Here is a 45,650-nt window from a genome sequence, read left to right as displayed (position 1 = left end):
CATCGAACTGATCGCTGCGCTCACTATTCCATTGGGCTTTGGTGCTGTCATGGCTCATCGTTTCGTTACCAAGAGAGGGCCATCGGTGCTCGCGTAATACAGTTGGCCGCAGTCGTGATGTTAATACCGGTGATCCTGATTCTGGCACTCGAGAAAATTCTCGATGGTGCGACGCCTGGGACGCTGATCGGCGGCATTGTCGGTTATCTCCTTTCCGGTATCTCGGAATTCGATCGTAGCCGAAACAACGAAGGGCAGTAGCGACATGCGTTGCACCGCGAATGGTGCGCAAGCAGGCAGTCGACGCGGCGTTCGAAGCGGTGTTGTTCGACGGCGATAGCGAAGAGCTGTGGACGCGCGTGGCGATTGTCGCTCGGGCGGCTATCCGATGTCGATGAAGCATATTTCGTCGCAATGCTTGCTGTAGCCGGGCTGCGCACGGCGCGTTGGACGTTGGCCTGCCGCGAGGACGCTGAAGAAAAGTCTAAGCGCATCCATGCAGTTGGCATAGCGCCAGCCTCTGTGCGCATTGCCTTATCGGATGCTATCTGACTTGATTCCCACCCCGAGTTTTAGTGACGGTCGCATCGGCCGCAATGGAGTTGGGTGAGGATTACGGTATTGACAACGGTCTTGCTGTAGTACCGGGATAAGTAGATGCTGCATGATATGACGGGCTTTGCTGCTACGCGGGCATATTGCGCAACGAAAAGAAACGGGGGAGGCAATGGCACTTGGGCGAGTCGAACGCATCCTGATTCTGGCGAAGACCTATCCTTCGCCAAGTGCGCAGTACGTCGAAACATCCTGCGTCGCGGGTATCACGCAGAGCGGCGCGATGCGCCGCCTCTTCCCGGTGCCATTCCGGCTAATTGAGGACGGGCAGCAGTTCAGGAAGTGGCAGTGGATCGATGTGCGCGTCGAAAAGGCTAACAAAGATCATCGCCCGGAGAGCCACAAGGTGTACGTCGATACGATTAATTGCGGCGACGTAATCGATACGAAGAGAGGGTGGTCGTTACGGTGGGAGTGGCTGGATAAGATCCCTACGTTTGGTAGCTTCGATACCATCGACGCGACGAGGCTTGCAGATGGGCTGTCGCTCGCACTCCTGCATCCCGGGCGGTTACTAGGCCTGGAGATTATCAAGGCTCGCAGTCCGGATTGGACGGATGAGGAGAGGGAGAAGCTGCTGCTAGAGCAGATGCAAGGCAATCTCTTTTCTGAGGCGGAAGAGCGCAAGCAGGTGAAGCAGCTTCGCAAGGTGCCGTTTGACTTCTATTACCGATACGTCTGCGATACTCCGGACGGAGAAAAGGAGCACAAGCACAAGATCGTTGACTGGGAGGCCGGAGCACTCTTCTGGAAATGCCGTGAAAGCTATGGTGTCGACTGGGAGAAGCCGTTTCGCGCCAAGCTGGAGGAGGATCTGGGCAGTAAGGAGCTGATGTTCCTGATGGGTAACCAGCATCGGTTCCAAGACCAGTGGCTGATCATCAGTTTGATCTATCCACCTAAGCGCAAACCAGCTGACGACCGGCAGGGGGCGCTGTTCTAACCTTGGCGACCGAGATGTGTTCGATGTCAGCACCGCAATGCTCTCGCACGGCATTCGCGACCATCAAGCGGTGGCAGAAGTTGAAGTCGGCTTCGTAGCAGAGCAAGGCGCAGTTCGACGAATTCACCAAATCGGACAGATCTGCGATAGCCGCTTTCTGTGTCTTAAGGTATTTGAGAAAGCCCACGGTGTATCGTTTCCAGTCGCCATCTTCGCGGTAGCGGTCACGTACCGGCTTCGGGCAGCCGAGGTCGACCATGTGAACGTATTCGAGGCCGGAGAGGTTCAGCGTGCTCGCGAGCGCTTTCTTCGAGAAACCGGGCTTGCGCGACAAGGGCAGTTCACGGATGTCCACGATGGTTTCGATGCCATGCTCGCCGAGCAGTGACATGAAAGTGTCGATGTCCAGTCCTTCGTAGCCAATGGTGAATACAGTCATCGATGTGCTCCGTCCAGAGGCGGTATCCTCAGAATACCGTTCTCCGGCGAGATCCGATATTCGTGGCAGCAGTCCGCTGAAAGTCGGCGTCGCTCCCGGCAACCGAGGGCAACGCGATTGTTCCGTGCGCCGCGCTTTGCCTAGCGATATGGACCTTTGTTGATCTTTGTTGATTGATGCAGTTCCAAAATGCCTACACGGTGCCTACATGGGATCCAGAAAGCAAAAAGCCCAGCCGTGCAGGCTGGGCTAAGTGCTTGATTTCTTTGGTGGGGCGTGAGTGACTCGAACACTCGACCTACGGATTAAGAGTCCGCTGCTCTACCAACTGAGCTAACGCCCCCAACAGAAGCGAAATTATGCACGACTTTCTGATACTTGCCAAGCCCTTTTCGCATTTTTTCTAAAAAAACGGGGCCGTCGACTGCCGCACTCCGCGCGCAAGGATTTCACGGCGCAGCCATGCCGCGCCGGTATCATGTCGTCACATCCGCGCCCCTTGGGGCGTCCAGCCAGATCGGGCGCTTGCCGAACGCGAATTCCCAAGGGCGAAACAATGAACGCGATGAACCCAATGGACGAAAAAGCAATCGACGCGCTGCTCGAGCGCGTACTCGCACCGTGGGTGCGCTCGCTCGGCATGAAACCGGTCGAAGTCACCGGCGACACCGCCACGCTGCGCCTGCCGTTTTCCGGCGAACTGCGCCACGCGGGCGGCGTGATCTGCGGCCAGGTGTTCATGGCGGCCGCCGATACGGCGATGATCGTCGCTATTTCGGCCGCGCTCGGCGGTTTCAAGCCCATGACCACGGTCGCGCTCAACACCAATTTCATGCGCGCCGTACGCAACGGCGACGTGCTCGTGACCGCGCGCGTACTGCGCATGGGCCGCAATCTCGTGTTCGGCGAAATAGAACTCTACGACGAAGAAGGCCGCATGGCCGTTCATGCCACGTCGACTTACGCGTTGCTCGATTAAGCTTGCCGCTTCGAGGTTTCGACGAGCGCAAGGACGCACACGGCATGTTCGATCAGGTGGTTTTCGCGGGCGGCGGCAATCGCTGCTGGTGGCAGGCGGGGTTCTGGGACATCGTGCAGCCGCAATTGCGGCTGCGTCCGCGCATCATCACCGGCATTTCGGCGGGCGCGGCCACCGCGTGCATGCTCTACACGCGCGACGCCGGCTGGGTCATGCGCTATTACGAGGAAGCGCTGCGCCACAACAAGCGCAACGCGTACTGGGGCAACCTGCTGCGCGGCGAGTCGGTGTTTCCGCATTACCGCATCTATCGGCAGGCGCTGCTCGACATCTACGGCGAGCCGTTCACGAAGCTCCAGGATGCGCCCGAAATCCGCATCGGCGTGTCGCACGTGCCGCGCTGGCTCGGCGCGCGAAGCGCCGTCGCCGCGGGGCTGATCGCGTACAACATCGAAAAGCACATTCGCAAGACGCTGCACCCCACGCTCGGCCGCAAGCTCGGTTTCCATCCGGAATTCGTGACCGCGCAGGAATGTGCCAGCGTCGACGATCTTGCCGACCTGATCCTGCAATCGTCCTGCACGCCGCCGTTCACGCCGGTGCTGCGGCGCGACGGCCGGCCCGTGCTCGACGGCGGCATGGTCGACAACGTGCCCGTGGGCGCGCTCGACGACACGCCGGGGCGCGTGCTGGTCATGGTCACGCGGTTGTATCCGCGCCCGCAGATGTTCGTGGTCGCGCACAAGACGCCCGAAGGCGCGCAGCAGCGCCTTTACGTGCAGCCGTCGGCGAGGGTGCCGATCTCGAGCTGGGACTACACGAGCCCGCACCAGATGCAGCACGCCTACAACCTCGGGCGCGTCGACGGCGAACGCTTTCTCGCGCGCCTGCCCGACGTGCTGGCCGCGTCCGCGCACGCCTGACTCGCCCGACGCAAGCCGGGAAGCGCGAGCGGCGCCTACTTGCGCCGGCCGCCCTGCAAGGCTTCGGGATTCGCCACGCTCGCCGTATCGCCCGCATCGAACGCGAGGATGTTGCGAAACGCCGCGCTGAAATACAGCTCGTAGCTTTCGTGCTCCACGTAGCCGATGTGCGGCGTGCAGATCACGTTCTCCATGCGCAGCAGGCTGTAGCCTTGCAGGATCGGCTCGCTTTCGTATACGTCGATCGCCACCATGCCCGGCCGGTTATGCGAAAGCGCGCCGAGCAGCGCGTTCTCCTCCAGCAGTTCCGCGCGGCTCGTGTTGACGAGCAGCGACGTGGGCTTCATGCGCAGCAAATCCTCCTGTTTCACGATGCCGCGCGTCGCGTCGTTCAGACGCAGATGCAGCGAAAGCACGTCGCTTTGCTCGAACAGCGTCTCGCGGCTCCCGGCGGCTTCGTAGCCGTCGGCGCGCGCGGCCTCGAGCGAATGCTCGCGCCCATGCACGAGCACGCGCATGCCGAACGCCTTGCCGTAACCGGCCACGAGACGGCCGATCTTGCCGTAGCCCCAGATGCCGAGCGTCTGGCCGCGCAGCACCTGGCCGAGGCCGAAATTCGGCGGCATTGCCGAGGTCTTGAGGCCCGACTGTTGCCACGCGCCTTGCTTGAGGTTCGCGACGTACTGCGGAATGCGGCGCTGGGCGGCCATGATGAGCGCCCAGGTGAGTTCGGCGGGCGCGACGGGCGAGCCCGTGCCTTCCAGCACGGCGATGCCGCGTTCGCTGCACGCTTCGATGTCGATGTGCGGACCGGCCTTCCCGGTCTGGCTGATCATGCGCAGATGCGGCAGCTTGTCGAGCAGTTGCGAGGTGATGCGCGTGCGTTCGCGAATCAGCACCAGCGCCTCGACTTCCGAGAGGCGGCTTGCGAGCTGGCCCAGGCCGCGCACGGTGTTGTTGAAAACCTTGACCTCATGGTCGGCGAGCAATTGAAAGCAGTCGAGCTTGCGAACGGCGTCCTGGTAGTCGTCAAGGATGGCAATTTTCATGGCGGCGGGTTTGTCCTGGCGCCCCGCCTCGGGCGGGACTCGATGTTTATCTGGTGGTTATCCCACTATGCAGCGCCCGGAAGGCTGCTATGAATATAGGGAGCCTTCAAGTCGCGCGCCGCAAGACAGCAGGTATTGGGGTTGCGCGAACGCCCCCTTCAGGGGCACCGCGCACGCGGGCTGTTTGCCGCGGCATTCGACGCGAATTTGCAACTTTTAACAGGTTGACGGGTTGCGATGCAAGCCGCTTTACAGACGGTTTCGAACCCCGGCCTGAAAAGGACCTTGACGACCCTGCCCAACTTTACGAATCGAGCAATATGTTGACCTGCCATCAACATTCGGTTCGCCGCGGTTGCGCCTCTCGCTTGCAGCGTCTACAAGGGCCGATCCCCGTTTTCAAGCCCCAAATGGAGACAGCTCGATGAATCATCCCGATTACCAGGCGCAGGCCGCCGTCCAGGTGCCTGCTTGGGTCCGTCACCGCAAACTGGTCGAATGGGTGCAGAAGATCGCCGCCCACACGCAGCCCGACCAGATTGTCTGGTGCGACGGTTCCCAGCAGGAATACGACCGTTTATGCGCGCGGATGGTCGAAGCGGGCACCATGCGCCGCCTCGATCCGCAAAAGCGCCCGAACTCGTATCTCGCGTGCTCCGATCCCTCGGACGTGGCGCGCGTGGAGGATCGCACCTTCATCTGCTCGCAGCGCGAGGAAGACGCCGGCCCGACCAACAACTGGATGGCGCCGGCCGAAATGCGCGCGACCCTCGACGGCCTGTTCGCGGGGTCGATGCGCGGACGCACGATGTACGTCGTGCCGTTTTCAATGGGGCCGCTCGGCTCGCCGATCGCGCATATCGGCGTCGAACTGTCGGATAGTCCCTACGTTGTCGTGAACATGCGCATCATGACGCGCATGGGCCGGGCCGTCTACGACGTGCTGGGCGAGGACGGCGAGTTCGTGCCGTGCGTGCATACCGTGGGCGCACCGCTCGCGGCTGGCCAGGCCGATGTGCCGTGGCCGTGCAACAAGACCAAGTACATCGTTCATTTTCCCGAATCGCGCGAAATCTGGAGCTACGGCTCGGGTTACGGCGGCAACGCGCTGCTCGGCAAAAAGTGCTTCGCGCTGCGAATCGCCTCGACCATGGGCCGCGACGAAGGCTGGCTCGCCGAGCACATGTTGATTCTCGGCGTGCGCTCGCCGGAAGGGCGCAAGTATCACGTCGCGGCGGCGTTCCCGTCGGCATGCGGCAAGACCAATTTCGCCATGCTGATCCCGCCCCCTGCGATGAACGGCTGGGAAATCACGACGATCGGCGACGATATCGCCTGGATCAAGCCGGGCGCGGACGGCCGCCTCTACGCGATCAACCCGGAAGCGGGCTACTTCGGCGTGGCGCCGGGCACGGGCGAAAAGACCAACTTCAACGCGATGGCCACGTTGAAGGAGAACGTGATCTTCACGAACGTCGCGCTCACCGACGACGGCGACGTCTGGTGGGAAGGCATGACCGACGCGCCGCCCGCGCACCTGATCGACTGGCAGGGCAACGACTGGACGCCCGAAATCGGCAAGGAAACCGGCCGCAAGGCCGCGCATCCGAACGCGCGCTTCACGGCGCCGGCCTCGCAGTGCCCGTCGATCGACCCCGAATGGGAGAACCCGAAGGGCGTGGCCATCGACGCCTTCGTGTTCGGCGGCCGCCGCTCCACCACGGTGCCGCTCGTGACCGAGGCGCGCAACTGGACCGAAGGCGTCTACATGGCCGCGACCATGGGTTCGGAGACCACGGCCGCGGCGGCGGGCCAGCAAGGCGTGGTGCGCCGCGATCCGTTCGCGATGCTGCCGTTTTGCGGCTACAACATGGCCGACTACTTCGGTCACTGGCTCAAAACCGGCGAGCGCCTCGAACAGCTCAACGCCACGCTGCCGCGCATCTTCTGCGTGAACTGGTTCCGCAAGGGCCCGGAAGGCAAATTCGTGTGGCCGGGTTTCGGCGAAAACATGCGCGTGCTCGAATGGATGGTGCGCCGGATCGAAGGCAAGGCCGAAGGCGACGAACACGCGTTCGGCATTTCGCCGCGCTACGGCGACCTCGACTGGCGCGGACTCGCGTTCACGCCGGAGCAATTCGCGCAGGTGATTTCGGTCGACGCCGGGGCGTGGCGCGACGAACTGGTGCTGCACGCCGAACTGTTCGAAACGCTCGCGCAAGGACTGCCGCCGGTGCTGCATTCCTCGCGCCAAACGTTGGAAGATCGTCTCTAACGACGTAAAGATCGTGCGTATGTGAGCGCCCACTTACGCGGGACTTATTAAATAGCCGCTTGCGAGCGGCTATTTTCGTTTTCGGGGACGGATTGCGAAGTGCGGCAACACGAGCCGTCTGTTAGGCGTTTACACCTATATCTCGCTGCATCGCGCAAAATTGTTTCTGTAGGGGAAACAATAGGGAATGGCTTTATCCGTTTTAGGGTTCAGTCGAAGAATTTGTAAAGAAAATAGGGGCTTCCGAGGCAACTTCTGCACGATTTCTGCGGTCGTAGGAGAATTCGCAGTCTCTTCGTCGCTTTCGGCGGACAGTAACAGGCAGGAGTAGTCTCATGGATCATTTGCAGTCGATGCGAGTTTTCGTCCGGGTCGCCGACCTTGGCAGTTTCGCCCGGGCCGCTTCCGCGATGGATATCTCGAATGCGGTTGCGACGCGGCATGTCGCGGACCTCGAAGGCCGGCTCGGCACGCGTCTTCTGAATCGCACGACCCGCAGTCTTTCCTTGACCGAGTCGGGTCAGGTTTATCTTGAGCGCGCCCGCCAGATTCTCGATGAGCTGGAAGATGTCGAGCAGATGGTCGTCGCGCGCAACCACGAGCCCGTGGGCACGCTTCGTATCGTCGCGCCGGTCGTGTTCGGGCTGCACAACCTTGCGCCCGTGCTGCAAACCTACACGCAGCGCTACCCGCAGGTCATCCCCGACGTCACGCTGGTCGACCGTCAGGTCGATCTCGTCGAAGAAGGGTTCGACCTGGGCGTGGTGGCCGCGCGCCAGATGCGCAGCGCGAGCATCGTCACACGGCGCCTCACGACGGGCTGCATGACCGTCTGCGCCACGCCCGCGTATCTCGAAACGCATGGCACGCCCACGCGGCCCGAGCAGTTGATGGAGCATCCGTGTCTTTCGCTGCCCTCGGAATACTGGGGCGACGAGCGCGTGTTCACCGGCCCGGACGGCGAAATTCGCGTGCGCCCGAGCAACGTGATCGTCGCGAACAACACCGAGATGCTGCGCCAGTTCGCGCTGCTCGGCATGGGCATCGCGATTCTGCCGAGCTACCTGATCGGCCGCGACATCGAGCGCGGGCGCCTCGTGCGTCTGCTCGGCGACTATCGCTTGCCGCAAGTGGAAATCAACGTCGCGTACCCGAGCCGCCGCCATCTTCCGGCGAAGGTGCGCACGTTCATCGACCATCTCGTCGAGCACTTCAGCCAGACGCCGAACAGCCAACTTGGCGAACAATGGGTCAAGGACGGCATGGCGCGTCCGTCGGCCGCTTCGGCGGCTTCGCACAATGGCAATGGCGCGGCCGAACCGTTCGACGGCGTCGAGCCGACGGTTTCGCGCCACGACGGCGAGCACGGCGCGTTGGACGCCGAACGCGCGCCGAAAGCCGCTCGCGCTTCGGCGCCTCGCACGCGAACTTCCGCTATTTCGCCGCTATAAGCCGTGCGATGAAGTCGTTTTGAACGATGTTAGCCGATGAAAAAGGCGCCGTCTCGCGAGAAACGGCGCCTTTTTGTCGACGCGCGCGGGCGAGAGGCCCGCGCAAAAATCCGTCGGGAACCCGCCGTCAAGAACCCGCCGTCAAGAACCCGTCTTGCGCGCGGGCGTTTTGCGGGCAGCGGTCTTGCGTGCCGCCGGGTTTTTGGCCGCCGCAGTCTTGCGCGCGGGTTTGGCGGTTTCTGCTGCTTCACCCGAACTGGCCGAATTGCCGGAATCCGCTGCGTCGTTGGCGGCGGCGCTGGCCTTGGCCGTTTTCTTCGCCGCCGTCTTGGTGGCCGGATCTTTCTTCTCGAACTCGAAGCCGATCTTGCCGTCCGGCTGCTTGACGAGGAACGCCTTGAAGTTGCGCCCCGTGCGCGACGACTTGAAGTTCGTCAGGAGGTCGGTGCGGCCTTCGGCGAGCAGCTTCGCCATTTGCTCGCGCGCGATTTCCTGCTGAAGAATCACCTTGCCCGAGCGGAAATCGCAGGTCTTGGCGGCGCCCACCGAGTGCTCGCACACGTAGCTCATGCCGTGCTCGAACACCTTGCCGTTGCACTTCGGGCATGCGCCCACGGGTTCCTGCTGCGAGAAGTCGGGCGCTTCGCCGTCCTCGCCACCTTGGTCCTGGCCGAAATCGAACTCCAGCTTGAAGTTCTTGATGTCGTCGTCGAACGAGAGCTTGAGAATGGCCGAGAACGGCCGGCCCATCTTGCTGCGGAAGCCCGAAAGCGGGCCGATCGTCTTGTTCTGCAACAGTTCCTCGACTTCGGGAATTTCGAACTGACGGCCGCCCGGAATCTTCGAGATCGAGAACTCGCACTTCGTGCATGCAAAGCGGCGGTAGTTTTCCTTCACCTGACCGCCGCAATTCGGACACGGCGTTTCCAGCGTGGCGTAGTCGCCGGGGATCGTGTCCGAATCGTATTCCTTCGCGCGCTTGACGATGGTTTGCGTCATGCGGGCGATTTCCTGCATGAACGCGTCGCGCGGCAGCTTGCCGCGCTCCATCTGCGAAAGCTTGTACTCCCATTCGCCCGTGAGTTCGGGCGCGGTCAGTTCCTCCACGCCGAGACCGCGCAGGAGCGTCATCAACTGGAACGCCTTGGCCGTGGGAATCAGCTCGCGGCCTTCGCGCACGAGATATTTTTCGCCCAGCAGACCTTCGATGATCGCCGCGCGCGTGGCCGGCGTGCCGAGCCCCTTGGCGGCCATGGCCTCGCGCAGTTCTTCGTCGTCGACGAGCTTGCCCGCGCCTTCCATCGCCGAAAGCAGCGTGGCTTCGTTGTAGCGCGCGGGCGGCTTGGTCACGAGCTGGTGCGCCGCGATCTTGTCGGTCTTGACCTTCTCGCCCTTTTGCACCGGCACGAGATTGGCGTCGTCGCCGCCCGTGTCGCGGCCATAGATTTGCAGCCAGCCCGCCTCGACGAGCACCTTGCCCTCGGTCTTGAAGTGATGGCCGGCAACTTCGGTGATGCGCGTGGTGACGCGATATTCGGCGGCCGGGAAGAACACGGCGAGGAAGCGTTTCACGACGAGGTCGTAAAGCTTCTGCTCCGGCTCCGACAGATTCTTCGGCGCCTGCAACGTGGGGATGATGGCGAAGTGATCGCTGATCTTCGAGTTGTCGAAGATACGCTTGTTCGGCTTCACCCAGCCCTTGTCGAGCGCCTGCTTGGCGAACGGCAGGTAGTTGTTGCTCTCCTTGAGCATCGCCATCGTCTCCTTGACAGTGTCGATGTAGTCCTCGGGGAGCGCGCGCGCGTCGGTACGCGGGTAGGTCAGAACCTTGTGCTTTTCGTACAGCGCCTGGGCGAGGCCAAGCGTGTTCTTGGCCGAAAAGCCGAAGCGGCCGTTGGCTTCGCGCTGGAGGCTCGTGAGGTCGAAGAGGGCGGGCGAAAGCTGCGTGGACGGCTTCGATTCTTCCGTGACCGTGCCTTCGCGGCCGTGGCAGGCCGCGACAATGGTTTCGGCGGCCGGCAGGCTCCAGAGGCGCGAGTCGCGCTTCTCCGGGTCGAATTCGTCCTTCTTGAACTTCGGGTCGTACCAGCGGCCTTCGTAGAAACCGCCCGCGCAGACGAATTCCGCGCGCACTTCCCAATAGTCGCGCGGCACGAAGCGGCGAATTTTCTCTTCGCGTTCGACGACGATGGAGAGCGTTGGCGTCTGAACGCGGCCAACCGTGGTGAGGAAGAAGCCGCCGCCCTTGCTGTTGAACGCCGTCATCGCGCGCGTGCCGTTGATGCCCACGAGCCAGTCGGCTTCGGAGCGGCAACGCGCGGCGTCGGCGAGCGGCAGCATGTCGTCGTCGCTGCGCAGGTTCGCAAAACCTTCGCGAATCGCCTGCTGCGTCATCGACTGGAGCCAGAGGCGCTGGACCGGCTGCTTCGCCTTCGCATGCTGCGCAATCAGGCGGAAGATCAACTCGCCCTCGCGCCCCGCGTCGCAGGCGTTGATGAGGCGGTCGATGTCCTTGCGCTTGAGCAGTTTGGTGAGCACCTTGAGCCGCGATTCGCTTTTCGCGATCGGGTTCAGGTCGAAATGCGGCGGAATGACGGGCAGATGCGCGAAGCTCCACTTGCCGCGCTTGACCTCGTATTCCTCGGGCGCGGCGATCTCCAGCAAGTGGCCGACCGCCGACGAGAGCACGTAGTCGTCGCTCTCGTAGTATTCGTCATGCTTGGTAAAACCGCCCAAAGCGCGCGCGATGTCGTTCGCGACGGATGGCTTTTCGGCGATGATCAGAGCTTTGGACATGACTGGTTGCTTGTGGGTGAATCCGGTTGAGCGCCCCGGCAGCCGGTGCCGTGCGGCCGGCCGCCGGGTCGGGCGGCGTGCCGCGAGACTGGACGGGGCCGCCTCGCGAGGTGGCGGGGCGCGTTAACGTCCGCTTTATAGCACATGGCGCGCGGACATCGATTTTTGCGTCGTTTCGTGACGATGCCGCTGCGCGTCTCGCCGGGACTTGCGAGGCGCCCAATCATAAGGGCGCGTCAGGCCGCGCGGCAAGCGGGCCGTCTCCGCGGGGTCAGATGCGCGTCACGCGTGGCACGCGGCGTGAATCGACAACGAATGTGATTACGCGACCGCGAGAGCCGGGCGCAATTTCGGCGCGCCGTCCGCGCCCGGCAGCGCCGTGAGGTCGGCGAGCATGCGCTCGACCACGGCGGCGTGCGGCAGAACCGTGCCGAAAAAGCGCGTGGCATGGCCGTCCTCGATCAGGATGGTCGGGAAATTTTCGACGTCGAGATCGTCGAAACGGTCGGCGTGCGTTTCGATGTCGATATACGCGAAGCAGATGTCGGGGTGCTTTTCGGCAATACGGTCGAAAGTTGCCCGATAGTCGCGGCAGGTGCCGCACCATTGCGCGCACAAACAGGCGACGAAGAGCGTGTCGCGATCGCTGATGCGTTCGGCGATCTGGTCGGCGTCGGTGTCGAGGTCAAGCGCGGGCATGGTCGTTCCTTGCGGCTCTTTATATATAGAGCGGATGCATTCGGGGTGTTGCGGGTAATTGGCGCGAATGTAACACGGCCTAGCGCTCGCAGTGGAAGGCCCGGACGAACCAGCCGCCGGGCAGCGCGTGCAGATGGCCGGCCAGTTCGAGCTGCAACAGCGTGCCCTGCAACACCGCTTCGGCCATGTCGGTGCGTTGGGCGAGGATTTCAAGCGTGGCCGGCGCATGGCCGAGGGCGTCGAGAAGACGCAGGGCTTCCGGGGCGAGGCTGGCGGGCGGCGTTTGGCCTTCGCGCGGTTTGCCGGTTGCGGTGCCGGCGGCTTTGTTTCGATGGGCTTTTGCGGCCTCGGTCGAAGGTGGCGCGGAGGCCGCGTCGGCAGCGGCCGCGTCGCGCGCCTGAGATTGGCCGCTCCCGGCGATGACGTGGGTTTTTGGCGATGGCGGCGGCGCCTCGTCCAACGCCAGCGGCAAGGTGACGCCATGCGCCTCGCGCTGCGTTGCCAGGAAAATCGAGCGTTTGGGCTCGCGCGGCCGTCGCGGCGCGCGCACTGTCGCGCGCCCGGCCGGGTGCGCCGGCGGCGCGACTTTCAGCGCTTCGAGCACGTCTTCCGGCGTTTCGACGAGCTGCGCGCCTTGCTTGATGAGGCCGTGGCAGCCGCGCGTGAGCGGTGCGTGGATGGAGCCGGGCAGCGCGAATACGTCGCGGCCCATTTCGTTGGCGAGCCGCGCCGTGATGAGCGAGCCCGAGCGCTGCGCCGCCTCGATCACCACGACGCCTTCCACGAGCGCCGCGATCACGCGGTTGCGCTGCGGGAAATTGGCCGAGCGCGCGGGTGTGCCGAGCGGCCATTCCGAGACGATCGCGCCTTGCGCGGCGATCTGCATGGTGAGCGCATGATGCGTGGGCGGATAGACGAGATCCGCGCCCGTGCCGATCACGGCGACGGTGCCGCCGGGCTGATCGAGCGCACCGCGGTGCGCGGCGCCGTCCACGCCGAGCGCCAGCCCCGAAACCACGGCGAGGCCGCGCGCGGCGAGCGCGCGAGCGAAGCGCCCGGCGTCTTCCAGCGCCTGCGGCGTGGCGTTGCGGCTGCCCACCACGGCCACCGCGCGCGCATGCAGCAGATTGAGCCGCCCTTTCACGTAGAGCAGCGGCGGCGGATCGGGAATCGCCAGCAGACGCGGCGGATACGCCGGGTCCGCGAGCGTGACGAGCGCGTTGCCGGGTTGCTCGCGCCACGCCAGCAACGCGTCGAACTGCGGCGCGAAATCGGGGCCCGGGTCGTCGAGCGCGGCGCGAGCGGCGTTCGCGCCGGCCACGGCGGCGAGCGCCTGAAACGGCTGCGCCAGCACCTGCAACGGCAGGCCGAACGCGCCCAGCAACGCATGCAAGGCCGCCGGTTTCAGTCTCCGCGCGAGCGCGAGGCGCAGCCAGGCGGCCAGTTCTTCGGCGCCGAGCGGCAAGGCGGAAGGCAGCGCCGGCGGCAAGCCGGGCGGTGAGGCGGGCAGGGTGGTGGAAGGCATCGCATTCTCCGGCGGCGGGCGAATTGCCGCATGCCGTGATAAAATTTTCACTATCCGAAATACAAGTTTGGCGCGCACAGGCACGGACCGCGCACGCCAGTTGCACGCGCTGCAAGGCAGCAAGCTATCGACGCTGAATCGCACGTTAAATCGCACGTTAAATTGCACATGAAGTCAGCGCGTTGAATTGCGGTCCGGTCGTCCGTATATCTGCGTATATCGTCCGTATCCGGCGCGGCCCCCGCAAGCTGGCCGAATGGCCAATGCGCGCCGACACGCGAGCGCAATCGAGCGACGCCGCACCGCTCCCGCGCCCAACGAGAAACCCGTTAAATCATGGCTCTACTGAACATTCTTCATTACCCGGACAAGCGTCTGCACAAGGTCGCGAAGCCCGTCGAAGCGGTCGACGACCGTATCCGGAAACTCGTCGCCGATATGGCCGAAACCATGTACGCGGCGCCCGGCGTCGGGCTGGCGGCCACCCAGGTGGACGTCCACGAGCGCGTGATCGTCATCGACGTTTCCGAAACGCACGACGAACTGCGCGCCTTCATCAACCCGGAAATCGTCTGGGCGAGCAACGAAAAGGAAGTGCACGAAGAAGGCTGCCTTTCGGTGCCGGGCATTTACGACAACGTGGAGCGCGCGGAGAAGGTGCGCGTGCGCGCGCTCAACGAGAAGGGCGAAACCTTCGAGATCGACTGCGAAGGGCTGCTCGCCGTGTGCATCCAGCACGAAATGGATCACCTCATGGGCCGTGTGTTCGTCGAATACCTTTCGTCGCTCAAGCAAACGCGCATCAAGAACAAGATGAAGAAGCTCGAACGCGCGATGTAACGCGCGTTGCCCCGTTTCTGCAATCGACATCGCCATGCGGCGCCGCGCCGTTTTTTTCGTCATTCAGCCTTGCCCCGAGCGCCCATGAGCCACAGCCTTCGCGTCATCTTCGCCGGTACGCCGGAATTCGCCGCCGCGGCGCTCGCCGCGATCCATGAAGCCGGTTTCACCGTGCCGCTCGTGCTCACGCAGCCCGACCGTCCCGCGGGCCGCGGCATGAAACTTCAGGCGAGCCCGGTCAAGCGCTACGCGCAGGAGCACGGCATCGCCGTTGCGCAGCCGCCGTCGCTGCGCCGCAACGGCAAATATCCCGCGGAGGCCGCCGCCGCCCTCGATCTGCTGCGCGCGACGCCGCACGACGTGATGGTGGTCGCGGCCTACGGCCTGCTGCTGCCGCAGGAAGTGCTCGACATCCCGCCGCGTGGCTGCATCAACATTCACGGCTCCATCCTGCCGCGCTGGCGCGGCGCCGCGCCGATCCACCGCGCGATCGAAGCCGGCGACGCCGAAACCGGCATCACGCTCATGCAGATGGACGCCGGGCTCGACACCGGCCCGATGATCTCCGAAGCGCGCACGCCCATCGCGCCCGACGACACCACGGCCACGCTGCACGACCGCCTCGCGCAACTGGGCGCGAAGCTGATCGTCGAAGGTCTCGTGGCGCTGGAGCGCGACGGTGCGCTGCCCAGCACGCCGCAACCCGCCGATGGCGCGACTTACGCCGAAAAAATCGGCAAGCACGAAGCCGCGCTCGACTGGCGCCGCCCCGCCGCCGAACTCGCGCGCCAGATTCGCGCGTTCGACCCGTTTCCCGGCGGCGCGGCCACGCTCGACGGCGCGCAGCTCAAGCTCTGGGCCGCCGAGCCCGTGGCGCGCGCGAACGCGGGCGCCGCGCCCGGCGAGATCCTTGAGGTGTCGCCCGCGGGCGTGCTGGTGGCCTGCGGCGAAGGCGCGCTGCGTCTCACGCAGCTCCAGAAGCCGGGCGGCAAGCGCTTGCCGGTGCGCGAGTTTCTCGGCGGGATGCCGCTTGCCGCCGGGCAGCGGTTCCAGTTGCCCGATTCAACCGGTACGCCCGCAGCGTAAACCGGCTGCGATCGCGGCGGAACTCATCCGTTTGGCTGAGTATCGCGTCACGGATGGCGCGTTAGAATCAATGGCGTTTTCGCGTGTCCCGTGCGTTTTTCGCGCCGTATCGTCGTTGTTCGAGGTTGTCATGTTCGGTATCACCCACTTCGGTTTCTTCCTCGTCGCCGTGTTGCTGCTCAACATGACGCCGGGGCCCGACACGGCTTACATCGTCGGGCGCAGCGTCGCACAAGGGCGTGGCGCGGGCCTCGTCTCCGCGCTCGGCATTTCGGCGGGTTGCTGCGTACACGCGCTTGCCTGCGCATTCGGACTCACGGCGCTGCTGGCCGCATCGGCCACGGCGTTCACCGTCATCAAGTTCGTCGGCGCGATCTATCTGATGTACCTCGGCGTGCGTCTGATCTTCGCCAGGCAGGGCGGCGGCCCGGCCGGGGGCGCGAACGGCGCAAACGGTGCGAATGGCGTGATTGGCGCGAATGGCGGCGCCGCGCGCCCGCTGCGTCAGCTGTTCCTTTCCGGTTTCTGGACCAACGTGCTGAACCCGAAGGTCGTGCTGTTCTTCGTCTCGTTCTTCCCGCAGTTCGTGGCCGCCGAAAGTGCCCACAAGGCGCTCGCGTTCCTCGTGCTCGGCGCGGTGTTCGTGCTGATGAGCACGGTCTGGAATTCTTTCGTCGCGTGGATCGCGGGCAGCGTCACGCAGCGTTTTTCGGGTAAGCCGGGCGTGAAAAAGTGGCTCGACCGCACTGTGGGCACGGCGTTCGTCGGTCTGGGCCTCAGGCTCGCGACCGCCACGCGCTAAGGCAAAGCGGCAAAGCGTTCTCTCAAAAAGCGTTGAATTTTTCGCGACTGTCCATATCTAACAGATCGCTTACAATGCTCGCCCGCGCGTCGCGCCGGTTAATGGTTGCCACGCGGGCGTCCCACGATTCGATCCCCTTTGGGTGAAGGAGCACAACACATGTTCAACTGGGTCAAGACCGCGATGTTGATGGCCGCGATTACGGCCCTTTTCATCGTGATTGGCGGCGTGATCGGCGGGCAACGCGGCATGATGCTCGCGCTGTTTTTCGCGCTCGCGATGAACTTCTTCTCGTACTGGTTCTCGGACAAGATGGTTCTGCGCATGTACAACGCGCAGGAAGTCGACGAAACCACGGCGCCGCAGTTCTACCGCATGGTCCGCGAGCTGGCCACGCGCGCGCAACTGCCCATGCCGCGCGTCTATCTCATCAACGAAGACGCGCCCAACGCGTTCGCCACGGGCCGCAATCCCGAGCACGCGGCGGTGGCCGCTACCACGGGCATTCTGCGCGTGCTGTCCGAGCGCGAGATGCGCGGCGTGATGGCGCACGAACTGGCGCACGTGAAGCACCGCGACATCCTCATCTCCACGATCTCGGCCACCATGGCGGGCGCGATTTCGGCGATCGCGAACTTTGCGATGATCTTCGGCGGTCGCGACGAAAACGGCCGTCCCGCCAATCCCATCGCAAGCATCGCCGTGGCATTGCTCGCGCCGATCGCGGGCGCGCTGATCCAGATGGCGATCTCGCGCGCACGCGAATTCGAGGCCGATCGCGGCGGCGCGGAAATTTCGGGCGATCCGCAGGCGCTCGCTTCGGCGCTCGACAAGATCCATCGCTACGCGCAGGGCATTCCGTTCGCGGCGGCGGAGGAACATCCCGCCACCGCGCAGATGATGATCATGAATCCGCTCGCGGGCGGCGGCATCGCGAATCTGTTCAGCACGCACCCGGCCACGGAAGAACGCATTCGCCGCTTGATGGACATGGCTTCGACCGGGCGATACTGACGCGCGCGGTCGCGCGGAAACGCCTCTTCGGAGGCGTTTTTTTATGGCGCTTACCGACACGATAAAAGCGGCGAAGGAAAGCGGCGAAGGCGGGATCGAAGCGCGACAACGGCATGACCAGGGCACGCTCCCGCGCGGCCTGCGACGCGCCCGCGACGGCGTTGCGCCCACGCCACGCTACAATGGCTCGCTCATGTTTCACTGACGCCGCGATTCGTCGCGGCCCGCATCCGGTTTCTTCATGACATCCAGTCCTTCCCGGCGTCCCGCCGCGCCGTCGCGCGGCAAGAAAGGCCCCGCATCGCCCGAGCGTCACGATCGCGCGGGCGCGGGCCGCGGCGCCGTGCATCTCCAGCCCGACTCGCTCGGCTTCGCGCTCGATCAGGCCGCGCAGGCCGTCGGCGCGGTGCGCGCGGGCGCGGCGCTGCCCGCCGCGCTTTCGAGCGCCTTCGCGGCGTTGCCCGCCGAGTTCGCGTCGATGGCGCGCGGCGCCGTGCAGGATCTCGCGTACCGCACGATGCGGCGTCTCGGCACCGTCGACTGGCTGATCCGGCAACGCGTGAGCAAGGCGCCGCCGCCGCATGTCGCGAATCTGCTGGCGTGCGCGCTGGCGCTGCTCGTCGACGACGAGGCCCACGCGGCCTACACGCCCTTCACCGTCGTCGATCAGGCCGTGCGGGCGATCGGCGCGCGCCGCGACGCCGCGTTCGCGAAGGGGCTCGTCAACGCCGTGCTGCGCGGGTTTCTGCGCGAGCGCGAGGCGGCGCTGGCCGCGGCCTTTGCCGATGAAACCGCGCGCTGGAATTACCCGCGCTGGTGGCTCGACGCCGTGCGCGCCGCATGGCCCGAATCATGGCAGGCGATTCTCGCGAGCGGCAACGTGCAAGGCCCGCTCACGCTGCGCGTGAACGCGCGCCGCGCGAGCGCCGCCGAATACGTGCAACGCCTCGCCGCCGCAAACATCGCGGCCACGCAGATCGGCGAACATGCCGTGAAGCTCGCCGCGCCGCTGGCCGTCGACCGCATTCCCGGCTTCCTGGACGGCGACGTCTCGGTGCAGGACGCAGGCGCGCAAGCGGCCGCCGAACTTTTGGACGTGCGCGACGGCATGCGCGTGCTCGACGCGTGCGCGGCGCCCGGCGGCAAGAGCGGCCATCTGCTCGAACTCGCCGACATCGACCTGATCGCGCTCGAAAGCGACGCCGCGCGCGCCGCGCGCATCCGCGAAAATTTCGTCCGGCTCGGCTTCGCGGAGGACGATCCCGCGCATGCACAGCGGCACGCGCGCATTGTCGTGGGCGACGCCGGCGAGCCCGCCGCGTGGCACGACGGCGCCGCGTTCGACCGCATTCTCGCCGACGTGCCGTGCTCGGCTTCGGGCATCGTGCGCCGTCATCCCGACATTCGCTGGCTGCGCCGCGCGAGCGACATCGCGGCGCTCGTGAAAGAGCAGCGCCGCATCGTCGATGCGCTGTGGCCGCTGCTCAAGCCGGGCGGCGAACTGCTCTACGTGACCTGCTCGATCTTCCCGGAGGAAGGCGAGGCGCAGGCCCGCTGGTTTGAAAGCACCCACGCGGATGCGGTACGATTGGACGCGCCGGGGCAATTGCTGCCCACGGCCAGCGAGGCGCGGCAGCATGCCGATGCGCCGGCCGCCGTTCCGGGTCGCACCGCGGACCACGACGGATTCTTCTACGCGCGCTTTCAGAAACGGTGACCCTCAAACGCTTCTTCCCGCTGCGGCTCGCGGCGCTGATCTGGCTGGTGCTGGCCGTCGTCGGCTTCGTGGCCGTCACGCCCGCGCGCGCCGACACGATCTCGGTGCAGCGCGCGTCGCTGCAATCCGACGGCACCGGCTGGAGCCTCGACGCGCGCTTCGACTTCGATCTGAACAGCAGCCTGGAAGACGCGGTCAACAAGGGCATTCCGCTTTACTTCACCACCGATTTCGAGCTGACGCGCGCGCGCTGGTACTGGTTCGACGAACAGCCGGTGAGCGTCTCGCAAAGCATCCGCCTTTCGTTCCAGCCGCTCACGCGCGAGTACCGCGTGTCGAGCGGCGGGCTGCAACTCGGTTTCTCGTCGCTCGGCGAAGCGCTCGCGGTCATCAAGCACGTCACCTCGTGGCACGTCATCGAGCGCAACGACGTGCATCCCGGCGAAACCTACACGGCTTCGGTGCGCATGCAGCTCGACACCGCGCTCATGCCCAAGCCGTTCCAGATCGACGCGGTGAACAATCGCGACTGGAATCTCGCTTCCGACTGGAAGCGCTTCAACTTCACGGTGACCGAACGTGCTAAATAAAGTGCGCCGCGCCACCAGCTTCAGCAGCGTCGTCGTCAAGCTGCTCGTGTCCACCGTCGCGTGTACCGCCACGCTGCTGCTCGTGCTGCTCGCGGCCGCGAGCGCGAACACCGAGTTCTTCGACCGCTATTACGGCTGGCTTTACGCGGCCAATATCGTCGTCGCGCTGATCTTCATGTCGGTGGTCACGGCGCTCGTGATCGTGATCGTCGTGCGCCTGAGGCGCGGCAAGTTCGGCACGCGGCTGCTCGCGAAACTCGCGTTCTTCTTCGCGCTCGTGGGCGTGGTGCCGGGCGGCATCATCTACATCGTGTCGTATCAGTTCGTGTCGCGCTCGATCGAATCGTGGTTCGACGTGAACGTGGAAACGGCGCTCACGGCGGGCCTCAATCTCGGGCGCGGCATGCTCGACGCGTCGCTCTCCGACCTGCAAACCAAGGGCCGCTTGATGGCCGAGCAGATCGCGAGCGGCGACGCCGCCGGCACCACGCTCACGCTGTTGCGCGCGCGCGATCAGTTCGGCGTGCAGGACGCCACCATCGTCGAGCCGGTGCGCAGCATGTCGGGCGCGGCGCCGGACATGCATGTGGTTGCGCAGGCATCGAGCAACTTTTCCTCGCTGATGCCGGCCGATCTGCCCACGCCGCTCATGATCGATCAGGCGCGCGGGCGCGGCTACGCGGCGATCGAAGGCGAAGTGGACGGCGACCCGCGTCTGCATGGCCCGAAGGGCGCGCTGCGGCTGCGCGTGGTCACGCGCATTCCCGACGGGAACACCACGGACTTGCAGCCCGTCGAGCGCTTCCTGCAACTGGAGCAGCCCGTGCCCGCCGCGCTCGCACGCAACGCCGACGCGGTTCAGCGCGCGTATCGCGAGTATCAGGAAAAGGCGCTCGGGCGCACGGGGCTGCGCAAGATGTACATCGGCACGCTCACGCTCGCGCTCTTTCTCGCGACCTTCGTGGCCATGATGCTCGCGCTCGCGCTCGGCAACCAGCTCGCGCGGCCGCTGTTCCTGCTCGCGCAGGGCACGAAGGAAGTGACCGAGGGCGACTACACGCCCAAGCGCGAAATCAAGTCGCGCGACGAACTGGGCTTTCTCACGCAGTCGTTCAACGCCATGACGCGCCAGCTTTCCGAGGCGCGCCAGGCCGTCGAGAAGAACCGCATCGCGCTCGAGCACTCGAAGGCGTACCTCGAAAGCATTCTCGCGAACCTCACGGCGGGCGTGTTCGTGTTCGACCGCCAGTTCCGGCTGACCACGGCCAACCCCGGCGCGGAGCGCATCTTCCGTCAGCCGTTCCAGACGCAGCTTGGCGTCGCGCTGGACCATATCGGCGCGCTGTCGGACTTCGGCGCGATGGTGCGCAAGGCGTTCGCCGATCAGGAAGCGTCGCGGCGCGACGGCGACAGCGACCTCGACCGCGGCCACTGGCAGCAGCAGTTTTCCGTGCCGATGGCGGGCGAAACCGATCCGCTCACGCTGCTCGTGCGCGGCGCGCGCCTCGTTTCCGACACGGGGCGCGACGCCGGCGACATGCAAACCTCGGGCTACGTGGTCGTATTCGACGACATCTCCGACGTGATTTCGGCGCAGCGTTCCGTGGCGTGGGGCGAAGTCGCGCGGCGTCTCGCGCACGAGATCAAGAACCCGCTCACGCCGATCCAGCTTTCCGCCGAGCGCCTGCAAATGAAGCTCTCGGACAAGCTCGCGCCCACCGACGCCGAAGTGCTCAAGCGCGGCGCGACCACCATCGTCAATCAGGTCGCGGCGATGAAGCAGATGGTCGACAACTTCCGCGACTACGCGCGCACGCCGCCCGCGGTGCTCGCGAACCTTCAGCTCAACGATCTCGTGAGCGAAGTGCTCACGCTTTACGGCGCGGAAGAAGGCAAGAGCGCGATCAAGGTCGAGCTTTCGCAGTTGCCGGTGATACGCGGCGACGCCACGCAGTTGCGCCAGGTCATCCACAACCTCTTGCAGAACGCGCAGGATGCGGTGGCCGACACCCCCGCGCCTCGTGTAACGCTGGAGACGCGCGCCGTAGAATACGGAGACCCCGACGCGCAAGGCCGCACGCGCGTGGCCGTGCGTCTCACGGTGTCGGACAACGGGCCGGGCTTTCCGGCGCGCATCCTCACGCGCGCGTTTGAACCCTACGTGACGACCAAAGCCAAAGGAACAGGGCTCGGGCTTGCGATGGTCAAGAAGATCGTCGACGAACATGGCGCGCGCATCGACATCCGCAATCGGCTGAAGGCGGGCGACGTGATAGAGGGCGCGCAGATTTCGATTCTCTTTCTCCAGCTTGCTGATACCCCGGACGGCGCGACATCGGGTCCGGGCGTGGCGCGTGCAACGCCGGAGCAGAAGTCAAAAGCAACAGTGCAGACAAGGGCAGCGTAAATGGCAACCATCCTGGTGGTAGACGATGAAATGGGCATCCGGGAATTGCTCTCGGAGATCCTCAGCGACGAAGGGCACGTCGTGGAGCTGGCGGAAGACGCGCAGCAGGCGCGCGAATTCCGGCAGCGTCACGTGCCCGATCTCGTGCTGCTCGATATCTGGATGCCGGACACCGATGGCGTCACGCTGCTCAAGGAATGGGCAGCGCAAGGGCAGCTCACGATGCCGGTCATCATGATGTCGGGGCATGCCACCATCGACACGGCCGTGGAGGCCACGAAGATCGGCGCGCTCAACTTCCTCGAGAAGCCGATCGCGCTGCAAAAGCTGCTCAAGGCCGTCGAGCAGGGTCTCGCGCGCGGCACGGCGGCGCCGGTCACGCCCGCCACGGCAGCCAAGCCTGCGACGGGCGGCCCGGCCGTGGTGGCGTCGGCGGCGGCGCTGCCGGTGCTCGGCACGGAGAACGCGACGGCGGGCGCGGTGGCGGCGCAAACGGCGTCGATCTCGTTCGACATTCCGTTGCGCGACGCGCGCGACGCGTTCGAGCGCGCGTACTTCGAATACCACCTCGCGCGCGAGAACGGCAGCATGACGCGCGTGGCCGAAAAAACGGGGCTGGAGCGCACGCATCTGTACCGCAAGCTCAAGCAACTCGGCGTCGATCTCGGCAAGAGCAAGGGCGAGTGAGCGCGGGCGCCGCTTCGGCGCGGGCGCCGTCGGCTGCCGTTGGCCGCTGTTGCCATTGGGTTGGCAATGAGGGGGCGGCAATAAGCCCTCGCACGTTTTTTGCCAAAATGCTTGCGCCCCTCGGTCCGGATGGCTATAATCTTCTTTCTTCGTTGGCCCGGTAGCTCAGTTGGTAGAGCAGCGGATTGAAAATCCGCGTGTCGATGGTTCGATTCCGTCCCAGGCCACCAGAATGCAGCCCCAGGAGATCGTTCGATTCCTGGGGCTTTTTCGTTGCTTGCGTTTGCGCTTTCCTTGCCGTGCGAGTTGTCCGCGGCGTCGCAATGTGCGCCGCGTGCGCGGCGGTATCCGCGGCATAAGCGTGACGCCGATGTTGGCGCGAAAGCCGCGGCCTATACTGCCTGAGCTGACTGAGCCGGCGCGCACCCGCGCGGCGTCGGCTGCGCCGGCCGCATCGGCATCGTGGCCGGGCCGCCGCACGGTGCCGCCAGAAGCGGGCGTTCGCGCGGAAATCTCAATCACGGAGTTTCACGGTGACTCGAACTGAAGCCAAAGGCGCGCTCGTGCTGTTTTCCGGCGGCCAGGACTCGGCCACGTGCCTCGCATGGGCGCTCGACCGCTACGAGACCGTCGAGACGCTCGGCTTCGACTACGGCCAGCGTCATCGCGTCGAACTGGAGTGCCGCGAGAGCTTCCGCGCCGGCATGGCGCGTGCGTTCCCCGCATGGGGCCAGCGTCTAGGCGACGATCACATGATCGACCTCGCGGTGCTCGGCGCGATCAGCGACACGGCCATGACGCGCGAGATCCAGATCGAAACGGCCGCGAGCGGCCTGCCGAACACCTTCGTGCCGGGCCGCAACCTGATGTTCATGCAGATCGCGGCGGCCATCGCGTATCGGCGCGGGCTCAAGGTGCTCGTGGGCGGCATGTGCGAAACCGACTTTTCGGGTTATCCCGATTGCCGCGACGACACCATGAAGGCGCTGCAAGTCACGCTCAATCTCGGCATGGACGCGCGCTTTCAGCTTGAAACGCCGCTCATGTGGCTCGACAAGGCCGACACCTGGCGTCTCGCGGAGCAGCTTGGCGGCGCGGCGCTCGTCGACATGGTGCGCGTGGAAACGCATACCTGCTACCTGGGCGAGCGCGCCGAACTGCACGCGTGGGGCTTCGGCTGCGGCGAGTGCCCGGCGTGCAAGCTGCGCAAGCGCGGCTACGAGGCGTATCTCGCGGGCGAGAACGTGACGGAAGCGCCGGTTTGAGCGCCGGCCGGGCGTCCGCCGAGGCATAGTCGGCCGACGTGGCCGACCTCGGCAGCCGGCATCGACGGTGAACAAGGCAAGACGCGCACGGGCGGCGCGGCTTGCCGGGCGATCGTGGCCCAATCGGCTTAAAATCGCGCCCGAAACGCACGCTCCCCATGAGCTTTACTCCGGCTGCAATCCGGGCCGCAATTCAGGCAGCACCATGACTTACGCCGTAAAGGAAATTTTTTACACGTTGCAGGGCGAAGGCGCGAACGCCGGGCGCCCGGCCGTGTTCTGCCGCTTCGCCGGCTGCAATCTGTGGTCGGGCCGCGAGGAAGATCGCGCCGAAGCCGTGTGCCGCTTCTGCGATACCGATTTTGTCGGCACCGACGGCGAGAATGGCGGCAAGTTCCGCACGCCCGAGGAACTGGTCGCGAAGATCGCCTCGCTGTGGCCCGAAGGCGAGCGCCATCGCTTCGTCGTGTGCACGGGCGGGGAGCCGATGTTGCAGATCGACCCGCCGTTCGTCGACGCGCTGCACGCAGCCGGCTTCGTGATCGCCATCGAAACCAACGGCTCGCTGCCGGTGCTCGACACCATCGACTGGATTTGCGTGAGCCCGAAGGCCGACGCGCCGCTCGTCGTCACGAAGGGCAACGAACTCAAGGTGGTCGTGCCGCAGGAGAACCAGCGGCTCGCCGAGTACGCCCGGCTCGATTTCGAGTATTTTCTCGTGCAGCCGATGGACGGACCGTCGCGCGATCTGAACACGAAGCTCGCCATCGACTGGTGCAAGCGCCACCCGCAGTGGCGCCTTTCGATGCAGACTCACAAGTATCTGAATATTCCCTGAAGAAGCGCCGTGCTGACGATCACCCGAAAACTCGAATTCGACGCGGGCCACCGCATTCCCGACCACCGCAGCCAGTGCCGCAATCTGCACGGCCACCGCTACGTGCTCGAAATCACGCTGCAAGGCGATCTGGTCGAGACCGAAGGCGCGCCGGACCGCGGCATGGTGATGGATTTCGCCGACGTGAAGTCGCTCGCGAACCAGCATCTCGTCGACTTGTGGGACCACGCGTTTCTGGTCTTCGAAGGCGACACGCAGGTGCGCGGTTTCCTCGAAACGCTGCCGGGCCACAAGACCGTCGTGATCGACCGCATTCCGACCGTGGAAAATCTCGCGGCCACCGCGTTCGGCATTCTGGCCGAAGTCTACGACGCGCATTACGGCGTGAATCTGCGCCTTCACAAAGTGCGCCTCTACGAAACGCCGAACTGCTGGGCCGAGGTCGTGCGCGACTGATACGCGCGATGGTTCCGATCCGCGCAAGGCAGGTTCCGCGCGGGCCCGCGCACTTTTGGCGCGGTATGATCGCTCCGGCAAGGTCCGCCGCATTCGCGCGCGCGGCCGACAACACTTAACGGAGCGAGACATGCGGGCTGCCGCGCCGCCGGGAGAACCCGGCCGCGCGCCACGCGCACGCTCGCCGGGAGCACGGCGATGAGCACCTTCACCAATCCCCTCAAGGAACGCCTCAAGGAAGCGGAGCCGCTTTACGGCCTCTGGCTTTCGATGGGCAGCGAAACCGCCGCCGAGGCGCTCGCGCACGCCGGCTTCGACTGGCTGCTCATCGACATGGAACACACGCCCAACGACAGCGCCGACACGGTTGCGCAACTGCGCGCGATCGCGGCCGCGCACCTGCCCACGGAGCCGGTCGTGCGCGTGGCGAGCAGCGAGCCGTGGCTCGTCAAGCACGTGCTCGACGCGGGCGCGCGCACGGTGATGTTCCCTTGCATCGAATCCGCGGAAGACGCGGCGCGCGCGGTGCGCCTCACGCGCTACCCCGACGCGGGCGCGCCCGACGGCGAGCGCGGCGTCGCGGGCGCGGTGCGCGCGGCGGCTTACGGCATGCGGCGCGATTACCTGCGCAATGCCAACGCGCAGATCGCCACGCTCTTGCAGATCGAAACGGCGCGGGCCGTCGAGCAGGTGGAGCGGATCGCGGCGGTGCCGGGCGTGGATTGCCTGTTCGTCGGTCCCGGCGATCTTTCCGCGAGCCTCGGGCATCTCGGCGACGCGAAGCATCCCGACGTGACGGCCGCGATGCAGCGCATCGTCAAGGCCGCGCGCGACGCGGGCGTGGCGGCGGGCATCTTCGCGATGGACCCGGCCGGTGCGAAGCAGTATCGGGAAATGGGTTTCAACTTCATCGCGCTCGCCGCCGACGTCATGTGGCTCGTGCGTGCGACGCGGCAAGCGCTTCAGGAGGCGCGTTCATGAGCGGTTCGAAAGCGAGGTATCTACGGGCGTTCGCGCTGGGCGGCATGACGGCGGCGGCGTTCGCGCTGAGCGCCGTCGCCGTGGAGGCGGCGCAGGCGGCGCAAGCCGCGAAATCGCAGGATGCGCAAACCCAAGGTGCGGAAACCCAAGGTGCGGAAACCAGAGGCGGCGTGCCCGTCGCGCCCATCGACCCGCAAACGGCGAACGCCGTGGCGGACTACAACGCGGGCAATCTGGGCGTGGCGCGCAGCGAGTTCCTGGCGGCCGCGCGGCACGGCAGCCGCCTCGCCGAATTCAACTACGCGATGATGCTGATGAACGGCGAGGGCGGCGCCGCCAATGCGGACGAAGGCCGCAAGTGGCTGCGCAAGGCCGCCGACGCGAACATGTCGCACGCGCAGTACGTCTACGGAAAAATGTACGACGACGGCGAGTTCGTCGGGCGCGATCCGGCCGAGGCGCATCAGTGGTTCCTGAAGGCGGCGAAGCAGGGCCACACGCAGGCGCAGCTCGCGCTCGCCAATCAGTTCCTCGACGGGCGCGGCACCGCGCGCGACAACAAGCAGGCGTTCTACTGGTACAAGAAAGCGGCCGAAGGCGGCGACATGACGGCGCAATACGTGGCCGGCTCGTTCTACGAGCGCGGCGGCGACGGCGTGACGAAGAACATCAACGTCGCGCGCGCGTATTACGCGGCGGCGGCGGCGCAGGGCGATCCGGCCGCGCGGCTCAAGTTTCAGCAGTTGAGCGATCAGTTGAAGAAGGCGGCGCCCGCGCAATCGCAGTGAGCGCGCCCGGGCGGCGCATGCCGCGACGCAAAAGCAAACGCGCCGGTCGATGCCGGCGCGTTTTTTTATCCGCGAAAGATGGGGCGGACGTCAGCTCTGCATCAAGCGCTTCTGGCGCCCCACGCTCATGATGAGCCCGATGGCGACGCCGAGCGTGGTGAGCGCCGTGCCGCCGTAACTCATGAACGGCAGCGGCACGCCCACCACGGGCAGAATGCCGCTCACCATGCCGATATTGACGAACGCGTAGGTGAAGAACGCCATCGTGAGCGAGCCGGCCAACAGGCGGCCGAAAAGCGTGGCGCCGTTCGCCGCGATATAGAGCCCGCGCGCGATCAGCAGCATGTAGAGCGTGAGCAGCACGATGCCGCCCGCCATGCCGAATTCCTCCGAAAACACCGCGAAGATGAAGTCGGTGTGCTTTTCGGGGATGAACTCCAGATGCGACTGCGTGCCCTTGAGCCAGCCCTTGCCGAGCGGGCCGCCCGAGCCGATCGCGATCACGGCCTGAATGGTGTGGAAGCCCTTGCCGAGCGGATCGGAAGTCGGGTCGAGCAGCGTGCAGATGCGGTGCTTCTGGTAGTCGTGCATGAGCGGCCAGTTCACCTGCGGCTGGCAGATCTTGTCCTGGAATGCCGCGATGGAGCCCACGGCAATCACGCCCGCAATGAGCACCGGCACGATCAGCTTGAACGAGAGCCCCGCGAAGTAGATCACGAACACGCCCGAGGCGAACACGAGCACGGCGGTGCCGAGGTCCGGCTGCTTGGCGATCAACCCGACCGGCACGAGCAGAATGACGAAGCCGACGAGAAAGTCGTACCAGCGCATCACGCCTTCGCGGCGCTGGTAATACCACGCGAGCATGAGCGGCGTGGCGATCTTGAGAATCTCGGACGGCTGAATCACCACGCCCACGTTGATCCAGCGTTTCGCGCCCTTGCGCGTCAGGCCGAACGCGGCCACGGCCACCAGCAGCGCGATGCCGAAGGTGTAGATCGGCACGGCGAACCGCATGAGCGTGTTGGGCGGCACGTTGGCGAGCGCCCACATCAGCACGAAGGTGAGCATGATGTTGCGCAACTGGTCTTCCACGCGGCCGGGCACGTCGAGGCTCGCGCTGTAGAGCGTGACGATGCCCACGCACAGCAGCAGGAACACGGTGAGCGCGAGCGGCCGGTCGAAGCCGAGGAACATCTTGCGCAGCGTGTCGAGCACGGCGCGTTTGTCGATCTTGTCGAACTGGAAGAAGGGCATGAAAACTCCTTACTCGTCGATGCCGCCGGTCGCGGGCCTGGGCGGCGGCGCGAGCGTGGCCGCGCCCGGCGCGCTTTCGGGGCGGCGCGGACGATGCGGGCCGGGGCCGAAATGGCGCGGCACCGAGGCGGCGCCGGGACGGCCCGGCGCATCGGGCGCATTGGAGGCGTCGGCGCGGTTCGCGGTGCCGCCGTTCACGGCGTCGGTGGCGGCGGGCGCGTCCGGGGCGACATTCTGGCGCGGCTTGCCGTTCGCGGCGGTGTTCGCGCCGTTATTGGCCGCGCCGCTCGTTGTGTTATTCGCCGATTTGCCCGCCGCGTGGCCCGGCCGGGGGGCCGAAGCCGCGCGCGCGGCGTTCGCGGCGGCGCCCGATGCAGTGTTCGCGGCTCCGTTCGCGGCGGCGTTCGAGCCATCGGCACCGGCACCGGCGGCGGACGCCGCCGAGGCCGGCGCGGGCGGCGGCGCCGTCACGGGCACGGGCAGCGGCGTGAAGCCGGCCGCGACCTTCACGGGCAGGGACGTGGACGCCGACGCGGGCGCGGGTGCTGGCGAGGGCGCCGAACCCGCCGAAGCGCCTGAAGCACTCGAAGCACCGGAAGCCGCCGCCGCGCCCGCATCGCCCGGCGCGGTGCCGATTTGCGGCGCGGACGCGTCCTCGGTCGCCGACGCGGCGGCGGCCACGGCCGCCTGCTCCACGCCCGGCTTCAGGCGATCGACCAGCCAGTAGTCGAGCACGCGCCGCGCGATCGGCCCGGCGGACTGCGCGCCCCAGCCGCCGTTTTCGACGATCAGCGCCACGGCGATCTGCGGCTTTTCCGCCGGCGCGAACGCGATGAACAGCGCGTGGTCGCGCAAGTGTTCGGCCAGCGCGTGCGCCTGGTACTTGTTGCCTTGCAGCGAGAACACCTGCGCCGTGCCGGTCTTGCCCGCCGACGTGTACGGCGCGTTGCGGAACACCTGGTACGCCGTGCCCGACGGGTTCATCGTCACGTTTTCCATGCCGCGCTTCACGACGTCGATATCCGACTGCTTCACGTCCAGGCGCCCGCTTTCGCTCGGCACCGTCAGATGCTCGGCCTTCGTGATGGGATTCTCGATTTCCTTCACGAGGTGCGGCTTCATCAGAATGCCGTTGTCGGCGAGCGTGGCCGTGGCGTGCGCGAGCTGGAGAATTGTGAACGAGTTATAACCTTGCCCGATGCCGAGGCTGATCGTCTCGCCTTCGTACCACCTCTGCTGCTCGGGCTTGCGGTACGCCTTGCGCTTCCATTCGGTCGAGGGCAGGATGCCGCGCGCCTCGCCCGCGATGTCGATGCCGGTGAGCTGGCCGAAGCCGAGCGGCTTCATGAAGTTCGCGATGTTGTCCACGCCCAGATCGTGCGCGAGCATGAAGAAGTAGGTGTCGTTCGACACCATGATCGCGCGGTTCATGTCGACCCAGCCCTGGCCCGAGCGCACGTCGTTGTTGAAGCGGTGGCCGCCGAACATGTAGTAGCCGGGGTCCGAGAAGCCCCATTGCGGCGTGCGCTTGTGCAGCGTGAGCGCGGCGAGCGCCATGAACGGCTTGTAGGTGGAGCCGGGCGGGTAGGTGCCGTGCAGCGGGCGGTTGAGCAGCGGGTGATCGGGCGAGTTGTTGAGCTCGTCCCAGGTTTGCTGGTCGATGCCGTCGACGAACGAGTTCGGATCGAAGCTCGGCGCGGAGACGAACGCGAGAATGTCGCCCGTGGCAGGCTCGATCGCGACGAGCGCCCCGCGCTTGCCCGCGAACGCCTGCTCGGCCACTTGCTGCAAGCCGATGTCGAGCGACAGCACGAGGTTGTTGCCGGGCGTGGCCTGGGTGCGCGAGAGCGTGCGCACGGGGCGCCCGCCCGCCGTCACTTCCACTTCCTCGAAGCCCGTCAGGCCGTGCAGCTCGGTTTCGTAGCTCTGCTCGACGCCGATCTTGCCGATGTAGTCGGTGCCATTGTAGTTGTTGGCGTCCAGACGCGGATCGTAGTGCTCGGGATCGCTGTCGTTCTTGTCGGAAAGATCGTCGATGCGGTCCTGATCGCGCTGCGAAATACGGCCGATATAGCCGATCACGTGCGCCGCCGTGGGGCCGAGCGGATATTGGCGGAACAGGCGCGCGCGCACTTCCACGCCGGGAAAGCGGAAGCGTTGCGCGGTGAAGCGCGCGACTTCGTCGTCGGTGAGGCGCGTGCGGATCGGCAGGCTTTCGAAGTTCTTGGAATCTTCGAGCAGCTTCTTGAAGCGGCGGCGGTCGCGCTGGTCGATCGGGATCACGGTCGAAAGCTGGTCGATCGTGTTGTCGAGCGTGTCGGTGAGCTTCGAGGGCGTGATTTCGAGCGTGTACGCGGAGTAGTTCTTCGCGAGCACGACGCCGTTGCGGTCGGTGATGATGCCGCGATTCGGCACGATCGGCGCGACCGAGATGCGGTTTTCGTCCGCCTGGAGCGAATACTTGCTGTGATTCCACACCTGGAGATAGAGGAAGCGGAATGCGATCAGCCCGAAGCAGACGAACACGAACAGCCCGGCCGCCGCGACGCGCAGGCGGAATTTCGAGAGCTGCTGCTGGGTGTCCTTGAATTCGGTCATGCTGTCAGACCGCGGCCCCGCTGTTCCAATCGCGAGGAACGGCGGGCCGGGGTGCGTAAGAGGTAGTCAAGCGGGTCTTCCTGCGGCGAGCGGCGCGGGCCGCTCAGATCGGCCGCGTGTCGTCGGGATCGACGGGACGGCGCTGCGGCAACAGCAGCAGCACGCTCGCGATCGGCCAGAGCACGGCTTCGACGAAACCGCTGACGAGATACCCCCAGCCAGGAAACGATGCGCCCATCAGCAGGCGGATCACGAAAGGCACGACCTGCGCGCCCACGAGCATCGGCGTGACGGCGAACATCTGCAAGCCGAGCGACATCCACAGCACGCGGCGGTGAATGGTGATCGCGCCGTACGAAAGCAGCGTGTACGCGAGCGCGTGCTCGCCGAGCAGGTTCGCGTTGTGGACGTCCATCAGCAAGCCCAGCAGGAACGCCACGCCCATGCCGACCTTGCGCGGCTGATGAATGTTCCAGAACAGCAGCACGAGCGCGACGAAGTCGGGCACGCCGGGCAGCTTGCCCCACGGCAGCAGGTTCAGCAGGAACGCGGCCGCGAGACTGAAAACGATGAAGTACGGGTTGACCGGCTGAAGAATGTATTGCGGACGCGGCATCACTGGCCCCCTTGCGCGGCTGGCGGTCTGGCGGCCGGCTTTGCGGACGGAGTTGCAGCCGGTTTCGTCGTTGGCCTCGCGGCCTGCTTTTCCGTGGGCCTCGCCGGTTCCGTGGCCCCGGGGCGGGTCGCGGGTTTGGTCGCCGCGGCTGCGCTGGCCGCCGAGGCGCCCGCGCTCGCGGCGCCCTTTTTAGTGTCGTCTGCCTTCTTGTCGGCGGCCTTGTCCTTCGCGGCGCTCTTGCCGGACTTCTTCTTGTCCTTCGCCTCGGCCGCCGCGGCGGCTTCCTCGGCCACGATCGGGTTGGGCGGCACCTGCGCGACGAAATGCAGCACCAGCACCTCGCGCGCGCCGCGCACGGCCGCAAGCGGCAGGCAAACCACTCGCGCGAACGCCGTGTCGGCCTGTTTGTCCACGCGCAGCACCTTCGCCACCGGCAACCCTTGCGGATACACGCCGTCGAGGCCGCTCGTCACGAGTTCGTCGCCCGCTTGAAGGTCGGCGCTGATCGGCACGAAACGCAGGTCGAGCAGATCGCCCTTCGCCGTGCCGTAGATCACGCTGCGCAGGCCCGTGCGCACCACTTCGACGGGCACGGCCTGGTCTTTGTCGGTGACGAGCGTGACTTCCGACTGCATGGGAAACACGCGCGTGACCTGGCCGATCACGCCGTCTTCGGTGACGACGGGCGAGCCGTCCTGCACGCCCTGTTGCGAGCCGCCGCCGATCACGACCTTCTGCGTGAACGGGTCGCGCGTGTCGTACTGGATTTCGGCGGGCGTGGTTTGCGCGCCGATGCGCTGCGAAAGCTGCAAAAGCGCGCGCAGATGCGCGTTTTCGGCGGCGAGCGACGCGGCTTGATTGGCCTGCTGCGAAAGCCGGAGGTTGCGCGACTGGAGCTGGGTGTTTTCCGCGCGCAGCGTGGAGCTTGTCACGGCCAGATCGGCGGCGCCCATAAAGAGATCGCGCGGCACGAGGGCCGCGCGTTGCAACGGATAAAGCCCCGCGCCTAGCACGCCGCGCACGATCTCGAGCGTCTTGAAGCGGGCGTCGGAGACCAGCAGCGCGATCGACAGCACGACGAAGAAGATCAGCCGTGCGAGTGCCGAAGGGCCTTGCTTGAACAGGGGCGGCGGACTGTATTCCATGGTCGGCGCCGGGGGCGTGTGCGGTTCGGTGAAACGGGAGGTGATACAGCGGCGCCCCGGAGGGCGCCCCAAAGCGGGCGGCACAGCGGCGCGGGCCGCCGTGCTCTCAACTTCGCGCGTTCAATTGCTTGACCGCACCGCGTGCCCGAGCGCGGATGCGCCGCGCGCTTACTCGTACGAGAAGATGCTGCCGAGCTTGTCCATGCGTTCGAGCGCCATGCCCGAGCCGCGCACGACGCAGGTGAGCGGATCTTCCGCCACCAGCACCGGCAGGCCGGTTTCCTCGGCGAGCAGGCGGTCGAGGTCGCGCAGCAGCGCGCCGCCGCCCGTCAGCATCATGCCGCGTTCGGCGATGTCGGCGCCCAGTTCCGGCGGCGTTTGCTCGAGCGCGATCTTCACCGACGAAACGATCTGGTTCAGCGGGTCGGTGAGCGCTTCGAGAATTTCGTTGCTGGAAATCGTGAAGCTGCGCGGAATGCCTTCCGACAGATTGCGGCCCTTCACTTCCATTTCCTTGACTTCGGAACCCGGGAACGCCGAGCCGATTTCCTTCTTGATGGCTTCGGCCGTTTGTTCGCCGATCAGCATGCCGTAGTTGCGGCGGATATAGTTGACGATGGCTTCGTCGAACTTGTCGCCGCCCACGCGTACCGAGCCCTTGTAGACGATGCCGCCGAGCGAGATCACGCCCACTTCGGTCGTGCCGCCGCCGATGTCGACCACCATCGAGCCCGTGGCTTCCGAAACCGGCAGGCCCGCGCCGATCGCGGCGGCCATGGGTTCTTCGATCAGGTACACCTGCGAGGCGCCCGCGCCGTGCGCGGCTTCCTTGATCGCGCGGCGCTCGACCTGGGTCGAACCGCACGGCACGCAGATGATGATGCGCGGCGACGGCGAGAACATGCGCGACTCGTGGGCCGTCTTGATGAACTGCTTGATCATCTGTTCGGTCACGGTGAAGTCGGCGATCACGCCGTCCTTCATCGGGCGGATAGCCTCGATGTTGCCCGGCACCTTGCCGAGCATCTGCTTGGCTTCCTTGCCGACGGCCTGAATCGTCTTCTTGCCGTTCGGGCCGCCTTCCTGGCGGATGGACACGACCGAGGGTTCGTCGAGAACGATGCCCTTGCCGCGCATGTAGATGAGGGTGTTGGCGGTGCCGAGATCGATCGCCAGATCGTTGGAGAAGTAGCTACGCAGAAAACCGAACATTCAAAAATCCTGTCTCGCTTGTGGCCGTCCCTCCCAGATGCGTGGACGAGGGCGGCAGCGGAAAAAATAACAGCCTCAGGGCGGGCGCAGCGCGCCGCTGCGAAGCGTGCCCCCGGGAACATGGCGGGTGCCGCGTGGGGCGCGCCGCCAGTGAAACGAGGGGCCTGAGACTACGGGGATGATTACCGGAGGCAGCCTCGCGGCGCTGCCCGTTGGGTCCATTCTGGCCGCATCGTGCTGCGTACAGAACTGAAAGGCGGGCGCAAGGCGGTCCGGGTTTGGGTCGAACGCGTAATGATACCTTATAATTTTGCCTGTTTTGCAGGATCCGGGAGGCAGTTTTTGACCTCGTCGAAGCTTTCCTCCATCGCCGGATCCGGCGCAATAAACCGCTGTTGCAGCACTGGATTTCCGCACTGCCGCAGCCACTTTTTCGGTGACCGCATGGCCCTGACCCTGAACGATGTGAAGCGTATCGCGCACCTCGCGCGCCTCGAACTGGCCGACGCCGAAGCCGCCAACACGCTCGACCAGCTAAACGGCTTCTTCGGCCTCGTCGAGCAGATGCAGGCCGTGGACACGACCGGCATCGCGCCGCTCGCCCATCCGATCGAGCAGATCGAGGATGTTGCGCTGCGTTTGCGCGAAGACGCCGTGACCGAAGTCGTCGACCGCGCGGCGCTGCAACGTCCCGCGCCCGCGGTGCAGGACGGACTTTACCTCGTGCCGCGCGTGATTGAGTAAACCGCGCAGCACTTTTTAGCTATTTTCGAAATCCTTCGAGTCGTCGGAACGATTCGAAAAACACGCGAAACACGCGAGAAAAACGGCATGGACTCCGAAGTTTCGAAACGCGCGTCCGCCACGGCCGGGCGCGGCGCTCTCGAACGGCGCCGCCCGCGCCGGATTCATCGCCGAATACACCGTGACGTTCTTTCAGGAATCACGCAATGCATGACAAAAGCTTGACCGAACTGCGCGCCGCGCTGGCCGCGAAGGAATGCTCCGCAGTCGAGCTGGCCCAGCACTTTCTGGGCCGCATCGAGGCGCACAAGGACCTGAACGCCTTCGTCGACGTCAATCCCGAATTGACGCTCGCGCAGGCAAGGGCCGCCGACGCGCTGCTGCACTCGGGCCACGCCGGCCCGCTCGCGGGCCTGCCGCTCGCGCACAAGGACGTGTTCGTCACGCGCAACTGGCGTTCGACGGCCGGCTCGCACATGCTTGCAAACTATGTGAGCCCGTTCGACGCCACCGTGGTCGAGCGGCTCGAGCGCGCGGGCATGGTCTGCCTCGGCAAGACCAACATGGACGAATTCGCGATGGGCTCGTCGAACGAGAACTCGTTCTTCGGCGCGGTGAAGAACCCGTGGGACACCAGGGCCGTGCCGGGCGGCTCGTCGGGCGGCTCCGCCGCGGCCGTGGCCGCGCGCCTCGCGCCCGCCGCCACGGGCACCGACACCGGCGGCTCGATCCGTCAGCCCGCGTCGTTCTCGGGCATCACGGGCATCAAGCCCACGTATGGCCGCGTGTCGCGTTACGGCATGATCGCGTTCGCCTCGTCGCTCGACCAGGGCGGCCCGATGGCGCGCGACGCCGCCGACTGCGCGCTGCTCCTGAACGCCATGGCCGGCTTCGACGAGCGCGATTCCACGAGCCTGCAACGCGACGACGAAGACTACACGCGCTTTCTTGGCAAATCCTGGGGCGAGGACGCCGGCGCCGGCAAACCGCTCGCGGGTTTGCGCATCGGCCTGCCGAAGGAATACTTCGGCGCGGGTCTCGCCGACGACGTGCGCGCCGCCATCGACGCCGCGCTCAAGACCTGCGAGTCGCTCGGCGCCACGCTCGTGGAAGTCTCGCTGCCGAAAACCGAGCTGTCGATTCCCGTGTACTACGTGATCGCGCCGGCGGAAGCCTCGTCGAACCTTTCGCGCTTCGACGGCGTGCGCTTCGGCCATCGCGCGGCGCAGTACGGCGATCTGCTCGACATGTACAAGAAGTCGCGCGCGGAAGGTTTCGGCCCCGAAGTGAAGCGCCGCATTCTGGTGGGCGCCTACGTGCTCTCGCACGGCTATTACGACGCGTACTACCTGCAAGCGCAGAAGATCCGGCGCATCATCGCGAACGACTTCCAGGAAGCGTTCAGGCAGTGCGACGTCATCATGGGGCCGGTCGCGCCCAGTGTGGCGTGGGACATCGGCGCGAAGGGCGACGATCCCGTGCAGATGTACCTCGCCGACATCTACACGCTCTCGACGAGCCTCGCGGGCCTGCCCGGCATGAGCGTGCCGTGCGGCTTCGGCGCGGGCGCGAACGCGCAGCGGCCCGTCGGTCTCCAGATCGTCGGCAACTATTTCAACGAGGCCCGCATGCTGCAAGTCGCCGACGCGTTCCAGCGCGCGACCGAATGGCATCGCAAGGCGCCGGCAGTGGCAGGGGTGCAAGCATGAGCACGCAATGGGAAGTCGTTATCGGTCTTGAGACGCACGCGCAGTTGTCCACGGCGTCGAAGATCTTTTCGGGCGCATCGACGCAGTTCGGCGCGGCGCCCAACTCGCAGGCCTGTCCCGTCGATCTCGCGCTGCCGGGCGTGCTGCCCGTGATGAACCGCGGCGCCGTGGAGCGCGCGATCCGCTTCGGTCTCGCGATCGGCGCGACGGTCGCGCCGCGCAGCATCTTCGCGCGCAAGAACTACTTCTACCCCGATTTGCCGAAGGGCTATCAGATCAGCCAGTACGAGATTCCGGTCGTGCAGGGCGGCAAAATCACCATTCAGGTTCCCGCCAACGAAAAGGCCGGCCGGCAAGCGTACGAGAAAACCGTCAATCTCACGCGCGCGCACCTGGAAGAGGACGCGGGCAAGTCGCTGCACGAAGACTTCGCGGGCATGACCGGCATCGACCTGAATCGCGCCGGCACGCCGCTGCTCGAAATCGTTACGGAACCTGAAATGCGCAGCGCCGCCGAAGCGGTTGCGTATGCGAAGGCGCTGCACACGCTCGTCGTGTGGCTCGGCATCTGCGACGGCAACATGCAGGAAGGCTCGTTCCGCTGCGACGCGAACGTGTCCGTGCGCCCGGTCGGCCAGAAGGAATTCGGCACGCGCGCCGAGATCAAGAACCTGAACTCGTTCCGCTTCCTCGAAGAAGCGATCCAGTACGAAGTGCGCCGCCAGGTCGAACTGATCGAGGACGGCGGCACGGTGGTGCAGGAAACGCGCCTCTACGACCCGGACAAGCGCGAAACGCGTTCGATGCGCAGCAAGGAAGACGCGCACGACTACCGCTATTTCCCCGACCCCGACCTGATGCCGCTCGTGATCGACGCGGCCTGGGTCGAGCGCGTGAAGGGCGAGATGCCCGAACTGCCCGCCACCATGCAGGCGCGCTTCGTCGAGCAGTACGGCGTGACGGCGTACGACGCGAACGTGCTCACGTCGAGCAAGGCGATGGCGGCGTATTTCGAGGCCGTGGTCGCGAAGGCCGGCGCGAATGGCGACAAAGGCCAGGCGAAGGCCGCCGCGAACTGGCTGATGGGCGAAGTCTCGTCGCAACTGAACCGCGAAGGTCTGGACATCGAAGCGTCGCCAGTCTCGGCCGCGCAATTCGCGCTGCTGCTCGCGCGCATCGCCGACGGCACGATCTCGAACAAGATCGCGAAGGAAGTGTTCCTTGCGATGTGGGACGAGAAGGCCACGGACGAAGCCGCCGCCGACCGCATCATCGAGGCGAAGGGCCTCAAGCAGATTTCGGACACCGGCGCGCTCGAAGCCATCATCGACGAAGTGCTGGCCGCGAACGCGAAGTCGGTGGAAGAATTCCGCGCGGGCAAGGAAAAGGCGTTCAACGCGCTGATCGGCCAGGCGATGAAGGCCACCAAGGGCAAGGCGAATCCGCAGCAGGTCAACGAGCTGCTCAAGAAGAAGCTGGGCTGATCGAGCGAAGGCACGGATTCGTGCCAGTTGCATTGAGCGAAGGCGGCGTTGCGCGTGACGTGTGACGCCGCCTCGTCGTTTCATGACGAGGTGAAAAGCATGCCGAAGACCCCGAAACCCGCCGCGAAGCTTGATGCGAATCTGGATGATTACCGCGTGCCGTTTTTCGGCGACAAGCAGGCAGCGGCCGGGTTCGCGCTCGAGGCGCTCGATCCGGGCGCGAAACCGTTTTCGACGGGCAGCAAGGACGGCGACCGCGCGCGCCTCTCCGCAATCGGCAAGCTGCTCGACGTGCAGCAGGAACGCCTGCACGCGCAGCGCCATCAACGTGTGCTGCTCGTGCTGCAAGGCATGGACACGAGCGGCAAGGACGGCACCATTCGCGGCGTGTTTCAGGAGGTCGATCCGCTCGGCCTGCGCATCGTGCCGTTTCGCGCGCCCACGGCCATCGAGGCGGCGCACGACTTTCTCTGGCGCGTGCATGCCCAGGCGCCCGCGGCCGGCGAACTCGCGATCTTCAATCGCAGCCATTACGAAGACGTGCTCGTGCCGCGCGTGACCGGGCAGATCGATCAGGCCGAATGCGAGCGCCGCTACCGGCAGATTCGCGACTTCGAAGCCCTGCTCGCGCAGAGCGGCACGACCATCGTGAAATGCATGCTGCACATCTCGAAGGACGAGCAGAAGCGCCGCCTGCAAGCGCGCATCGACGACGAAACGAAACACTGGAAGTTCGATCTTTCCGATCTCGAAGCGCGCAAGCACTGGGACGCCTATCAGGCCGCTTACGGCGATCTGCTCGCGGCCACTTCGACGCCCTGCGCGCCGTGGTACGTCGTGCCCGCCGACTCCAAGACGCATCGCAACGTGATGGTCGCCGAGCTGCTGCTGCGTTTGATGGACGGACTCAAGCTCGAATATCCGCCGGCCAAGTCCGAACTGAAGGGCGTGAAGATAGATTGAACGTGCGGGCCGGCGAAAACCCGATGCAACCCGATGCACCCGCCTCGCGCCGCGAGGCATCGCAAATCAAGAGGAAAACGACATGTTGCGTGTGATCACCGCGAATCTGAACGGCATCCGCTCGGCGGCGAAAAAGGGCTTTTTCGAATGGTTCGGCGAGCAAAAGGCCGACGTGCTCTGCGTGCAGGAAATCAAATGCTCGCAGGACGACATGACGCCCGAATTCCTCGCGCCGCACGACTTCAAGGGCTACTTCCAGCACGCGGTGAAGAAGGGCTACAGCGGCGCGGGCGTGTACTCGCGCCACGAGCCCGACGACGTGATCATCGGCTTCGGCAGCGCCGAGTTCGATCCCGAGGGCCGCTACGTGGAAACGCGCTTCGGCAAGCTTTCGGTGATTTCGGTGTACGTGCCTTCGGGTTCGAGCGGCGAGGAGCGCCAGGCCGCGAAGTACCGTTTCATGGACGAATTCATGCCGCATCTGGCCGAACTCGCGCGGGAGCGCGAAGTGATCGTGTGCGGCGACGTGAACATCGTCCACAAGGAAATCGACATCAAGAACTGGAAGGGCAACCAGAAGAACTCGGGTTGCCTGCCCGAGGAGCGCGCGTGGCTTACCCAACTGTTCGACGACGTGGGCTATGTCGACGTGTTCCGCACGCTCGACACGCGCGCCGAGCAGTACACGTGGTGGAGCAATCGCGGCCAGGCCTACGCGAAGAACGTGGGGTGGCGCATCGACTATCAGATCGCCACGCCGGGCATCGCGCACAAGGCGAAGCACACGTCCATCTTCAAGGACATCAAGTTCAGCGACCACGCGCCGCTCACGATCGACTACGACTACACGGTCGAGCGCTGAGGCCGCCGCGCGGGCGTGCCGGCCTTATTGCCCGGCGAGCTTGCGCCGCTGCGGCACGGCCATGCCTTCGTAGTCGGGCAGCGCGTCGAGCGGCTTGCCGATGGCCTTGGCGTAGAGCGGCATCATGTCGACAAGACGCTTGGCGATGTCGGCGCGGCGCGCGCTCGTGTACGGATGCACGTAGATGAAGCCCTGATCGCGGTCGGCGCGCGTGGCCACGGCGAGCTTGTCCCAGAGCGTGAGCGCCGCGCGCGGGTCGAAACCGGCGCGCGCGGCAATGTCGCCGCCGATCACGTCGGCTTCGGTTTCGTCGGCGCGGCCGTAATGCATTTCCACGAGCTGCGAGCCGATGCCGAGCGGGAACACGCCCAGATCGGCGAGACCGAACAACTGCGGCACGCTGCCCGATTCGATCTGCGCGGCTTGCTGCTCGCCAAGGCGCTCGCGCACGTGCTCGCGCACCGCATGCGCGATCTCGTGGCCGAGCAGCATGCCGAACTCGTTGTCGTTGAGCTTCACGCGGTCGAGCAGCCCGCCGTACACGACGATTTTGCCGCCCGGCAGGCAGTACATGCGGATATCCGTCGAGCGGATCACCGCGACTTCCCACTTCCAGCTCTTGACGCGATCGCTCCATTTCACCGCATAGGGCGCGAGCCGGTCGACGAAGGCGCGCGTGCGTTGCACACGCGGGTCGCTGTCGGGGTAAAGGCGATTCGAATGCGCCGCGCCGCGCACGATCTCGTTGAATTCGGACGCGGCCTGCGCTTCCAGCATCGGCGAGGGAATCAGGTTGCGATACACGGCGCTGTTGCCGAAGCGCACGACGCGGCCCGTGTTCGGCGCGTTCGAGGTGCTCTGGGCGTTCTGGACATTGGCGGCGGGCGCGCTGCCGGATGCGCCGGCGTTGCCCGCGGCGCCGCCGCTGGTTGCCCCGGCGGCCGCGCTGTTGGCGGCGGGGGCTTCGGCGCTCGACGGCTGCGCCGCCGGAGCGCTGGTGGTCGCGGCGTTGTCGGCGGCTTGCGCGACGCGCCATGCGGGCAGCGCCGCCGAGAGCGCGAGGAGTTGCGCGAGAAGCTGCGCCGCGAAACGCGTCAGCGCCCGCGCCGACCAACGCCCGCGCGGGCGCGCGGTGCGCTGCGGCGCTCGCTGCGGCGCACGCTGCGGCGCACGCGTAGAAACCGCGTTCCGCGTGTTGCGTGACACGGCGGTCTGATGCTGCCTCACGACCGGATTCTCCATGGGGCGATACGAATGAGCAGGAGCATACCCGGTACGGCGAGCGCCGTGCATACGATGAAGTAGTCGAACCAGCCGATCCGCGCGACCACGTAGCCGCTCGCCGCCGAAGCGAGCGTGCGCGGCACCGAGGCGAGGCTCGTGAACAGCGCGAACTGCGTGGCCGTATAACGCGGATCGGTCGTGCTGGCGATATAGGCCGTGAACGCGGCGAGCGTCAAACCCGTGGCGAAGGTCTCGAAGCCGTACACCAGCGCGAGCGCCACGGCGCGCGGATCGAGCGTGATCTGCGCGTTGACGGCCGAAGCGAGCAGACGATTCACGGCCACCGTGGCGTCCTGAATGGCCGCGAGCGACGCCGACCCGTCGTGCAGCTGCGCGAGCCACGCGAAGCCGAGCGTCGACACCATTTGCAGGAAACCGAAAATCCACAGGCCGCGCCCGATGCCGATCTTCACGAGCGCCACGCCGCCGATAATGCCGCCCGCGAGGCTCGCGCCGAACGCCGTCATCTTGGCGATCACGCCGATCTCGGTGCGCGAGAAGCCGATGTCGAGAAAGAACGACGTCGAAAGCGTGGTGGCCATCGTGTCGCCGAGCTTGTAGAGGAAGATGAACGCGAGCACGAACAGCGCGACCGCGAGGCCGTCGCGGCGCACGAATTCGGCGAACGGCTGCACGATGGCTTCGCCCAGCTTCTTCGGCGGCGCGCCATGCACCTCGGGCTCGCGCACCACGAGCGTCATGATCATGCCGGGAATCATGAACGCGGCCGTGACGACGAACACCGTGCTCCACGGCAGATGGTCGGAGAGGATCAGCGCGAGCGAGCCGGGCACGAGCGCGGCGATCTTGTACGCGTTCACGTGTACGGCGTTGCCGAGGCCTTGCTCCGTGTCGCGCAGCAGTTCGCGGCGATAGGCGTCGATGGCGATGTCCTGGCTCGCGCCGAAGAACGCCACGAGCGCCGTGAGCGCGGCCGCGGCAAGAATCGACTCCTTCGGCGAGACATAGCCGAGCGCGCCGATCGCGAGCGCCACGAGAATTTGCGTGACGAGCATCCAGCCGCGCCGCCGCCCCGGCTTCCAGCCGGGCAGGCGCGGCACGTAGCGGTCCATGAGCGGCGCCCAGACGAATTTCCACGTATAGGGAAACTGGATCAGCGCGAAGAGGCCGATTTCCTTGAGATTCACGCCTTCCGAGCGCAGCCAGGCCTGCACGAGATAAACGAGCGTGAATAGCGGCAGCCCCGACGTGAAGCCGAGAAAGACGCAGATCAGCATGTGCGTATTCAGATACGCACGCCAGCCGGGGTGAGTTTCGTGAGCGTTGAGAGAGGGTGCCTCGTGCGGCGGATTCGGCATGTCGAGCGTGAGCGGCGGCGGTGTGGGTCGGTCGAGGGCGGAAAAACACGCGACGCCGCGCACGGCGTCATTTTTTCCTCACGCGATAGACCGCAAGACTACCACGCCAGTTCACGCCCCATCGAACGGTCTGGCCCCCGTGGAGCACCGCGCGATCGAGAATTTCGATGCCCACCTCGGGCGCGAGCGCCTCGAAGTCCTTTACCGTGAGCACGCGCACGTTCGGCGTGTTGTGCCACTGGTAGGGCAGCGACTTCGAAACGGGCATGCGCCCGCGCAGCACCGAAAGCCGGTGCGGCCAGTAGCCGAAGTTCGGGAACGAGACGATGCATTCCTTGCCCACGCGCGCCGTCTCGCGCAGGATCGCGGCGGTCTGGTGAATGGTCTGCAAGGTTTGCGAGAGAATCGCGAAGTCGAAGCTCGCGTCTTCGAACAGGCGCAAGCCGTCTTCCAGATTCTGCTGGATCACGTTGATGCCGTTCTTCACCGAGGCGAGCACGCCCGCGTCGTTGATCTCGATGCCGTAGCCCGTGCATTCGAGTTCCTCGGTGAGCAGCGAAAGCAGCGAGCCGTCGCCGCAACCGAGGTCGAGCACTTTGGCGCGCGGTTCGATCCAGCGCGCGATGGTGCGAAAGTCGGGACGGGCGGAAAGACTGTCGAAAGCGCTCTGGTTCATGCGCCCACCTCAGCGGCAATGCGTTCGTAGTAAGCGCGCACCACGTTGTGATAGCGCGCGTCGTCGAGCAGGAAAGCGTCGTGGCCGTGCGGCGCGTCGATTTCGGCGTAGGTCACCTGACGCTTGTGATCGAGCAGCGCCTTCACCAGTTCGCGCGAGCGCGCGGGCGCGAAACGCCAATCGGTCGCGAAGCTCGCCACCAGATACTTCGCTTTGGTGTGCGCGAGCGCGCGCGTGAGATCGCCGTCGAACGCCTTGGCCGGATCGAAGTAATCGAGCGCGCGCGTGATGAGCAGATACGTGTTGGCGTCGAAGTAATCGGCGAACTTGTCGCCTTGATAGCGCAAGTACGACTCCACTTCGAATTCCACGTCGAAGTTGAAGTTATAGGCGTCGACGGCGCCTTCGGCGCGGCGCAGCGCGCGGCCGAACTTCTCGGCCATGTCGTCGTCGGAAAGATAGGTGATGTGGCCGATCATGCGCGCGACGCGCAGGCCGCGGCGCGGTTTCACGCCGTGCGCGTAGTAGTCGCCGCCGTGGAAGTCCGGGTCGGAGAGGATGGCCGAGCGCGCCACTTCGTTGAACGCGATGTTCTGCGCCGAAAGCTTGGGTGTGGAGGCGATCACGATGCAATGGTCGAGGCGCTCGGGATAGCGCAGGCTCCACGCGAGCGCCTGCATGCCGCCCAGGCTGCCGCCCATCACCGCCGCGAATTTTTCGATGCCGAAGCGGTCGGCCACGCGCGCCTGCGCGTCCACCCAGTCTTCGACGGTCACGACCGGAAACTTCGCGCCGTAAGGCTGGCCCGTGGCCGGGTCGACGCTCATCGGGCCGGTCGAGCCGAAGCACGAGCCCAGATTGTTCACGCCGATCACGAAGAAGCGGTTGGTGTCGAGCGGCTTGCCGGGGCCTACCATGTTGTCCCACCAGCCGACGTCTTTCGGATTGTCCGCGTAGACGCCCGCGACGTGATGCGAGGCGTTGAGCGCGTGACAGACGAGCACGGCGTTGCTGCGCGCGGCGTTGAGCGTGCCGTAGGTTTCGACCACGAGGTCGTAGCCGGACAGCGCCGTGCCGTTCTGCAATTGCAGGGGCGCGTCGAAATGCAGGGTTTGAGGAGCGACGATACCGATCGATTCCATTCGTTCCGCCTAGGTTTTTCGGGCGGCTAAACGGTGTCGGCGGGCGCGGAGTGCGAAAAGGTTGGCGCGGCTGACGACCTCTTTAGCCGCATTTATATCGAACGCCGGAAGAAGCCTGCCGGTGTTCACGCGCCCGCAATCGAGTCAGCAAATCGGCGCGTGGTATTGCAAAAGGAACGGGAAGTATATCGGAAAATGTGCAAAGCGATGCGGCGGCCTGCCTGGCGCGCGCCGCCATGCGCGCCGCCGCCGGAGAGTTCGCTATCGAAGCATGATGCGGATCTGCTCGTCGGCGTGTTCGGCCGGCGAGCGCGTGAAACCGCTTTGCGCATAGCGATGCCAGCAGCCGATCACGTAGCGGAGCACCAGATTCGCGCGCACGGCGGCATCGTTGCTCCGCGTCGCGGCTTGCGCGCGAGGCAGATCCGTTCCCGGCGACGCGGCGCGGCGTTCCGCCTCCTGCGCGAGATCGACGCGCAGGCACTGGCGCAGCGACGCCTCCACGCGGTCGAGCATCTGGTTCACGCGCTCGGCAAGGCGTTCGTGCTCGCCCACGAGCGCCTCGCAGGTCAGCACGCGCGTCATGCCGGCGTTGCGCGCGGCGAAGTTCAGGAGCATCAGCGCGATCGCGCGCGCCTGCTGCACGCCGCCCGGCTCCTTTTCGACGATCTGGTTGATGAGGCCGAAAAGCGTCTGCTCGATGAAGTCGATGAGCCCCTCGTACATCTGCGCCTTGCTCGCGAAATGGCGATAGAGCGCCGCCTCGGACACGCCCAGGCGCGCGGCCAGCGCGGCGGTGGTGATCTTCTCGCCGCGCGGCGCCTCGAGCATGGCGGCGAGCGTCTGGAGAATGTGGATGCGGCGCTCGCCCGGCTTCGGCCGGCTGCCGCGGCGGACTTCGCCCGGCGATGCGTCGCCCGGCGAATCGTCGCCCGGCAATTCCGCTGCTGCGACTGCTTCACGCGTTTCGGTCGGCTGCATGAATGGCGTCCTCGGTCTGGCCTCTTGCCGCGGGTCCGGCGCTCCCCCGTTTTACTTCGAGCGTCGCGGCTGCAAGCCTGGTTTCAGCGATTTTAGCGAACGAATGCTACGGTCGACATAGTGCGGCCGGCCGGTGCCGCGCGCGTGCGCGGGCAAATGCCCCGTGATCCACACGGTGCGGATGCCGAGCCGCCGGTAGTCCTTCAAGTGGCTGCGCGTGTCTTCGACGAGAATCGCGTCGCGCAGCGGCACGCCGGCCTCGCGCAGCTTGGCGCGCAGCATCGCGCGGTCGGGCTTGGCGCGCCAGTGGCCGCGCGGGCTGCGCATGTTCTCCACGGCGATCACGCGCTCGAATACGCGCTCGATGCCCACCGCCGCGAGCACCGCGCGCGCGTAGGCCTCGGGCGCGTTGGTCAGCACGATCTTGCGGCCCGGCAGCGCCGCGAGAAGGCGTGCGACGCCGCGCTCGGCATGCACCATCGCGTGCAGGTCG

At 65.8% G+C, this 45,650-nt stretch carries 41 protein-coding genes and 2 tRNA genes (1 of these 43 cut by a window edge); 26 read left to right on the top strand and 17 right to left on the bottom strand.

Annotated features, from left to right (window positions below; translation table 11 throughout):
* Together U5805_RS21460 and U5805_RS21455 are read left to right on the top strand one after the other, a co-directional pair.
* Positions 1–261 (top strand): hypothetical protein (locus U5805_RS21460; protein ID WP_322105503.1); only part of this gene is annotated, 261 nt, incomplete at its 5' end.
* 466 nt (positions 262–727) lie between these two features.
* Positions 728–1,558 carry a hypothetical protein gene (locus U5805_RS21455; RefSeq protein ID WP_322105502.1) on the top strand — a complete coding sequence of 277 codons (831 nt, stop codon included), beginning with the start codon at positions 728–730 and terminating at the stop codon, positions 1,556–1,558.
* Here the strand turns inward: U5805_RS21455 and U5805_RS21450 are convergent.
* Together U5805_RS21450 and U5805_RS21445 are read right to left on the bottom strand one after the other, a co-directional pair.
* The gene (locus U5805_RS21450; RefSeq protein ID WP_322105501.1) at positions 1,515–1,997 is read right to left on the bottom strand and encodes a DUF488 domain-containing protein; all 483 of its coding nucleotides are present in this window, start codon (positions 1,995–1,997) and stop codon (positions 1,515–1,517) included. The two genes, U5805_RS21455 and U5805_RS21450, sit on opposite strands and share 44 nt — an antisense overlap.
* A gap of 267 nt (positions 1,998–2,264) precedes the next feature.
* Positions 2,265–2,340, bottom strand: a tRNA-Lys gene (locus U5805_RS21445).
* Between the two features lie 231 nt (positions 2,341–2,571).
* Here U5805_RS21445 and U5805_RS21440 point away from each other — a divergent pair.
* Complete coding sequence (locus U5805_RS21440) at positions 2,572–2,976, top strand: PaaI family thioesterase (protein ID WP_322105500.1); 405 nt, start codon at positions 2,572–2,574, stop codon at positions 2,974–2,976.
* Positions 2,977–3,020: 44 nt separating this feature from the next.
* On the top strand, positions 3,021–3,899 hold the full coding sequence (locus U5805_RS21435; RefSeq protein WP_322105509.1) for a patatin-like phospholipase family protein: 879 nt from the start codon (positions 3,021–3,023) through the stop codon (positions 3,897–3,899).
* A 35-nt stretch (positions 3,900–3,934) separates the two neighbouring features.
* On the opposite strand, the gene U5805_RS21430 is transcribed toward U5805_RS21435, so the two are convergent.
* Positions 3,935–4,948: a D-2-hydroxyacid dehydrogenase family protein gene (locus U5805_RS21430; RefSeq protein WP_322105499.1), complete on the bottom strand. Its 1,014-nt coding sequence runs from the start codon at positions 4,946–4,948 to the stop codon at positions 3,935–3,937.
* A gap of 424 nt (positions 4,949–5,372) precedes the next feature.
* Between U5805_RS21430 and U5805_RS21425 the strand changes: the two genes are divergently transcribed.
* Together U5805_RS21425 and U5805_RS21420 are read left to right on the top strand one after the other, a co-directional pair.
* Positions 5,373–7,223 carry a phosphoenolpyruvate carboxykinase (GTP) gene (locus U5805_RS21425; RefSeq protein ID WP_322105498.1) on the top strand — a complete coding sequence of 617 codons (1,851 nt, stop codon included), beginning with the start codon at positions 5,373–5,375 and terminating at the stop codon, positions 7,221–7,223.
* 335 nt (positions 7,224–7,558) lie between these two features.
* Entirely contained in the window at positions 7,559–8,674 is a 1,116-nt protein-coding gene (locus tag U5805_RS21420; RefSeq protein WP_322105497.1) for a LysR family transcriptional regulator, read from the top strand.
* 141 nt (positions 8,675–8,815) lie between these two features.
* On the opposite strand, the gene U5805_RS21415 is transcribed toward U5805_RS21420, so the two are convergent.
* The 3 genes from U5805_RS21415 to dprA all read right to left on the bottom strand — a co-directional run bounded on the left by U5805_RS21415 (position 8,816) and on the right by dprA (position 13,694).
* Positions 8,816–11,470 carry a DNA topoisomerase III gene (locus U5805_RS21415; protein WP_322105496.1) on the bottom strand — a complete coding sequence of 885 codons (2,655 nt, stop codon included), beginning with the start codon at positions 11,468–11,470 and terminating at the stop codon, positions 8,816–8,818.
* 321 nt (positions 11,471–11,791) lie between these two features.
* Entirely contained in the window at positions 11,792–12,169 is a 378-nt protein-coding gene (locus U5805_RS21410) for a thioredoxin family protein (RefSeq protein ID WP_322105495.1), read from the bottom strand.
* Between the two features lie 79 nt (positions 12,170–12,248).
* Positions 12,249–13,694: a DNA-processing protein DprA gene (gene dprA, locus U5805_RS21405; protein WP_322105494.1), complete on the bottom strand. Its 1,446-nt coding sequence runs from the start codon at positions 13,692–13,694 to the stop codon at positions 12,249–12,251.
* A gap of 336 nt (positions 13,695–14,030) precedes the next feature.
* Between dprA and def the strand changes: the two genes are divergently transcribed.
* The 15 genes from def (at position 14,031) to U5805_RS21330 (ending at position 27,165) form a co-directional block, all read left to right on the top strand.
* Positions 14,031–14,534: a peptide deformylase gene (def, locus tag U5805_RS21400; protein ID WP_322105493.1), complete on the top strand. Its 504-nt coding sequence runs from the start codon at positions 14,031–14,033 to the stop codon at positions 14,532–14,534.
* 84 nt (positions 14,535–14,618) lie between these two features.
* Positions 14,619–15,620, top strand: coding sequence for a methionyl-tRNA formyltransferase (fmt, locus tag U5805_RS21395; protein ID WP_322105492.1), 1,002 nt, complete (start codon positions 14,619–14,621; stop codon positions 15,618–15,620).
* Positions 15,621–15,750: 130 nt separating this feature from the next.
* Positions 15,751–16,422, top strand: coding sequence for a LysE family translocator (locus U5805_RS21390; protein WP_322105491.1), 672 nt, complete (start codon positions 15,751–15,753; stop codon positions 16,420–16,422).
* Positions 16,423–16,581: 159 nt separating this feature from the next.
* Positions 16,582–17,436, top strand: coding sequence for a zinc metalloprotease HtpX (htpX, locus tag U5805_RS21385; protein WP_322105490.1), 855 nt, complete (start codon positions 16,582–16,584; stop codon positions 17,434–17,436).
* Between the two features lie 43 nt (positions 17,437–17,479).
* Positions 17,480–17,641, top strand: a complete 162-nt coding sequence (locus U5805_RS21380; protein ID WP_322105489.1) for a hypothetical protein — start codon at positions 17,480–17,482, stop codon at positions 17,639–17,641.
* Positions 17,642–17,677: 36 nt separating this feature from the next.
* The gene (gene rsmB / locus U5805_RS21375) at positions 17,678–19,153 is read left to right on the top strand and encodes a 16S rRNA (cytosine(967)-C(5))-methyltransferase RsmB (RefSeq protein WP_322105488.1); all 1,476 of its coding nucleotides are present in this window, start codon (positions 17,678–17,680) and stop codon (positions 19,151–19,153) included.
* Positions 19,150–19,743 (top strand): DUF4390 domain-containing protein, encoded by a 594-nt coding sequence (locus tag U5805_RS21370; protein ID WP_322105487.1) that lies wholly within the window; start codon positions 19,150–19,152, stop codon positions 19,741–19,743. Before rsmB ends, U5805_RS21370 begins: the two co-directional genes overlap by 4 nt.
* Positions 19,733–22,150: a PAS domain-containing sensor histidine kinase gene (locus tag U5805_RS21365; protein WP_322105486.1), complete on the top strand. Its 2,418-nt coding sequence runs from the start codon at positions 19,733–19,735 to the stop codon at positions 22,148–22,150. The genes U5805_RS21370 and U5805_RS21365 overlap by 11 nt, the downstream gene beginning before the upstream one ends.
* Positions 22,151–22,837, top strand: a complete 687-nt coding sequence (gene esaR, locus U5805_RS21360; protein WP_322105485.1) for a response regulator transcription factor EsaR — start codon at positions 22,151–22,153, stop codon at positions 22,835–22,837. It begins immediately after the preceding gene.
* Between the two features lie 154 nt (positions 22,838–22,991).
* Positions 22,992–23,067: transfer RNA gene (locus U5805_RS21355), tRNA-Phe, on the top strand.
* Between the two features lie 303 nt (positions 23,068–23,370).
* A complete protein-coding gene (queC, locus tag U5805_RS21350; protein ID WP_322105484.1) occupies positions 23,371–24,102 on the top strand; it encodes a 7-cyano-7-deazaguanine synthase QueC in 732 nt (243 codons plus the stop codon).
* 205 nt (positions 24,103–24,307) lie between these two features.
* On the top strand, positions 24,308–24,940 hold the full coding sequence (queE, locus tag U5805_RS21345; protein ID WP_322105483.1) for a 7-carboxy-7-deazaguanine synthase: 633 nt from the start codon (positions 24,308–24,310) through the stop codon (positions 24,938–24,940).
* Positions 24,941–24,952: 12 nt separating this feature from the next.
* Positions 24,953–25,396: a 6-carboxytetrahydropterin synthase QueD gene (gene queD, locus U5805_RS21340; RefSeq protein ID WP_322105508.1), complete on the top strand. Its 444-nt coding sequence runs from the start codon at positions 24,953–24,955 to the stop codon at positions 25,394–25,396.
* Between the two features lie 198 nt (positions 25,397–25,594).
* Complete coding sequence (locus U5805_RS21335; protein WP_322105482.1) at positions 25,595–26,377, top strand: HpcH/HpaI aldolase family protein; 783 nt, start codon at positions 25,595–25,597, stop codon at positions 26,375–26,377.
* Positions 26,374–27,165, top strand: coding sequence for a tetratricopeptide repeat protein (locus U5805_RS21330; RefSeq protein ID WP_322105481.1), 792 nt, complete (start codon positions 26,374–26,376; stop codon positions 27,163–27,165). Before U5805_RS21335 ends, U5805_RS21330 begins: the two co-directional genes overlap by 4 nt.
* A gap of 90 nt (positions 27,166–27,255) precedes the next feature.
* Here U5805_RS21330 and rodA read toward each other — a convergent pair whose 3' ends face one another.
* The 5 genes from rodA to U5805_RS21305 form a co-directional block, all read right to left on the bottom strand.
* Positions 27,256–28,422 (bottom strand): rod shape-determining protein RodA, encoded by a 1,167-nt coding sequence (gene rodA, locus U5805_RS21325; protein WP_322105480.1) that lies wholly within the window; start codon positions 28,420–28,422, stop codon positions 27,256–27,258.
* Between the two features lie 9 nt (positions 28,423–28,431).
* Positions 28,432–31,020: a penicillin-binding protein 2 gene (gene mrdA, locus U5805_RS21320; RefSeq protein WP_322105479.1), complete on the bottom strand. Its 2,589-nt coding sequence runs from the start codon at positions 31,018–31,020 to the stop codon at positions 28,432–28,434.
* Between the two features lie 103 nt (positions 31,021–31,123).
* The gene (mreD, locus tag U5805_RS21315; protein ID WP_322105478.1) at positions 31,124–31,636 is read right to left on the bottom strand and encodes a rod shape-determining protein MreD; all 513 of its coding nucleotides are present in this window, start codon (positions 31,634–31,636) and stop codon (positions 31,124–31,126) included.
* Positions 31,636–32,781, bottom strand: coding sequence for a rod shape-determining protein MreC (mreC, locus tag U5805_RS21310; RefSeq protein WP_322105477.1), 1,146 nt, complete (start codon positions 32,779–32,781; stop codon positions 31,636–31,638). The genes mreD and mreC overlap by 1 nt, the downstream gene beginning before the upstream one ends.
* A 168-nt stretch (positions 32,782–32,949) precedes the next feature.
* Positions 32,950–33,993 (bottom strand): rod shape-determining protein, encoded by a 1,044-nt coding sequence (locus U5805_RS21305; RefSeq protein WP_004189550.1) that lies wholly within the window; start codon positions 33,991–33,993, stop codon positions 32,950–32,952.
* A gap of 444 nt (positions 33,994–34,437) precedes the next feature.
* Between U5805_RS21305 and gatC the strand changes: the two genes are divergently transcribed.
* The 5 genes from gatC (at position 34,438) to U5805_RS21280 (ending at position 39,755) form a co-directional block, all read left to right on the top strand.
* Entirely contained in the window at positions 34,438–34,737 is a 300-nt protein-coding gene (gene gatC, locus U5805_RS21300; protein WP_322105476.1) for an Asp-tRNA(Asn)/Glu-tRNA(Gln) amidotransferase subunit GatC, read from the top strand.
* 206 nt (positions 34,738–34,943) lie between these two features.
* Entirely contained in the window at positions 34,944–36,446 is a 1,503-nt protein-coding gene (gene gatA, locus U5805_RS21295) for an Asp-tRNA(Asn)/Glu-tRNA(Gln) amidotransferase subunit GatA (protein WP_322105475.1), read from the top strand.
* Entirely contained in the window at positions 36,443–37,930 is a 1,488-nt protein-coding gene (gene gatB, locus U5805_RS21290) for an Asp-tRNA(Asn)/Glu-tRNA(Gln) amidotransferase subunit GatB (protein ID WP_322105474.1), read from the top strand. Before gatA ends, gatB begins: the two co-directional genes overlap by 4 nt.
* Positions 37,931–38,029: 99 nt before the next feature.
* Complete coding sequence (locus tag U5805_RS21285; protein ID WP_322105473.1) at positions 38,030–38,893, top strand: PPK2 family polyphosphate kinase; 864 nt, start codon at positions 38,030–38,032, stop codon at positions 38,891–38,893.
* Between the two features lie 82 nt (positions 38,894–38,975).
* Complete coding sequence (locus U5805_RS21280; RefSeq protein WP_322105472.1) at positions 38,976–39,755, top strand: exodeoxyribonuclease III; 780 nt, start codon at positions 38,976–38,978, stop codon at positions 39,753–39,755.
* A gap of 24 nt (positions 39,756–39,779) precedes the next feature.
* Here U5805_RS21280 and U5805_RS21275 read toward each other — a convergent pair whose 3' ends face one another.
* From U5805_RS21275 to U5805_RS21250, 6 genes are all read right to left on the bottom strand, one after another.
* Positions 39,780–40,982 carry a M48 family metallopeptidase gene (locus U5805_RS21275; protein WP_322105471.1) on the bottom strand — a complete coding sequence of 401 codons (1,203 nt, stop codon included), beginning with the start codon at positions 40,980–40,982 and terminating at the stop codon, positions 39,780–39,782.
* Positions 40,979–42,358 (bottom strand): AmpG family muropeptide MFS transporter, encoded by a 1,380-nt coding sequence (locus U5805_RS21270; RefSeq protein ID WP_322105470.1) that lies wholly within the window; start codon positions 42,356–42,358, stop codon positions 40,979–40,981. Before U5805_RS21270 ends, U5805_RS21275 begins: the two co-directional genes overlap by 4 nt.
* 67 nt (positions 42,359–42,425) lie before the next feature.
* Entirely contained in the window at positions 42,426–43,034 is a 609-nt protein-coding gene (gene metW, locus U5805_RS21265) for a methionine biosynthesis protein MetW (RefSeq protein WP_112170109.1), read from the bottom strand.
* Positions 43,031–44,176 (bottom strand): homoserine O-succinyltransferase MetX, encoded by a 1,146-nt coding sequence (metX, locus tag U5805_RS21260; RefSeq protein ID WP_322105469.1) that lies wholly within the window; start codon positions 44,174–44,176, stop codon positions 43,031–43,033. The genes metW and metX overlap by 4 nt, the downstream gene beginning before the upstream one ends.
* Positions 44,177–44,437: 261 nt before the next feature.
* Entirely contained in the window at positions 44,438–45,157 is a 720-nt protein-coding gene (gene slmA, locus U5805_RS21255) for a nucleoid occlusion factor SlmA (RefSeq protein ID WP_322105468.1), read from the bottom strand.
* 51 nt (positions 45,158–45,208) lie between these two features.
* Positions 45,209–45,650, bottom strand: the 3' portion of a protein-coding gene (locus U5805_RS21250) for a pyrimidine 5'-nucleotidase (RefSeq protein ID WP_322105467.1). It continues 311 nt past the right edge of the window; 442 of the gene's 753 nt are visible here — the last part of the coding sequence; its start codon lies off the right edge, out of view; its stop codon occupies positions 45,209–45,211.

Source organism: Paraburkholderia sp. J41, assembly GCF_905220235.1.
Taxonomy (GTDB): domain Bacteria; phylum Pseudomonadota; class Gammaproteobacteria; order Burkholderiales; family Burkholderiaceae; genus Paraburkholderia.
The sequence above is the reverse complement of the archived record's forward strand: the minus strand, read 5'-3'. Positions and strand labels throughout refer to the sequence as shown.

Bases quoted from the DNA above. Each gene is read 5' to 3' on its own strand.
- U5805_RS21455 (WP_322105502.1), top strand. From the start codon at position 728: ATGGCACTTGGGCGAGTCGAACGCATCCTGATTCTGGCGAAGACCTAT.
- U5805_RS21450 (WP_322105501.1), bottom strand. From the start codon at position 1,997: ATGACTGTATTCACCATTGGCTACGAAGGACTGGACATCGACACTTTC.
- U5805_RS21440 (WP_322105500.1), top strand. From the start codon at position 2,572: ATGGACGAAAAAGCAATCGACGCGCTGCTCGAGCGCGTACTCGCACCG.
- U5805_RS21435 (WP_322105509.1), top strand. From the start codon at position 3,021: ATGTTCGATCAGGTGGTTTTCGCGGGCGGCGGCAATCGCTGCTGGTGG.
- U5805_RS21430 (WP_322105499.1), bottom strand. From the start codon at position 4,948: ATGAAAATTGCCATCCTTGACGACTACCAGGACGCCGTTCGCAAGCTC.
- U5805_RS21425 (WP_322105498.1), top strand. From the start codon at position 5,373: ATGAATCATCCCGATTACCAGGCGCAGGCCGCCGTCCAGGTGCCTGCT.
- U5805_RS21420 (WP_322105497.1), top strand. From the start codon at position 7,559: ATGGATCATTTGCAGTCGATGCGAGTTTTCGTCCGGGTCGCCGACCTT.
- U5805_RS21415 (WP_322105496.1), bottom strand. From the start codon at position 11,470: ATGTCCAAAGCTCTGATCATCGCCGAAAAGCCATCCGTCGCGAACGAC.
- U5805_RS21410 (WP_322105495.1), bottom strand. From the start codon at position 12,169: ATGCCCGCGCTTGACCTCGACACCGACGCCGACCAGATCGCCGAACGC.
- dprA (WP_322105494.1), bottom strand. From the start codon at position 13,694: ATGCCTTCCACCACCCTGCCCGCCTCACCGCCCGGCTTGCCGCCGGCG.
- def (WP_322105493.1), top strand. From the start codon at position 14,031: ATGGCTCTACTGAACATTCTTCATTACCCGGACAAGCGTCTGCACAAG.
- fmt (WP_322105492.1), top strand. From the start codon at position 14,619: ATGAGCCACAGCCTTCGCGTCATCTTCGCCGGTACGCCGGAATTCGCC.
- U5805_RS21390 (WP_322105491.1), top strand. From the start codon at position 15,751: ATGTTCGGTATCACCCACTTCGGTTTCTTCCTCGTCGCCGTGTTGCTG.
- htpX (WP_322105490.1), top strand. From the start codon at position 16,582: ATGTTCAACTGGGTCAAGACCGCGATGTTGATGGCCGCGATTACGGCC.
- U5805_RS21380 (WP_322105489.1), top strand. From the start codon at position 17,480: ATGGCGCTTACCGACACGATAAAAGCGGCGAAGGAAAGCGGCGAAGGC.
- rsmB (WP_322105488.1), top strand. From the start codon at position 17,678: ATGACATCCAGTCCTTCCCGGCGTCCCGCCGCGCCGTCGCGCGGCAAG.
- esaR (WP_322105485.1), top strand. From the start codon at position 22,151: ATGGCAACCATCCTGGTGGTAGACGATGAAATGGGCATCCGGGAATTG.
- queE (WP_322105483.1), top strand. From the start codon at position 24,308: ATGACTTACGCCGTAAAGGAAATTTTTTACACGTTGCAGGGCGAAGGC.
- U5805_RS21335 (WP_322105482.1), top strand. From the start codon at position 25,595: ATGAGCACCTTCACCAATCCCCTCAAGGAACGCCTCAAGGAAGCGGAG.
- U5805_RS21330 (WP_322105481.1), top strand. From the start codon at position 26,374: ATGAGCGGTTCGAAAGCGAGGTATCTACGGGCGTTCGCGCTGGGCGGC.
- rodA (WP_322105480.1), bottom strand. From the start codon at position 28,422: ATGCCCTTCTTCCAGTTCGACAAGATCGACAAACGCGCCGTGCTCGAC.
- mrdA (WP_322105479.1), bottom strand. From the start codon at position 31,020: ATGACCGAATTCAAGGACACCCAGCAGCAGCTCTCGAAATTCCGCCTG.
- mreD (WP_322105478.1), bottom strand. From the start codon at position 31,636: ATGCCGCGTCCGCAATACATTCTTCAGCCGGTCAACCCGTACTTCATC.
- mreC (WP_322105477.1), bottom strand. From the start codon at position 32,781: ATGGAATACAGTCCGCCGCCCCTGTTCAAGCAAGGCCCTTCGGCACTC.
- U5805_RS21305 (WP_004189550.1), bottom strand. From the start codon at position 33,993: ATGTTCGGTTTTCTGCGTAGCTACTTCTCCAACGATCTGGCGATCGAT.
- gatC (WP_322105476.1), top strand. From the start codon at position 34,438: ATGGCCCTGACCCTGAACGATGTGAAGCGTATCGCGCACCTCGCGCGC.
- gatA (WP_322105475.1), top strand. From the start codon at position 34,944: ATGCATGACAAAAGCTTGACCGAACTGCGCGCCGCGCTGGCCGCGAAG.
- gatB (WP_322105474.1), top strand. From the start codon at position 36,443: ATGAGCACGCAATGGGAAGTCGTTATCGGTCTTGAGACGCACGCGCAG.
- U5805_RS21285 (WP_322105473.1), top strand. From the start codon at position 38,030: ATGCCGAAGACCCCGAAACCCGCCGCGAAGCTTGATGCGAATCTGGAT.
- U5805_RS21280 (WP_322105472.1), top strand. From the start codon at position 38,976: ATGTTGCGTGTGATCACCGCGAATCTGAACGGCATCCGCTCGGCGGCG.
- U5805_RS21270 (WP_322105470.1), bottom strand. From the start codon at position 42,358: ATGCCGAATCCGCCGCACGAGGCACCCTCTCTCAACGCTCACGAAACT.
- metW (WP_112170109.1), bottom strand. From the start codon at position 43,034: ATGAACCAGAGCGCTTTCGACAGTCTTTCCGCCCGTCCCGACTTTCGC.
- metX (WP_322105469.1), bottom strand. From the start codon at position 44,176: ATGGAATCGATCGGTATCGTCGCTCCTCAAACCCTGCATTTCGACGCG.
- slmA (WP_322105468.1), bottom strand. From the start codon at position 45,157: ATGCAGCCGACCGAAACGCGTGAAGCAGTCGCAGCAGCGGAATTGCCG.